We start from the raw sequence: 56612 nt of genomic DNA on the forward strand, positions 1-56612 counted from the left end.
CGCAGCGGGGCTTCCGCCGGCGGGCGGGTAGCCCGCCGGGCCGGGGTGGCCGGCGGGTGCGGAATGGCCGACCGCGGGCTCTCCGGCCCGCTTCGCCGTGGCCGGGCGGACGCGGAAGACGCCGGTCTCGAGACCTTCGCCCTCGACGAGCACGACCTCGAGGGGCCCGCCCGGCTGGTAGCCCTGCGAGTCGGCGTGCTCCTGCGCCGCGGCGACCAGGTCCTCGGAGAGGTCGTCCTCGTAGTCGCCGAGCCGTTCGTAGTCGGTCGCGCTCAGCTCGATCGTGTAGAGGTTGGGCACCATGGCCCGCCCGTGGCCGAGGATCGCGGCGCGGTCGTCCATCGCGCGACGGATCGCCGAGGCGATCTCGACGGGCTGGACCTCGGACTTGAAAGCCTTGGCGAAGGCACCGTGGACAGCCTTGGCGAGCCCATGCTCGACTCGGTTGATGATTCCCACGCGTGTCTCCTTCTGATCCTGAGGCGGATTCATCGTAACCGTCGAGCCCCGCGCGGACCCCATCCGACAGACCGCCTACCCCGTCCCAAGTGCGGCGACCCGCCGATCAGGGCTCTTGTCACGTGGGCGTCGTGTTTGCCCTGAGGCCGAAGCATGGGACCATCACCAAGGGTCCCGACGCGGGACCACGCACGTGGTTGGCCAGCAAGGAGTGCTCTATGAGCAATGACGACACCGACAACACCGAGGTCGCGGGCCTGCCGGGCTACCCCGCGAACACCTCGTTCCCCACCGGTTTCATCCTCCCCGTGCCCGCTGCGTCGGCTCCGGAACACCACTCCGAGCCCGCCGACCCCTGGTCCACGACGTGGGAGGACACCTCGTGGACCATCCCGGCCGTGCCGACCGCGTCCGCCAACGGCGCGCCCAACGGTTACCTCAACGGCCACTCCACGACCTCGTCCGACTACGGCTACGACTCGGCCTACGACTCCTCCTACGGCTCGGGCTACGCGACGGGTGACTATGGCACGGAGTCGAGCGCGAGCACCTACGGCTCCTTCGACAGCCCCTACGGCTCCTCCCCCAGCGACTCGGCAGCTGACACGACGGGCACCGCTGCCTCGGGTCTGAACGACTGGTCCGACTCCTACGACCATGCCGGCTCGGAGGCCACCCAGAGCTGGAGCTCGTGGGACTCTTTCGACTCGGGCACGGGCTCGAGCGAGGCGCACTGGTCCGACCTGCAGCACAACGCGGAGACGGAGGCCGCCTCTGCCGAGGAGTACTCCGGTTGGACCCCGGCGGGCTCGTCGACCTTCACATCCGACCACCTGGAGGCGCAGCGGTCGTATGCCGCTCGGCCGGCGGTCGACCCCGACGTGGCCGCGGCGGCGCTCGAGCTCGGCCGCGACCTCGAGTCGACCGACTACGACCTGCACGGCGATCGTGGCGGCGAGCGCCCGAGCGCCGACGACCTCATCACCGTCCGCTCCAAGGGCGAGCGGCAGAAGACGAAGGCGACCTCGGGGCTGCGCAAGGCGTTCGGCCTCGGTCCCGGTCCCAAGGAGCTGCTCGAGCGCGAGCGCATCGACCGCATCGCTCGGCCGCTCAACGGTCGCAAGACGATCATGGTCATCAACACCAAGGGCGGTGGCGGCAAGACGCTCGTCACCCTCATGCTCGCCTCGTACCTCGGGCGTTACCGCTCGGGCTCGGTCCTCGCCTGGGACAACAACGAGACCGAGGGCACTCTCGGCATGCGCGCCCCGTCGCAGCCGCACCACCGCACGGTCGTCGACCTGTTGGCTGCGCTGCCGCAGATCGCCGCCGACCCCAACGCGGGGTCGAGCGAGCTCGAGCACTGGGTGCGTGAGCAGCGCGCGCTCAGCTTCGACGTCCTCGCGTCGGCCGACGACGACGAGGCGATGCGCATCATCGGCGAGCAGGAGTTCGAGGCGCTGCACACGCAGCTCTCGCGCTTCTACCGGATGATCGTCATCGACACGGGCAACAACCGCCTGTCGCCCAACTGGCTTTCGGCGGCCAACAAGGCCGACATGCTCGTCTTCGCGACGTCGCTCAAGGACGACACGTCGGTCGTCGCGGCCAAGAACCTCGACGCGCTCGTCGCCATGGGCCGGGCCGACCTCGTGAGGAACGCCGTCTGCGTCATCTCGCACACGTCCGCCAAGGGCAACGACCTCGGGGCGGGCGTCCACACGCGCGAGCACTTCGAGCAGTGGGTGCGTGCCGTCGTCGACATCCCCTACGACCCGATGCTGGCGCCTGGCCTCCACCTCGACCCGCTCAAGATCGCCAAGCGCACGCACGACTCGTGCATGGAGATGGCCGCGGTCGTCGTCGACGGCCTCTGACCGACCTCTCCTCCTTCGCGTTCGATGTATCTGCGCGGCGGATAGCACGCGCTGATACATCGAACGGGAGTCAGGGGTTGGGCTCGGGGTTCTCGGCGTAGCGGCGGTAGGCGTCGGTGGCGGCCGCGAGGTAGCGCTGGATTGCTGCGCGCTCGGTCGGCGTGAAGTCGTCGGTGATCGCGTCGAGCATGTCGAGCAGCTCGCGCAGCTCACGGCGGACCTCCTCGTTGGCGGACTCGGTCGCGAGGAGACGGACGCGCCTGCGGTCGTTCGTGTCGCGCTCCCGGAGGAGGTGCCCTGCTGCCTCGAGCCGGTCGACCACATCGGTCATGGCTGCGGGCGTGATGCCGAGACGCGAACTGAGCTCGCGAGGCCCAAGGGGGTCAGCGGCATACGCGATGTGGCTCATGGCGGCGAGGTCGGTGGGGTTCATGGCCATCCGACGGGCGAGGGCCGCGGAGGCGTCGGTGCTTGCGCTGCCGAGCGCTCGCAGGGCGTGCGTCTCGGGCGCGTGAGCTGCACCGTGACCGGCGGGCGGCGCGCTGCTCGTGGCGTCCTGCTCCTGGTGGGCGCTGCGTGACGAACTTGCCATCCGAGCATTCTACTGCTGTCATATGTTTAGGTAGTCGAAATACTTCGGATGAGAGGTCATTCATGTCGGACAGCCCTGCTCCCGCCGCCGAGGCCGCGGACCGCCGCCGGTGGTGGGGTCTCGTGGCGATCAGCGTCGCGGTCGCCCTGATCATCGTCGACTCGACGATCGTCAACGTCGCGATCCCCTACGTCGTCGACGACCTCGGGCTGACGTCGTCGCAGGTCCAATGGGTCCAGGAGTCCTACACGCTCGTCTTCGCGGCGACCCTGCTCATCTGGGGGACCGTCGCCGACCGGATCGGGCGCCGGCGGATGCTCCTCATCGGCGTCGTGGTCTTCGTCCTGGCATCGGTCCTCGCAGCCCTCGCCGGGTCCGGGTCGGCGCTCATCGGGGCCCGCATCATCCAGGGCTTCGGCGGAGCGATGATCCTGCCGACCACCCTGTCGCTCATCAACGCGGGGTTCACCGGGCGTGACCGCGGCATCGCCTTCGCCGTGTGGGGCTCGACGATCGGTGGCATGGTCGCCGTGGGGCCGCTCCTCGGCGGGTGGCTGACGACGTCGTTCTCGTGGCGCTGGGCGTTCGGGATCAACCTGCCGCTCGGCCTGCTCATCGTCGCCGGCGTCCTGCTGTTCGTGCCCGAGTCGCGCTCGGATGCCCGGGGCCGGATCGACGTGGTCGGCGCGCTCCTCTCGGCGATCACCTTCGCGACGCTGGCCTTCGGCCTCATCGAGGGCCGCACCTACGGCTGGTGGACGGCTGCCGACGGCCTGAAGATCGGCGACTGGACCTGGCCGCTCGCGATCTCGCCGGTGCCACTGGCGTTCGCCGTCACCCTCGTCGCCGGGGCCACGTTCGTCTGGCGGACGCTCCGGCGCACCCGGGAGGGGAAGCCGACGCTCCTGCGCTTCGACCTCTTCTCGATCCCGTCGTTCCGCAACGGCAACATCGCGGCGATGATCGTCAGCCTCGGCGAGTTCGGCATCGTCCTGTCGCTGCCGCTGTGGCTCCAGAACGTCCTCGGCTACACCGCCTTCCAGACCGGCCTCGTCCTGCTCGCGCTCGCGATCGGGTCGTTCACCGCGAGCGGTCTCTCCGCCCCGCTCAGCTCGCGCCTGCAGCCCGCGGCGATCGTCCGGACCGGCCTCGTCGCGGAGATCGTCGGGATCGCCGGGCTCGGGCTCGTCATCGGCCCGTCCACGTCGTGGGTGGCGATCGTCCCCTGCCTCTTCGTCTACGGGTTCGGCGTCGGGCTCGCGACGGCGCAGCTGACCGGTGTCGTCCTCGTCGACGTGCCCGTGCAGCGGAGCGGCGAGGGCTCCGGCGTCCAGAGCACGTCCCGTCAGATCGGCTCGGCGCTCGGGATCGCGATCCTCGGGACCGTCCTGTTCACAACGGCCGGCGCCCGGCTCGACAGCGGACTGGCTGAGCAGGGGGTGCCCGCCGCCGCTCGGACGCAGGTCGTCAACGCCGTCGTCGAGAGCGCGGGTGGGGCGATCCCCGCACTGGCCAAGAACCCCCAGACCGCACCGATCGCCCCCATTGCCGAACAGGCGTTCTCGGATGCAACCCGGTGGGCAGCCTTCACGGCGGCCGGGTTCCTCGTCCTCGGGCTGCTCGCCACGCTGTCGCTCGGCAGCGGGGCCCGGCGGGTCGAGGAGGGCGAGGCCGGCGCCGTGGAGGCCGTCAACGCGCCCGGCGCACCCTCGGTTCCCTAGCCCCTCCGGGCACAGGCATCGGGCGTATGCCGCTGGGCTGCGACACATCGCCCGCCCGGTTTGGAGTTTCGCCGGGTCATGCACCACACTGTCTCCTTGTCACTGCGCGAGTGGCGGAACGGCAGACGCGCTGGCTTCAGGTGCCAGTGTCCGAAAGGGCGTGGGGGTTCAAATCCCCCCTCGCGCACGCGAATGAGGAAGGGCCCCGGTCGGGTGACCGGGGCCCTTCCTGCTGCTTGGGCCCTTCCTCGTTCGCGTATGGACAGGTGGATTTGGGAGGAGCCGGAGCGCAGCGGAGGCGACGGCGTCCCCCTCGCGCAAGCGATACGGCGACCTAGTCCGACGGGGCGTCTGCCGCGCGGCGGAGACCCTCTGACAAGCTGGCACGATGCGCCTAATCGCCGCCGGGGATGTCGGCCTCCTGGTGCGAGAGTGGGGTCGACCAACCCGAGTCGGCTGACTGGGCGCGCAGATTGGCAGACCTTGGCTCAGGGTGGCCGGCGCGACGGGCCCTCGCGGTGTTTCACGACTCGACGGACACCTGCTCCGGAACGGCTTGAAATGCACGTCGCCGCGGTGTCGGATCGAGGCGAGCACGTTCGTGGAGAAGGTGAGCGGCAGCGTCCCGGCTGCCCTGAGCAGAGGAGTCGACATGACGAACTACCTGATCGCCTTCAACGACGAGTGGGTGCCCGACCTCACGGAGGATGACACCCGCGACAGGGGCGCCGCGGCCAGGGCCGTCATCGCGGAGATGAGGGACGCCGGAGTCTTCATCTTCAGCGACGGCGCGCTCGACGCGTCGACGGTCGTCTGCAGCGTCGACCCGAGCAGCGGCTCGCCCGTCTTCACCGACGGGCCGTACGTCGAGACCAAGGAGCACCTCGGCGGCTTCGCGGTGATCAATGTGCCCGACGACGCCCAGGCGCGGTACTGGGCGGGTCGGATCGCGGTAGCGGTCGGTTGGCCGCAGGAGGTGCACCGGTTCCCGCACAGCGTGGGCCGGACGGCCGACACGGAGTCCGCGACTCGGACCTGACCGCGACGTCGCCCGGGCGGGTCCGGTTCGCGGCTAACGTGGTCTCGAGCCGTCGGTCCCCGGGGGAGGCCCGGCGTCGGATGAGGCTCGGAGGAGGACCGTGAACCCGCCCGCAACGCCCCCAGCGCCCGCGCCGGACCGGCGCTTCCCGCGGTCGGTCTACGGCGCAGGCCAGGACCCTGACGCGCGGTTCAGCATGGCCAACGAGCGGACGTTCCTCGCCTGGATCCGCACGTCGCTCGCGTTCGTCGCGGCCGGGATCGCCGTCGAGGCGTTGGCGGTCGTCCAGGCGCACTGGCTGCGGACGACCATCGCCGTGCTCCTCGTCCTCACGGGCATCGCCGCGGCCGCGCAGGCCTGGCTGGGCTGGACCCGGACCGAGCGCGCGCTGCGCCACCTCGCACCCCTGCCGTCCTCGGGACTCAAGCTCCCGATCGCCGTGCTGCTCGGTGTCGTCGCGCTCGCGGTCCTCGTCGGGCTCCTTGTCGCATGAGCACTCCCGCCGGTCCCGTCGACCCAGCCGCCCCCGCCGATCCCGGCCTGCCGGCGGAGCGCACCTCGCTCGCGTGGCGCCGCACGGCGATCTCCGTCGCGGTCGGCTCCCTCGTCGCCCTCAAGGTGCTGCCTCCCTCGCTGGGCGCCCTCGGCTACGCCCTTGCCGTGCTCGGCCTGCTCTGGTGCCTCGACCTCACCCTGACGGCCCGACGGAGGTACGACGAGGGCCGCCGCCACCTCCGTGGAGACGGCGTGCCGCCCCCCCACGCTCCGAGCATCGCGCGCACTGCGGTCATCGCCACGCTCGTGGGAGTGGCGGCCATCGCCTGCGTGATCGTCATGGCTGTGGCCCGATGAGCGACGGTTACCATTGCGTTAGTGGCGGTGCCCCATGGGGTATAGACACCCCGTGTGTGCGCAGCCGCCTCAGGGGTCACCGGATTCGCCACGCCGGGCCACGGCCCGTCCCAGATCTGGTTCGATACGACCGGTGACGAGAGCCAGACCGGAGTCAGCCTGACCCCGGACCGTCCTCCGAGAGGCAGCAGGGTGCACCGCAGATGAATCGCTTGCACGAGGGTTACACCCTCGGTGACCGCTACGTGCTCGACCGGCGCATCGCGTCGGGCGGCATGGCGGACGTGTGGTCGGGGATGGACGACGTCCTCAAGCGCGAGGTCGCCATCAAGGTCATGCGCCCGGACATCGGCCACGAGGAGCTCTTCGCCCTCCGCTTCCGCGACGAGGCGGTGCACGCCGCAGCCCTCATGCACGGCAACATCGCGACGATCTTCGACTACGGCGAGCACGAGGGGCTCGCGTTCCTCGTCATGGAGCTCGTCCCGGGCGAGCCACTCTCCTCGATCCTGCGCCAGCGCGCTCCCCTCTCGCACGCCGAGGTGCGTTCGATCCTCGGCCAGGCGGCCCTCGCCCTCGGGGTCGCCCACGAGGCCCGGGTCGTCCACCGCGACGTCAAGCCGGCGAACATCATGCTCCGCCCTGACGGGGTCGTGAAGCTCACCGACTTCGGGATCGCCCGCGCGCTCGACGCCGCCGGCCACACCCGCACGGGCGAGATGCTCGGGACCCCCAACTACATCAGCCCGGAGCAGGCCCTCGGCGAGCCGGCGACCGGCGCGAGCGACCTCTACGCCCTCGGGGTCGTCGGCCACGAGATGCTGACCGGCCGCAAGCCCTTCGACCGGGGCACGCCCATCGCGACCGCGCTCAGCCACGTCCGCGAGGAGCCGCCGCCGCTGCCCGACGACGTCCCGGAGGACCTCGCCCGCGTCGTCGAGGACTGCCTGGCCAAGGACCCCCTGAGCCGTCCGTCGAGCGCGGAGGCCATCGCCGTCCGGCTCGGCCTCGGCGACCAGGAGCTCATCTCCCACGCCCTCGGCCTGGCTCAGGCGATGACCGACCACGCCGACGGCATGGCCGAGCTCTCGGAGAGCTCGCCGACCCTCTTCATGCCCGCCGGCTCACCGGACTCCCCCGACCGCATCGCCTGAGCCGCCGTCCCGCCCGGCGCCCGCCCGGCGCCTTCGGCCGCCCGGCTCGGCGGCATACCCCTGCGGGCATAGAGTGGAGGGAGAGCCACCGAGGAGGCACGTCATGGGGTACGCACTGAGCAGGTTGATCGAACGGGACTTCGGCGAGGCGGTCGAGGCGACCCGGGTCGCCCTGGCGATGGAGGGTTTCGGCGTCCTCACCGAGATCGACATGAAGGCGACGCTCAAGGCGAAGATCGACGCCGAGATCGAGCCCCAGGTGATCCTCGGAGCGTGCCGGCCACCGCTCGCCTTCGCCGCGCTCCAGGCGGAGCCGTCGATCGGGCTGCTGCTCCCGTGCAACGTCGTCGTCCGGTCGCTCGGGCACGGACAGGTCCTCGTCGAGGCGATGGACCCCGAGGTCATGGTCGAGCTCACCGGAAACCCGGCGCTCGCCGAGGTCGCCTCGGAGGCGAGCCGGCGCCTGTCGGCCGCGCTCTCGAGCCTCACCTCAGCGGCCGACGGGGCCCGGGCGCCGTCCTGACCCCGGCCCCTTCGTGCGGCCGGTGCGGCAGGGGGCGGCCAGCCCTACGCTGGAGTGATGGCAACGCTGCCCCTCTTCCCTCTCGGCACGGTGCTCATGCCGGGCGCTCAGCTCCCGCTGCAGATCTTCGAGCCGCGCTACGTGAGGCTCCTGCGCGACCTGCTCGAGGCCCAGGACGAGCAGCTGCCGATCTTCGGCGTGGTCGCGATCCGTGAGGGTTTCGAGGTCGGCGACGCGGGCGTCCGGGCCCTCCATCCGGTGGGTTGCGCAGCCCTGCTGACGCAGGCCGCCGTTCTCGGAGGCCAGCGCTACCTCGTCATCTCCGAGGGCACGAGCCGGTTCACCCTCGACGGGATCGACGAGACGGCCGGCACCCCGTACGTCACCGCGCAGGTCACCTGGCTCGACGAGCCCGACGGCGACGGTAGCGTCGTGCCCGAGCTCGCCCGGCAGCTGCGGGTCGAGCTCACCGCCTACCGGGCGACGCTCGGCATGGAGCCCGTCGACCCGCCCGCCGGCGACCACGACCTGTCCTACTGGGTTCCTGAGGGCGTCGCCCTCGACCTCGCCGACCGGCAGTCGCTCCTCGCGAGCAGCGACACCGAGTCCCGGCTGCGGCTCGGGCTGCGCATCGTCCGCCGCGAACGGGCCCTGACCCAGTCGTTCGGTGCGGTGCCGCAGCGCCCCGAGCCCCCGCTCAGCCTCAACTGATGTCCGGCCGGTCGGAGGCGCCCGGAGCGCAACCCGGCCCAGCGGCATACCCGCCCCTCCCCGTCGCGTGAACGCGGCGTTCGTCCTCGAACTCAGCCCCAGAACACGGAGTTCGAGAACGAACGCAGCGTTCACGTCGCTGGCAGCGGGTGACGGGGGCCGGGTGCGGAGGTAGCGTCGGAGTCCTGCGCCCGCCCCGGCGCACGCGGTCCGCGAGGAGCCCTCATGGAGTTCACGCCGTCGGTCAACGACGAGTCACGCGTCGCCCGGGTGGACGGGCACGAGTCCGCCGCCCAGGTCATCCGGGACGACTTCGGCCTGACGGGGACGAAGGTCGTCTGCGGCGGCGGCGTGTGCGGTGCCTGCACGATCCTGCTCGACGGCGATCCCGTCGTCTCGTGCCTCACCCCGGCGACCCGCCTGCGCGACGCCACGGTCACGACGGTCGAGGGGATCGCCGACGGCGACGACCTCCACCCGGTCCAGCGGGCCTTCCTCGAGCACGACGGGCTCCAGTGCGGCTACTGCACGCCGGGGTTCGTCGTCGGCGCCGTCGCCTTCCACGACCGGTGGCGCGCCGAGCACGGGACGACCGAGCCCGACCGGCACACGATCGCCGACGCGCTCGCCGGTCACCTGTGCCGGTGCGGCTCCTACGAGGGCATCTTCCGTGCCGTCGCGGCCGCCTGCCGCGGCGAGCACGACGGCGGCGCAGGCACGGTCGCGCGCGTCGACGGGCCCGAGAAGGTCACCGGGTCGGCCGTCTACACGACCGACGTCACCCTTCCCGGCATGCTGTATGCCGTCATCCGCCGAGCCGACATCGCCGCCGCCCGCGTCGGCCCCCTGACGATCCCGCCGGGCACCCTCGCCGTCGACCTCCTGCCCCCGGACCGCCGGGTGCGGTGGGCCGGCCAGCCGGTCGCCGTCGCCGCCGCCGAGACGCTCGACGAGGCCCGCCGCGCGGCCGCCGCTCTCGGGGTCCCGTTCACCCCGCTCGCGTTCGTCACCGACCCCGAGATCGCGAGCCGCCCCGGCGCGCCCCTCGTCTACGAGACGAAGGACGAGCGCAAGCGGGCGCCCAACGGTTCCGAGGGGACGGTGTTCCCGGCGTCGTGGAAGGGCAACCGCCGCGGGCCGTCCCGCACCCCGTACCTCGGCAGCCTCGCCAAGAGCCGGGTCGCCAAGGCCCGCACGACCGGTCGACGCGGCCTCGTCGAGCTCGAGTTCCACACCGCGGCGCAGCTGCACACGAGCTTCGAGCCGCACGCGTGCGTCGCGGACTGGAGCGACCCCGACCGGCTGCGGGTGTGGATGAGCACCCAGGGCGTCGAGGCGATGCGTCTGGCCATCGCCGAGCGCTTCGACCTCGACCCGGCCAAGGTCGAGGTCGTCGCCGACTACGTCGGGGGCGGCTTCGGCTCCAAGCTGTCGCTGACGACGGAGACGGTCGCGGCCATCCGCCTGAGCCGCCTGAGCCGACGCCCGGTCAAGATCGCCCTCGACCGCCACGAGGAGCTCACTGCGACCGGCAACCGCCCCGGGGGCAGGTCGCGGGTCTCGCTCCTCGTCGACGAAAGGACCCACGGCATCGAGGCGCTACTCGTCGACACCGAGAGCCATGGGGGCGTCGCGATCGGCAGCACGGTCGGCGCCCTCTCGATGCTCGTCTACGAGCGGACCCCACGTCTCGCGCGCGATGTCGACGTCGTCACGAACGCCCCGCCCGGTGCACCCTTTCGCGGACCGGGCGGCCCGACCTACGCCTGGGCGCTCGAGCAGACGGTCGACGAGGTCGCGCACCGTTTCGGCCGCGACCCGATCGACCTGCGTGCCCAGTGGGACGGCAACGAGAAACGCCAGGCCCTCTACCGGTGGGCCCGGGCGCTGCCGACGTGGCGTGAGCGCCCGGCGACGGGCAGCCAGACCGGACGCTTCCGCCGCGGGGTCGGCGTCGCCGCGGCCAACTGGCTCTACTTCGTCGACGCCGACACCGAGGTCGTCGTCTCGGTGGAGGGCGGCAGGCTCGTCGTCACGTGCGCGAGCCAGGACATGGGGACCGGCAGCCGCACGGTCCTTGCCCGGGCGGTCGCCGGTGTCTTCGACGTCGAGCCGACCGACGTCGTCGTGCGCCTCGGGCGCAGCGACGCCTCCCTCGCCCACGGGCCGGCGTCGGGCGGCAGCCGGACGACCGTCTCGCTCTGGTCGACCGCCGTCGAGGCGGCCACTGCCGTGCGCGCCCAGGTCGGCGCCGGTGCGGTCACCTCGGCCCACGACGGCGTCTCCGCCACAGCCAGGCGCGGTGGCGACCGCGGTCTGCGCGCGGTGCCGTTCACCGTGGGAGGCATCCAGGTCGGCCGTGGGTTCTCCGCGGCCCTGCACGTGAGCGAGGTGGAGGTCGACACCCGCACCGGACGGACCCGTGTCCTTCGGGTCCACGGCGGCATCGCTGTCGGGCGGATCCACGCGCCGGCCCTGGCCCGGAGCCAGTGCGAGGGGTCGATCATCCAGGGTGTCGGCCTCGCGCTCCACGAGCAGCAGGTCCTCGACCCGCACAGCGGCCTCACCCTCACGGCCAACCTCGAGGACTACCGGATCCCGCAGCTCGGGGACACCCCCGAGATCGACATCCACTTCCACGAGGAGGGCTGGGACCGCGTGCCGGGCGGGGGCGTCGGTCTCGGCGAGGTGGCGACGATCAGTCCCGCCGCCTCCCTCGGCAATGCGATCTTCAACGCGACGGGCTGGCGGCCCACGACCCTTCCGGTCCGTCCCGACCGGCTCCTCGCCGGGCTCCGGGCGGACGCGGTTCGATGAGCGGCATCACCATCCTGGGAAGCGCCGACGAGCGCCCCGAGGGCATCGACGCCGCTGATGGCGTCGTCTACCGGGCCGGCGGCACCGACCTGCAGGAGCGGCTCCGGACCCGGGGCGAGACCCCACACATCCTCGACCTGACCGGCATACCGGGCTTCTCGGGGATCACCCGCGATGCCGGGTCGACCGTTATCGGGGCGGGGACGACGGTCGCGACGGTCGCCCGTGAGCTGGCCGACGACTACCCGGCGCTCGCCCTCACCGCCCGCGGCCTCGCGACGCCCCAGGTGCGTGCCACCGGGACCATCGGCGGCAACCTGCTCCAGCGGACCCGCTGCTGGTACTACCGCCACCCGCACACGTCGTGCTTCAAGAACGGTGGCGACTCGTGCCCCGCGCGCGACGGTCGCCATCTCTACGGCGTCGCGTTCGACACGGCGCCCTGCGTCCACCCGCACCCCTCGTCGCTCGCGATGGCCTTGCTCACGTACGACGCGCAGGTCACCGTGACCGGGCGCGACCCGCTCGGCGTCGCCGACCTGCTCGGCGACGGCTCCGACCCGACCCGTGACCACACCCTCGGCGAGGCCGAGGTCCTCACGAGTGTCGTCCTGCCCCCACCCGCCGCCGGGGAGCGCGCGGCCTACCTGCGGACGATCAGCCGCTTCGAGGCGGAATGGCCCCTCGTCGAGGCCGTATGCCGGGTGCTCCGTGACGAGTCCGGTGCTGTCACGTCGTGCGCCGTCGCGATCGGGGGCGTCGCCCCGACCCCCCTCCGGATGCCCGCCGCCGAGTCGGTCCTCGTCGGGACGCGGCTCGACGACGAGGCGATCGGGGCCGCGGCGCGGGCCTGCAGCGACGGCGCCAACCCGCTCCCCGAGACCGGGTACAAGGTCGAGCTCATCGAGGCGACCGTCCGCGACGTCCTCGAGCAGGTGCGCCAGGACGGGAGGCGCTGACCGCGGCCGACCTCCTGACCGCACCCAGCGGCATACGCCGGCACGCCGGGACGGGTCAGCGGCGGACGGCGAGGAGCTGGACCCCGACGACCCACGTCGCGAGCGCACACACGAGCGCGAAGGAGAGGTTCCAGACGAGCCGCGGGACGTGGGTCAGGGACGCGAGGACAGCGGGGTCGCTGCCGCCGGTGCGGTCGCGACGCACCGCGGCCAGGTGTCGCCAGGCGCCGACGACGAGGACGATGCCCACACCGATCAGGACGTGGAGCTGGACGACATCGTCGCGCCACCACCAGAGGGCCACCGAGCCGCCGAGGGCGACCGCCATGACGACGGCCGTCAGCGCCGATCGGACCCGGACGAGGGCGAAGAGCAGGATCGCGATGACGACCGTGATGACGGGCGCCGCCCACCCCCGGGCCGCGAGGAACACCATCGCGCCCCCCACGACGGCGGGTGCGGGATAGCCGGCCCACGTCGAGGCCACCCGGCCCGGGCCGGTCGGGCGCCCCCGCGTCACCGCCTGACCCGACATGTCGCCGCGCAGGACGAAGCCGGTGAACTTGCGGCCGACGAGCACCCCAACCACCGCGTGGCCGAGCTCGTGGACCAGGGTCACGGCGAGCCGCACGACCGCCCACACGGGCGGGAGCCACAGCGCGACGACCGCGATGAGGAGGACCCAGACGAGCAGGGGCGCGTTGACCGCCACCTCGCCGGTTGCGGGGATGACGCGCTCACGAATCTGCTGGTACCAGTCCACGGACAGCAGAACCTAGCCCACGACCTTGTGCGCGTGGGGCGCTGCGACCCCCTCACCGCCAGAGGCTCACCACCAGAGGCTCACCACCAGAGGCTGCCCGGGGCCCCCTTGAACGGGCCGACGACCCGGTCCGTGATCCACCCGCCGTAGAAGCCGCCCTCCTGCGGCCGCACGCGTTCGCCGTCGACGAAGCACGCGTCCATCGCACTCGGCATGACGGCGACGTGGTCGCGGAGCGGCTCGAAGCCGGCCACCGGCTCCGGGTAGTGCCACGCCGCGCGGGAGGCGCGCGTGCCGCCCGCGACGACGTCGAAGTAGGCGGCGCGACCCTTGAACTCGCAGACGGTGCTGCCGGGCACGGCGACGAGGACGCCCTCGACGAAGGCGTCGCGGGGCAGGTAGTACGTCGGGGGGTGGCTCGTCTCGAGGACCCGCAGCGCCTGGTCGGTTCGTGCGACGACCTGCCCGCCGAGGTGCACCTCGACGAGCTCGCTGCTCGGTTCGACCCGCGGCGGGCGGGGGTAGTCCCAGACGGACTCCTGCCCGGGGCCGGCAGGGTCCGGGGCAGGGTGGCGGGTCACGACGGGCGTCCGATGACGGCGATCAGCTCCATGTCCCCACGATGCCATCCGGCGGGCTCACGTGTCGGGGGCGTCGAACGCTCCCTCAGGCAGGCCTGCCGAGGCTGTCGGTGAGCCCGTCGACGAGGCGCTCGACGTCGTCGTGGTTCGTGTAGGCCGCGAGCCCGACCCGCACGCCTCCGGTGGACCCGAGCCCGAGGTGGTGGCTGCACTCCCACGCGTAGAAGTGCCCGGCCGGCGCGTTGACCCCGCGCTCGGCGAGCGCGCTGCGGATCGCCTGCGGGTCGTGCCCCTCGGCCGTGAGGAGCAGCGTCGGCGTCCGGCGCTTCGCGTTGCTGTATGCCGTGACGCCGGGCAGCGCTCGCAGGCGCGGTTCCAGCGTGGCGAGGAGGGCGTCCTCGTGCTCCTCGATCGCGGCGAAGGAGGCGACGAGGCGCTCCCGCCGCGTCGGGTCAACCGGCCGGACCGAAGCCCCGGGTGCGGCGTCCAGCGGCGGTTCGGCGCGTTCGTTCCGGCCGGTCGGCCCGGCCGGCTCGGTGATGGAGGCGAGGAAGTCGATGGCGGCCGTCGTCCCGGCAAGCAGCTCGTAGGGCAGGGTGCCTAGCTCGAAGCGCTCGGGGACGGCGTCGGACGACGGGACGAGCTTGTCGGGGCGGAGGGTCTCGAGCAGCTCGGGCCGGGCCGCGAGGACGCCGTGGTGCGGGCCGAGGAACTTGTAGGGCGAGCAGACCCAGAAGTCCGCCCCGCTCGCGGTGACGTCGGTCGCGACGTGCGCGGTCGCGTGGACTCCGTCGACCCAGAAGAGCGCCCCGGCCGCGTGGGCGATCTCGGCGATGGCGGGCAGGTCGGGCCGGGTCCCGATGAGGTTGGAGGCGGCGGTCACGGCGACGAGACGCGTCCGCGGGGTGACGAGCTCCGCGAACCGCGCCGGGTCGAGCTCGCCGGTCACCGGGTCGAACTCGGCCCAGCGGACCGTTGCACCCGAGCGCTGGGCGGCGATGACCCAGGGGCGGACGTTGGCGTCGTGGTCGAGCCGGGTCACGACAACCTCGTCGCCCGGGCCCCAGCCGGCGGAGAGCGTCCGGGCGAGGTGGAAGGTCAGCTCGGTGGCCGAGCGGCCGAAGACGACGCCGCCCGGGTCGACCGCGAGCAGGTCGCCGACGGCCGCCCGCGCCTCGAGCACGACGGCGTCGGCCCGGCGCTCGGCCGGCGTGCACGAGCCGCGGTTGGAGATCGCCGACGTCAGGGTGTCGGCGACGGCCCGCGCCACGACGTCGGGCGTCTGAGAGCCGCCGGGCCCGTCGAAATGGGCCGCACCCTCGCGCAGGGCCGGGAAGTGGGAGCGGATCGTCTCGACGTCGTAGGCCATGCCCCGATCCTCGCAGCCGAGTCGGCCGGCGGCAGCGCGGGTGCACCCCGATGCGGTATGCCGCTGGGCTGGCTCGAGCGGACCCGCGCGGTGGGCACGTGGCCGGCTGGACGGCATACCGGCGCGGGGGGTCCCGTCCGGCGCGGAACGGCGGTGTCCGCGGCACCCCTCGTGAACTGGGACAATGGGGCGCGTGAGTGTCCAGCCCATCCCTGCGCAGACCGATGTCCTCGTCGTCGGTGCCGGTCCGGCCGGGTCGGCGGCGGCCACCTGGGCCGCCCGACTCGGCCACGACGTCGTCCTCGCCGACTCGGCCGTCTTCCCCCGCGACAAGACGTGCGGCGACGGCCTGACCCCGCGCGCCGTCGCCGAGCTCGAGCGCCTCGGTCTCGCCGACTGGGTTCGGGCCCACGTCGTCAACCAGGGCCTGCGCGCCCACGGGTTCGGCCAGACGCTCGAGCTGCCGTGGCCGGGCGGCTCCCTGCCCGACCACGGCTCGGCCGTGCCGCGCACCGAGCTCGACGACCACATCCGGACCGGAGCGGTCAAGGCGGGCGCGATCGGCATCGACGGGGCTCGTGCCGTCGACGTCGTGTGGGACGGCGAGCGGGTCGCCGGGGTCGTCCTCGAGCGTGACGGCGAGCGGCACACGGTCCGCTGCCGCCACCTCGTCGTCGCCGACGGCGTCCGCTCGCAGCTCGGTCGCCTGCTCGGCCGCGAGTGGCACCGCGACACCGTCTACGGCGTGGCCGCCCGCTCCTACGTCGAGTCGGACCGCTCGACCGACCCGTGGATCAGCTCGCACCTCGAGCTGCGCGGGGTCGAGGGCGAGCTGCTCTCCGGCTACGGCTGGATCTTCCCGCTCGGCGGCGGTCAGGTGAACGTCGGCGTCGGCACGCTCGCGACGCTGAAGCGCCCGGCCAACGTCCAGCTCCGGCCGCTCATGCAGTTCTACGCGGACAGCCAGGCGGAGGAGTTCGGCCTGAGCGGGCCGCTCCAGCTGCCGACGTCCGCGATGCTCCCGATGGGAGGGGCGGTGACCGGCGTGGCCGGCCCCAACTGGGCGCTCATCGGCGACGCCGCCGGGTGCGTCAACCCGCTCAACGGCGAGGGCATCGACTACGGCCTCGAGACCGGGCGCCTCGTCGCCGAGACGATCCACGCGGGCGACCCGCTCGGCACGACGTGGCCGGCGGTCCTCACCGAGCACTACGGCGAGGCGTTCTCGATCGCGCGCCGCCTCGCGGGCCTCGTGACCGTGCCGCGCCTGCTGCCGACGCTCGGTCCGATCGGCATGCGGTCCACGTGGATGATGACGCTCGCGCTGCGCTGGATGGGCAACCTCGTCACCGAGGAGGACCGCGACGCCGCGGCCCGGGTCTGGCGCTGGGCGGGGCGGCAGTCGCTGCGGCTCGACGACCGCCCGCCGTTCAGCTGACCCCACGCAAGAGGTGACGCGCGCGAGGTGAGGCGCGCGAGGTGAGCCCCGGGGGACGCGGGGCCCCCAAGTGGAGCCCAAGTGCGGCTCAAGCGGTCGGTCCGACGCTGGTCGGGAACCAGCCCACCGACCACAAGGAACTCACCATGTCCCGCTTGCTCTTCCGGCTCGGCCACGGCGCCGCGGCCCACCCCTGGCGGACGATCTCCGCCTGGCTCGTCCTCGCCGCCGCAGTCCTCGGGCTCGCGGCCGCGTTCGGCGGCACTCCGCACGACGACTACGACGTGCCCGCCGCCCGGGCTCAGGTCGGCATCGAGCAGCTGCGCGACCACCAGCCCGGCGCCGGCGACGCGTCGGCCCGGGTCGTCGTCCACAACCGCTCGGGGGCCGCACCCGACGCGCTCCAGCTCCGCGGCCTCACGGCCCGCCTCGCTGCGATGGACCACGTCGTCACGGTGTCGCTTCCGGTCCCGTCGGCCGACGGCGACACGGCGCTCTACACGATCACCTACGACGTGCCCGTCACCGACGCCGACCTCATGGGCAACCTGACCCCGCTCGAGACGGCCGTCGCTCCGGCGCGAGCCGCCGGCCTGCAGGTCGAGCTCGGGGGCGAGGTCCCCGAGAGCGCCGCCGCGCCGATGGAGGGGCGCGGTGAGGCGATCGGGCTCGCCGCCGCCCTCGTCATCCTCGTCCTCGCGTTCGGCTCCGTCGTCGCGGCCGGCCTGCCGCTCCTCACCGCGATCGTCGGCCTCGCCGTCGGCAGCGGCGGCGTCACGCTCCTCGCGGCGACGATGGACGTGAGCACGGCTGCCCCGACCGTCGCGACGATGGTCGGGCTCGGCGTCGGCATCGACTACGCCCTCCTGCTCGCGAGCCGGCACATCGAGCACCTCCGCGCCGGGCACTCCGTCACCGACGCCGCCGGGCACGCCACGGCGACAGCGGGCCGCTCGGTCGTCTTCGCCGCCTCGACGGTCCTCGTCTCGCTCATGGGACTGCCGCTCGCCGGCCTGCCGGTGTACTCGTCCTTCGGCTTCGCGACGGCGATCGCGGTCCTCGCCGTCCTGGCCGCGTCCCTCACGCTCGTCCCGGCGCTCTGCCGGCTGGCCGGGCGGCGCATGCTCTCCCGCCGGGTCCGCCGTGGTCGGACGAGCGACCGGACCCCGCTCACCACCCGCTGGGCCTCGCGCGTCGGGCGTCGGCCGCTGCCCTGGGCCATCGGCGCCGCCGTCCTCATGCTCACGCTCGCCGTGCCGGCCCTCGACATGCGCACCTGGCCGCAGGACCCGAGCACCCAGTCGAGCTCGCTGACGACGAGGAGAGCGTTCGACCTCGTCTCGGCTGAGTACGGCCCCGGGGCGAACGGTCCCCTTCTCGTCGTCGCCGACCGCACGAAGGTCACCGACGCCGCCGTCGCCGCCGTCGCGGCCGACCTCGCGGCCCGGGCGGACATCGTCGCGGTGACGCCCGCCACGACCTCACATGACGGGGCGCTCGCCCTCCTGCAGGCCCAGCCCGCCTTCGCCGCGAGCGACGCCCGGACCGGCGCGCTCGTCGAGTCCGTGCGAGCCGGGCTCCCCTCCGGCGTCGAGCTGACCGGCGGGACCGCGGTGTTCGCCGACATCTCGGACCTGCTGGCCGGTCGGCTCTGGCTCGTCATCGCGTTCGTCGTCGCCGTCTCGGTCCTCCTCCTCGCGATGGTCTTCCGATCGGTCGTCATCCCCGTCAAGGCGGCGGTCATGAACCTGCTCAGCATCGCCGCTGCCTACGGCGTCATGACGGCCGTGTTCCAGTGGGGATGGGGCACCGGCCTGCTCGGTCTCGACCACGCGGTCCCGGTCTCGAGCTGGGTGCCGATCCTCATGTTCGCGATCCTCTTCGGCCTGTCGATGGACTACGAGGTCTTCCTCCTCTCGCGGATCCGCGAGGAGTGGCTCGCGACCGGTGACCCGCGGGCGAGCGTCGTCCATGGCCTCTCGTCTACCGGCCGGGTCATCTCCTCGGCGGCGGCGATCATGGTCGCGGTGTTCCTCGGCTTCGCCTCCGAGGTCGACGTCGTCGTCAAGATGCTCGGCGTCGGCATGGCAGTCGCGGTCTTCCTCGACGCGACCGTCGTGCGGATGGTCCTCGTCCCCGCGACGATGTCGCTCCTCGGTCGCCTCAACTGGTGGCTGCCCGCGTGGCTCGACCGTCTCCTGCCGACGATCGACACCGAAGGCCACGCGGTTGCCACCCCCCAGCCCGGGTATGCCGCTGGGCCGGCCTCCACCGCAGCACTCCCGAGCGGTCGGGCCGCCTCGGCCGCGCGTGCTGCCGGTCACCCGGTCGGCCGTCCCGCCCCTCACGCCGCCACGCTCGCGACGGCGGTGGCAGCGCACGGCAGCCCAGCGGCATACGGCGAGGGCGGTGGCGCGACCACGGGGTCCGACGAGCCCGCGCCCGTCGCGACGCGCTGAGGACAGAGCGATGAGCGCGACGACAGCGGCGTGGCCGGTGCAGGTCCGCCTGCCGGGCCAGGCGGCCACGCACCGAGGACCGGTCGACCTGACGATGATGTACGTCATGCACCACGCCTTCCGGCGTGACCTCGGGGCCTTCGCAGAGGCGGTCCGGGTGACACCTGCGGCCGACCGCGGCACGTGGCAGGCGCTCGCCCGCCGTTGGGAGCTCCTCGCCGAGGCCCTGCACCACCACCACGCGGGCGAGGACGCAGGCCTCTGGCCTGCGCTCCTCGCGCGGACCGACGACGCCGGCAGGCGGGTCCTCCGGGCGATGGAGGCCGAGCACGCCGAGGTCGACCCGGTCCTCGAGGCGTGCGACGCCGGGTTCCGGCGGCTGTCGGGGCACGCCGACGAGGACGCCCGTGCGGCCCTCGCCGTCCGCCTCTGCGCGGCTCGGGAGGGCCTCGGACGGCACCTCGCGCACGAGGAACGGGACGCGCTGGCGATCGTCCAACAGGTCCTGACGCACGAGGAGTGGGACGCGATCGAGGAGGAGCACTTCCGCGCCGGCCTGCGCCCCGCGCAGCTCCTCGCGCTCGTCCCGTGGTGCCTGCACGGGCTGCCGGGTCCGGTCGTGCGGGACCTGCTGGGCCGTGCGGGCCGGGCCCAGCGGCTCGTCTGGCTGGTCACCCGAGCGGGGTTCGCCCGGCGCGAGCGACGCGCCTTCCGCCACCTCGACCGGGACGGTCAGTAGCCGAACCGCTCCCGCTGGTCGCGCAGCCACTGCGCGGCCAGCGGGATCTGCCATGCGGCACAGAGCTCCTCGGCCCGGTCGGCGTGGCGCGTCGCAAGGGCCCTCTCGCCGACTGCTGCGGCCGCCATGGCGAGGAAGGCGTCGACCGGTCCCATCGCGTTGCCCGACCCGGCGCAGCACGAGTACCCCTCGAACGGGGCGAGCCGGGAGTAGGCGTCCGCGGCGAGGTCGCGGTCGCCGACGCCGAGCGCCGTCTCGGCGGCGAACCCCCAGTTGAGGAGCGAGTGCCAGTTGTCGGCCGTGAGGTCGATGCGGCCGAGGGCGTGGTGGCGCCGGGCTCCCTCGAGGTCGCCCATCCGGAGCCGCAGCGCGATGACCGCGGAGTCGATCGGCAGGAACGTCTCACCCTCGAGGGCGTCGCTGACGTGGGTCGCCTCCCCGAGCCGACCCTGCCAGAGCCGGACCGTCATGATCGCCCCGGCGACGGCCTCCTCGCCCTGCTTGAGCGTCATCAGCTCGTTGCTGCGAATGAGGCTCGCGAGACGCTCCTCGCACGCCTCGAAGTCACCCCGCATCGCGAGCCACGGCACCTCGAGCGTGTCGAGCACCATGACGCCGTAGGGAAGCCGGAGCCGCTCCGCGTGACGGCGTGCCTCGACGGCCCACTCCCACATCTCGTCGGTGAGCCCGAGCTCGCCCGCGACGACGGCGCGGAGTGTCGCGGACACGACGTAGGCACGCTCCCGGCCGAGGCGGCGGGCGAGCTCGACGGCCTCGCGGATGAGGTCGTGCCGGCGTGGGGCCGTCGACGCGGTCCAGAGGGCCGTGTAGGCGAGCTGGTAGGCGTCGAGGAGGAGGTCGTCGTCGCCGAGGCGGCGCGCCATGGCCAGCCCCTCGTCGACGAGGGCGACGCGCTCCTCGTGGGAGGACCGGTAGTAGACCTCGAGGGCAAGGCTGAGCATGACTCGGCACCGCGTGGGGCCGTCCGCCGGGGGCAGGCGGTCGAGGCATCGGCGCAGCGCTGCGACCACCGTCTCGCTGACCATCCCGTGCGGTCCCGACTGCCACAGCGCCCCGACCGCGGTCGCCGTGGCGGCCGTGGCGAGCAGCTCGACGTCGCCGAGCTGCTCGGCGACGTCGATCGCCTCGTCGACCACGGCGACGAGGCTCTCCCAGTCGCCCATCCAGCGGAGGTTCTCGGCGAGGCCCATGAGCACGTCGTAGCGGTCGCGGGCCGTCGAGCCGGGGTCGCTCGGCAGCGCCTCGAGCGCCGACCGGAGCAGCTCGGCGCCCTGCTCGTGGGCGTGGAGACGCCGGGTGAGGACGGTCGCCTCGACGGCCGAGCGCCAGGCGCGGGCGGCGTGCGACGGACCGGCGCTCAGCCAGTGATGCGCCACCTCGGTCTCGCGGCCGGGCTGGGCCTCGAGGGCCTCGGCCACGCGCGCGTGCCAGCGGGAGCGTCGCGAGGCCGGCAGTCCGGCATACGCGGTGTCGCGCACGAGGGCGTGGGCGAAGCGGAAACGGTCGCCCCCGTCGTCGCGGAGGAGGCCGGCGGCGAGGGCCGGGTCGAGCTCGTCGAGGACGTCCTCGTCGTCGTGTCCGAGCGTGGTGGCAAGCGTGTCGAGGTCGAACTCGCGCCCGATCACCGCGGCCGTGCGCAGGGAGGCGACCGTCGGCTCCGGCAGGCGCTGGAGCCGGCGCACGAGGACGTCGGCGACCGCCGACGGGGGCGTCGGCTCGTCGAGGAGCTTGCTGAGGTCGCCTCCGACCTTGGCGAGCCGGGCGTACTCGACGAGGAAGAACGGGTTGCCGTCGGTCCGGCCTCGGAGCGCGTCGGCCTCGGCGGGTGACGCCGCCGAGTGGGCGACGGCCTCGACGAGCTCGCCCACGGCGTCGGGCGGGAGCCCCTGGAGGTGGATGCGGGTCGCATGCCGACGGGCGAGGAACTCGACGACCTCGCCGAACGGTCCCTCGGGGGTCGGGTGGTCGCGCCACGTGCCGACGACGAGGAGCCGTCCGGTGTCGGCGAGCTCGGCGAGCAGGCGGAGCACACGCAGGCTCGCGACGTCGGCCCAGTGCAGGTCGTCGAGGACGATGACGAGGGTGCGGTCGTGGGCGGCGCGCAGGACGAGGTCGACGATCGCGTCCCACGTGCGGAAGGCGCCGCCGCCGTCGTCTCCCTCGATGATCGGGAGCGGCTCGTCGAGGCCGCGCAGCACGGACGCCCACGGCCAGAGCGGCGGCGCGCCGTCGTCCTGCGAGCAGCGACCGAGCAGGACGGTCGCGCCGCGGGCGCTCGCGACGGCGGCGAGCTCGGCGCTGAGCCGGCTCTTGCCGATGCCCGGCTCGCCGACGAGCGTCGCGAAGGACGGGACGCCGCTCTCGGCCCCGTCGAGGAGCGCGGTCAGCTCGGCGAGCTGCTCCTCGCGACCGACGAGCGGCCAGGGTTGCGGGGGAGTCGACGTATGCCGCTGGGCCGGCTCGGCGAGCCGGCCCGCCTCGCCCTCGGGCCGGGTCTCGGGCGCTGCACTGGGCGCCGGCGACGTGGTGGTCGGTCGCGAGCCGGTGCGAGCCGTCCTGATGGCTGCTCCGTCGGCTGTTCCGTTGGACGTCCCGTTCGTCGCGCCGGCGGTCGGCACAGCGGTCGGCTCGGTGGTCTTCTCGGCGGTCCTCTCAGTCGTCGTCTCGGTCGTCGTCTCGGTCGTCGTCTCGGTGGCGGCTGGGAGGGTGCTGGTCCGCGGGGGCTGCCAGGTGAGGCGGGGGTCCTGACGCAGGACGGCCGACTGGAGGTCGCGCAGCTCGGCGCTCGGCTCGAGGCCGAGCTCCTCGTCGAGGACGTCGCGGACCTGTCGGAGCGCGTCGAGGGCCTCGGCCTGGCGGCCCGCCCGGGTCAGGGCGAGGGCGCGCAGGCCCCACAGGCGCTCGCGGAGCGGGTGGGCCGTCGTCAGCGACTCGAGGTCGCCGGCCACGGTGGCGTGCTGGCCCAGCGCGAGCTGGGCGACGGCGCGGTCCTCGAGGGCGACGAGGCGCAGCTCCTCGAGACGAACCCGCTCCGCGAGCGCGCCGGGCGCGTCCTCGAGCTCGACGTAGGGCGTGCCGCGCCAGAGGCCGAGGGCGTCGTCGAGGTCGGAGACGACCTGCTGGAGCTCCTCGGCGCTGAGCTCGGGCGGGGCCGTGGGATCGCTGCTGCGTCCCAGGCGCCGGTGGGCCGAGCTCACGGTCCGGTCGAAGACCCGGGCGTCGAGCGCGTCGTCGGCGATCCGGAGCGCATAGCCGGGTGCGACGGTCACAAGGACCGTCGCGGGAGCCCGAGGGGGGCGGTTCGGCTCGAGCGCCTTGCGCAGCCCGGCGACATACGCCTGGAGTGTGCCGGCCACGCCGGGCGGAGGGTCCTGCGGCCACAGCGTGTCGATGATCGTGTCGACGGAGACGGGACGGCCCGTGCCGAGCGCGAGCACTGCGACGAGGGCACGCTGCTTGCGTGTCCCGAGGTCGACCGGAGCTCCTGCGAGCGACGCCTCGACCGAGCCGAGGACCTCCACCTTCACGGGACCGAGCATAGGGTCGAGCCCGTCGGTCGTGCGATCGTTTCTCACGGGGCCAGTGCCGCGGTTGATGGCCCGCGGCCACTGGCCAGTCCGGGCCGTCAGCGGTGCTGGGTCACGTTGATGACGGCGCCGTTCGGGTCCCGCAGGAAGAACCGGCGCAGCCCCCAGTCCTCGTCGGTCAAGGGGTAGACGATCTCCGCGCCGGCCGCGACGGCCCGGGCGTGGACCTCGTCCACGTCGTCGACCTCGATCGAGACATCGGGATGGAGGTGCGCCTTGACGTCCAGCTTCATGACACTGAGCTGCACCTCGCGCTGGTCGGTGCCGAAGAACAGGATCCAGTCGAGACCGCGCTGCTCCTCCAGCCCGATGACGTCGGTGTAGAACGCGCGGCTCGCATCGAAGTTGTCCGACTGCACGTTCGGCTTGATCCGCTTGACCGCCATGACACCCGACTCTAGGGAAGGCCTGGCCGCGCGTGGGCTGTGACGGCGGGAGGGCGGCATACCCGGGGAAGGCGCCCTCCCGCCGTCGGCTCACTCGGTGACGCGACCGTCCTCGAAGAGGCGCGGGACGCGGTGGTTGGCCAGGAAGCGGTCGTCCGGGTCGAACGCCGACCGGAGTCCCTTGAGCTGCGTCCAGGTCGGCTCGTCGTAGGCGCTCTTCGGCGACACGGCGTTCTCGGCGAAGTTGAGGTAGGCGCGGTCGGTGGCCCACGGCTCGAGAGCACCCATGAGCTGGGCCGCGTCGAGCTGGCCCTGCATCGCCATCTCCGGCGTCGCGGCGACGGCGACCCCGAACGTGAGGAAGGACGCGTCGAGCATGGACAGCGCCCCGCCGCCCTCGTGCGGGCGACCGAGCGCGCCGCCGAGCTGACGGATCTCGGCCGCGAGGAGCGACGACGTCGAACCCGGGCCGACCTCCTCGAGGAAGGCGTCGATCGCCGCGTCGGGCAGCTCGGTGAGCATGGAGGAGTCCGAGACGGCCGGCGTCGGGCCCTCCGGGTCCATGTGGAGGCGCACGAGCGAGCGGGCCGGCACGCGGCCGAAGGTGTCCAGCTCGGGCTCGAGGCCGCGGAGCAGGCCGAGGATCGACTCCGCCTCGGCGTCCGAGCCGAGGACCGCGCCGTCGATCACCGCGAGCGAGCGCCCCCGGAACGGCTCCGGGATGTCCGGCAGCGGCGGGAGGTTGAGCACGCGGAAGGAGGTCGACACGGAGTCGGGCGCGTCGGGGGCCCAGTCGGCCCAGCGGCGCAGCACCTTCTCCGCGTCGTCACGGTCCCAGACGAGCATGCCGGCGTAGGCCGTCTCGATCGGGTAGAGCCGGAACTCGAGCGCGGTGACGACACCGAAGTTGCCGCCCCCGCCGCGGAGGGCCCAGAAGAGCTCACGGTTCGTCGTGGCGTCGGCGCGCACGAGCTCGCCGTCGGCCGTGACGAGCTCGATCGCGGTCAGGCTGTTCGTGGCGAGGCCGAGCTTCCTTGCGTACCAGCCGATTCCACCGCCGAGGGAGTAGCCGGCGATGCCGACGTCGGGAGAGCTGCCGTGGAGTGCGGCGAGGCCGTGGTCGGCCGCGGGCTCGGTGGCGTCGAGCCAGAGTGCACCGCCCTCGACGCGGGCGATCCGCTTCACCGGGTCGATGGAGACGCCGCGCAGCGCGGAGGTGCGCAGGACGACGACCTCGTCGAGGCCCTGGGCGACGAGCGGGCCGGCGTTGTGGCCCGTGCTCTGCGGCGCGACCCGCAGACCGGCGGCGGCCGCCGCGCGGACGACGGACTGGACCTGCGCCACGGTCTTCGGAACGGCCACGGCGGCGGGCCGCTGGTCGACGGCGACGTTCCACGGCAGGCGGACCGCGTCGTAGCCCTCGTCGCCGGGCAGGTGGATCGCACCGTCGCAGAGCCCGGCGAGGCCGGCTGCCCGACGGGTGGTGGTGGTCAGTTCGATGGTCATGCTGGCTCCTTGCAGGTGGCGGACGCACGACGCATGGGTGGCGCTGCATCCTTCGTGGTGGGTCACGCGTCGCCTCGGGCGAGGTGGTCCGCGTGTGCTGCTGGGACCACGGTGCGTGGGGCCTCTTGGGCCCGGCTTGGGCCCTACTTGGGGCCCGCCGGGGGTACAGTGCGCCGACCCGCGCTGCAGATACATCGAGCCCCGTGCGAGTCTCACGCGGCTGCCGTCGTCCACGCCTGACGGCGCGTCGGGTGGGGCATGCTGAGGAGATGACCGACGCATCGACGACCCTCGCCCGTGACCTGCTGCGCGACGGCTTCGGCCGGATCCGGGAGGGGGTGCCGCTCGTCGTCGAGGGCCTGTCGGTCGAACAGCTGCTGTGGCGCCCCGACGCCGACGCGAACCACATCGCCTGGCTGCTCTGGCACCTCTCGCGGCAGCAGGACGAGCAGGTCGCCCACCTCGCCGGACGCCGGTCCGCCTACCTCGAGGACGGCTGGGCCGAGCGGTTCGACCTGCCGTATGCCGCGAGCGCCCACGGGTGGGGGCAGTCGTCGGCCGAGGTGGGCGCCTTCCGGATGGGCGACCCGGGACTGCTCGGCGGCTACCAGGGCGCCGTTCACGAACGGACCATCGCCTACGTCGACGCGACGGAAGCCGACGAGTGGGCCGGGGTCATCGACAAGCGGTGGGACCCGCCCGTGACGGTCGCGGTGCGGGTCGTCTCCGTGCTCGGCGACGCGATGAAGCACCTCGGCCAGGCGGAGTACGTCAAGGGCCTCGTCACCCGCCGCGCCTGAGGGGCGGAGAGCGTCGTGAGCACGTCACAGCCGGTCGCCGACCCGTGGTCGAGCCCGCTCCCCGCGTGGCTCAAGCGGGTGTATGCCGCACCCGGCGCGCTCTACGACCACGGCCTCGGCCGGCTCCTCGGCCACCGTTTCGTCCGGATCGGGCACATCGGACGCCGGACCGGTCTCCTGCACCACGCCGTCGTCGAGGTGACCCACTACGACCGGGTGACCGGTGAGGCGACCGTGATGGCGGGCTACGGTCCCCGGGCCGACTGGGTGCGCAACATCCGGGCTGCGGGAGGGGCGAGCCTCGACTTCGGCCACGGACCGCGCCCAGCGGCATACCGCGTGCTCGACGTCGACGAGGCGATCGAGGTGTTCCGCCACTACGAGCGACGCAACGTGCTGCTCCTGCCCGGGATCCGCGCGACGCTGTGGGTCCTGCTCGGGTGGCGCTACGACGGTTCGGAGCCGGCGCGCCGTCGCCTGGCGGAGCAGCTGCCGATGCTCGCCTTCCGGCCGGTGGGGTACGGGTCGCACCTTCCCGACAAACCGGGCCCGGCTCTCGGCGCGTGAGACAATGGTTCTGATGACCCAAGCCGCAACCGCCGTCGAGATCGCCCCCGCGCCCGCCCACCCCAAACGAGGCACGGGCGTCGCGCCGACCGTCGCGGTCGTGCTCGTCATGGCCGGGATCAACATCGCCAACCACGTCCTCAACTGGGGCTCGATGTGGCTCGGCCCGGTCGGAGCGGTCGTCCTCCTCGCCTTCGCGCGCTGGCACGGGCTGACCTGGCACCAGCTCGGTCTGGCCCGCCACACGCACGCCCGCGGCATCCGCTGGGGCCTCGGCGTGATCGGCATCGTTGCGCTCGTCTACCTCGCCGGCGTCCTGCTGCCCACGACGCGCACGGCGTTCCTCGACGCCCGCTACCACCTGCCTCCCGCCGGGGCCTTGCTCACGGCGTTCGTCATCATCCCGGTCGGCACGATACTGCTCGAGGAGGTGGCGTTCCGGTCGGTGCTCTGGGGCTTCCTGTCGCGGCACGCCCGGATGTGGCAGGTCGTCCTCGGCTCGTCGCTGCTCTTCGGTCTGTGGCACATCTTCCCGGCCATGGCGTCGGCCACCGGCAACGCTGCGCTGGGGTCGGCCGCCGCCGGGCTCGGCGCCTTCGCCAAGGTCGCCATCGTCGGGGGCACCGTCCTGTTCACGGCCCTCGGGGGCGTCGTCGCGGCCGAGCTGCGCCGCCGGAGCGGCAGCCTCTTCGCAAGCGTGGGGATGCACTGGGCGACCAACGCGCTCGGCGTCCTCTTCGGCGTCATCGCCTGGCGGCTCGCCGCCTGAGGGCCGTCTCGACCTGACGCGCGTATGCCGCCCGGTGGCCGTCAGCGCTGACGTGGCGGCGCCGTGCTGCCGCGCACGACGAGCTCGGTCGGCACGGTGGTCGAGGTCTGCGGCGGCGCCTCGCCGCGAAGCAGGTCGAGCAGCAGCCGGCCCGCGAGCACGCCCTGCTCGGCAGGTCGCTGCCGGACGGTCGTGAGGTCGCACAGGTCGGCGAGTGGATGGTCGTCGATGCCGACGACGGAGACGTCCGCGCCGGGCTGAAGCCCCGCTCGACGCAGTGTCCGCATGGCGCCGACGGCGACCTCGTCGGAGTGCGCGAAGACGGCCGTCGGCGGGTCCGGGTGGCCGAGGAGCCGACTCATCGACGCCGCTCCGTGCTCACCGCCCCAGGGCGCCGTGACGACGAGCGAGGGATCGACGGGGATGCCCGCGCGGTCGAGGGCCTCGTAGTAGGCGGGCGAACGCGTCGAGCTGAGGCGCGGCTGGTCGGGGTCGAGGGCCTCCAGCATGGCGATCCGGGTGTGGCCGAGGTGGAGCAGGTGGTCGACGGCCTGGCGGCTCGCGGTGTGGTCGTCGATGTGCACCGAGGGGTAGGCGGCGCTCTGTCCACCGGCGGCGACGATGTGGACCCCGAGCGTCTCGAGCCTCGTCCTCTCGTCGTCCTCCACCTGGAAGCCGACGACGACGACCGCGTCGACCTTGCGGCGGGCCGGCAGCCGCTCGAAGAAGTCGTGCCGGTCGCGCGCGTCGCCGACCTGGTAGAGCAGGACGTCGAGCTCGGCACCCCGGAGCACGGAGTCGAGTCCTTCGACGACCGAGCCGAAGAACCACCGGGACAGGTGGGGGACGACGAGCGCGACCCGTCCCGTGTTGCCCTTGGCCAGCCGGGAGGCCTCGGGAGAGACGACGTAGTGGTTCTCCTCGGCGACGCGGAGCACGCGGGCGCGCGTCGCGGGGGCGACGTTCTTGGCGTTGCTGAGCGCGCGTGACGCGGTGCCCACACCCACCCCCGCCATCCGGGCGATGTCGGTCAGGGTCACCTTCGCCGGTGTCGCGTCCTCCATGGGCCAAGGGTAGTCATTGGAAACGCTTTCACCAACTGAGAGCCGGCCATTTCCGGCATCTTTCGCGCGTTTTTGGGTTCGGTCTCGAATCTGGCGTGCACCCCTTGACAGCCACGGGTTGTCGCCGTCACCCTTCCAACTGGAAGCGTTTCCACGCTTTCCCCCTCCCGCCCCGGGAGGGGTGGTCGGCGACATGAGTGGCCGACTCCTTCAACGGTGCAGGAGCATCCAATGCAGTTCGCAGAATCCAGCTCTCGTCTGACCCGCCGGGCCGTCCTCGGAGCGATCGGTGCCCTGTCGGTGGCCGGCGCGGCGGCGTGCTCGGCCCCCGGCCCGGCAGCGTCGAGCGGCGGGGCCGCGGTGTCGACGCCGACCGCCGTCAGCACCTCGATCGGCACCAAGCCGGTCACCCTCAAGCTCTACGACGGCCAGGGCCTCAAGGCCGTCGACGACGCGCTCATCGCCGCGTTCACGAAGAAGTACCCGAACGTCACGGTCACTCCCACCTACGACCCCGACAACGTCACGACCCAGAACCAGCCCCGGCAGCTCGCCTCGGCGACGCCGCCCGACCTGATCCGCGTCATCTCGGTCACGGCAGGCACGAAGAACAACCTGCTGACCAACCTCGACGCCTACGCGACCGCCTACGGCTGGGACCAGCTCCCCGCCTCGCAGCTGGCGCAGTTCCGGGCCAAGTCCGGTGTGGCGGGCTCCGGGTCGCTCTTCGCCAAGGCCAGTGGCTTCACCATGACGGGGCTCTACTACAACAAGAAGCTCGCCCAGCAGGTTGGCATGACGGCGCCGCCCGCGTCGGTCACCGACCTCACGGCCCTCCTGTCCAAGGCCAAGGCGGCCGGCCTCACCGGGATGGTCGTGGCCAACAAGGAGGGCGGCGGCGTCTTCCCCTACCAGCTGCTGCTCAATACGTCGATGGGCCCCGAGAAGGTCTCCCAGTGGGTCTTCAACGCGCCGGGGGCGACGATCGCCACCGGCGAGTCCGTCGCGGCGGCGAAGCAGGTCGACGAGTGGAGCAAGGCCGGCTACTTCCCGCCCGCCGTCAACGCGCTCGACGCCACGGCAGCGGACGCGCTCTTCGCCAGCAAGAAGGGGCTGTTCTTCCCGTGGGGCAACTGGGATGCCGCAAACCTCGACAAGACGATGCCGGAGCAGGTCGGGTTCATCCCGATGCCGCCGATGACCGCCGGGGGCAAGGTGGCCGCGATGTCGGATGCCGCGACCGCGTTCGGCATCCCCTCGAAGTCCCCGAACAAGGACGCCGCGGCCGCGTTCCTCAACTTCCTCTCGAGTGACGAGGCGCGCCAGATCGCGGTCGACAACGGGTTCATGCCGAGCGGGCTCAGCACCCAGGCGGCACCGACGATCAAGGCCGGCTCCGTCCTCAACGACGTCACGAAGGCCTTCAGCACCGTCTCCGCCGACGCCGGACAGGTCCCCTTCGTGCAGAACGCCACCGCCGGCATCTCGAACCAGGCGTGGAACCCCGAGAGCCAGCTGCTCCTCGCCGGCAAGTCGACCCCCGAGCAGTTCGTCGCCAACGTGCAGGCCAAGTACGAAGACGAGCTGAAGCGATGAGCACCGTCGACGGGCTCACTGCGCCGGTCGACGTCGCCGACGAGGTTGCCTCCGCCTCCCGCCGCCGCCTCGTGCGGCGGCGGGCCGGGGGCGGCGCGACCCGCTCCGCCCTGGGTCGCAAGGCCCGCTGGGCCGGCTGGCTGTTCGCCCTCCCCGCGCTGGTCATGTATGCCGTGTTCGAGCTCTACCCGATCATCACGGCGGTGCAGTACAGCTTCTTCGACTGGGACGGCGTCAGCGTCGCGACCCCAGCGGGCCTGAAGAACTACACGCGGGTCTTCACGGAGCCCCAGCTGCTCGCCTCGATCATCCACTCGTTCATCCTCATCATCTTCTTCACCTTCCTTCCCGTGCTGCTGGCGCTCGTCGTCGCCTCGATCGTCCGCGAGATCAAAAGCAAGGCGCTGGGGGCAACCGCCCGCACGATGATGTTCCTGCCGCAGATCATCCCCGGCGCTGCCTCGGCCATCGCCTGGACGTGGATGTACTCCCCCAACGGCGCGGTCAACCAGATGCTCGGCGCCGTCGGCCTCGCCTCGCTCCAGCGCGCGTGGCTCGGCGACTTCACCTGGGCGCTGCCCGCGGTGGGCATCATCGGCACGTGGCTCGCCACCGGACTCTGCACGCTGCTGCTCATGGCCGGCATCGGGAAGATCGACACGAGCCTCTACGAGGCCGCCAGCCTGGACGGCGCCAACCGCATCCAGCAGTTCCGCGCCATCACCCTCCCCGGCCTGCGCCAGGAGATCGGCGTCTGCATCACCATCACGATCATCGCCGCGCTCGCCAGCTTCGACGTGGTCTTCATGTCCACCCAGGGCGGCCCCGGCTACTCGACCCAGGTGCCCGGCGTGCAGGTCTACCAGCTGGCCTTCACCGAGAACCGCATCGGCCAGTCGTCCGCCCTCGCCGTCGTGCTCAGCATCATCGTGCTCGCGGTCATCCTGCCCATCCAGCGCTTCTTCAGGGAGAAGTGATCCCCATGCTCAGAAGCCTCCGCGACACCGCCCCCAAGACCATCCTGCTCACGGCCGCGGCGCTCTTCTCGATCTTCCCGCTGCTCTCGATGTTCTCCGCGGCACTGCAACCGCAGGGCACGGCCCCGGCGGGCATCTCCTTCCCCACGGACCCGCAGTGGCACAACTTCGTCGACGCGTGGAACCTCGCCAACATCACCACGCTCGTGAAGTCGAGCTCGATCCTCGTCCTCGGCGTCGTCCCGATCGCCATGCTCATCTCGGCGATGGCCGCCTACGCCATCGCCCAGCTGCGCATCCCGTTCGGCAACGTGTTCTTCCTCCTGCTCCTGCTCGGGCTGACGCTCCCCTACGAGATCGTCGTCGTGCCGCTCTACTACCAGATGCAGTCGCTCGGCCTGCTCAACACCCAGCTCGGGCTGATCCTGCCGCTCATCGGCCTCAACATGCCCTTCGCGGTGTTCTGGATGCGCACCCACTTCCAGTCGGTGCCGCTCGAGATCTCCGAGTCCTCATGGGTCGACGGGGCGGGCCCGTGGAAGGCGTTCCGGCACATCCAGCTCCCGCTCGCGGTGCCGGCACTCGCCTCCCTCGGCGTGCTGATGTTCCTCAGCACGTGGAACCAGTTCCTGCTGGCGATCGTGCTCATCGACGACCCGAGCAAGCGGACGATGGCCGGCGCCCTCCAGGGCTTCATCGGTGCCCACTCCACCGATGTGGTGCTCCTCAACGCCGGCGCCCTCTTGATCATGGCCCCGACCATCCTCATCTTCCTGGTCTTCCAGAAGTACTTCATCCGGGCGATGCTCGCCGGCGCGGTCAAGGGCTGACCCGCGCCGCAGGCGCCTCGACCCCGTGGCTGCCGACCGGTCACCCCCCTCACCCGGTCGGCAGTCACGGCCATCGTCCACCGGCGCCGACCCCGGCGCCGGCCCCGGCCCCGGCCCCGGCCGCCCGCTCGCCCGCTCGCCCGCTCGCCCGAGACAGAGCGCCCGCCCCGCACGACAGCACCACACACCTGACTCCAAGGAGCGAACCCATGCCCAGCCACGGATCCGACCGCGCACCCGAGCCCGACTGGTGGCGTACCGCCGTGATCTACCAGATCTACCCGCGCAGCTTCGCCGATGCGAACGGTGACGGGATCGGCGACCTCCCGGGGATCCGGAGCCGGTTGGGCTACCTGTCGGACCTGGGCGTCGATGCGATCTGGCTGAGCCCCTTCTACCCCTCGCCCCTGGCGGACGGTGGGTACGACATCACCGACCACCGGGACGTCGACCCGCGCCTCGGCACGCTCGACGACTTCGACGGCCTTGTCGCCGATGCCCACGCACGCGGCATCCGGATCATCATCGATGTCGTTCCCAACCACACCTCGGACCAGCACGCGTGGTTCCTCGACGCCCTGCGCGCGGGTCCCGGGTCGGCCGAGCGCGACCGCTACATCTTCCGCGACGGCACGGGTGCTGACGGCAGCAGGCCTCCGTCCGACTGGCGCTCGCACTTCGGGGGCTCGGCGTGGGAGCGAACCGCCGACGGCCAGTGGTACTGCCACCTGTTCGCGCGGGAGCAGCCGGACCTCAACTGGGGAAACCAGCAGGTGCGCGACTACTTCCTCGGCACGCTCCGCTTCTGGGCCGACCGTGGCGTCGACGGGTTCCGCATCGACGTGGCCCACTCGCTCGCGAAGGACCTCTCCGAGCCGCTTCGGAGCCAGCCGAACCTCGACGGGATGCTCCCCCTCGACGGGTCCGACCCGCTCTACGACCGCGACGAGGTTCATGAGATCTACCGGTCGTGGCGCGCGCTCTTCGACGAGTACGACCCGCCCCGGATGGCCGTCGCCGAGACCTGGCACCCCGTCTCCAGCCGGACCTACCTCTATGCCCGCCCGGACGAGCTCGGGCAGGTCTTCGACTTCTCCCTGCTCAAGGCCGAGTGGCACCCCGACCAGTTCCGCGCCGTCATCACGCGGTCCATCGAGGAGCACGCCGGGGTGGGCGGCGCCCTCACCTGGGTGCTCTCGAGCCACGACGTGCCGCGGCACGCCACGCGATACGCGCTTCCGGTGGGCACGGACCTGGACGCGTGGCTGCGGAGCGACGGCACCTCCTTCGAGCTCGACGAGGCGACGGCGCATCGGCGGGCTCGAGCGGCGACCCTGATGATGCTGGCCCTGCCGGGCTCGGCCTACCTCTACCAGGGCGAGGAGCTCGGGCTTCTCGAGGTCGCCGACCTGCCGGAGGAGAGCCTGCAGGATCCGGTCTTCGAGCGGACCGGCCGACAGCTCAAGGGGCGCGACGGCTGCCGGGTGCCGCTTCCGTGGACGAGCGACGGCAGCTCCTTCGGCTTCGGCGAGGGGACGAGCTGGCTTCCGCAGCCCTCCTGGTTCTCGACGTATGCCGTGTCGGCGCAGTCCGGACGTCCGGACAGCTCGCTCGAGCTCTACCGTGCGGCCCTGGCGCTGCGTCGCACGCTCGCGACGGACGACGCGTTCGGCTGGGTCGACACACGCGATGCCCAGGTGCTGCACTTCGCCCGCACCGACGGCTGGCACTGCATCGTCAACTTCTCGGCACGCCCGGTCGTCCTCCCGGGTCGGCTCCTCCTGAGCAGCGATCCCGACGACCGTGCGCGGGCGACGCGCCACCTGCTCGCGCCCGAGTCCGCTGCGTGGTTCGTCCCGGCTCCGTAGCGTTCATCACCGGGTCAGGGAGGACGGACAGCGGGCCCACAGCATCGGTGACGATCGTCGATGGTGACCTCGAAGGAGCCATCCATGAACCAGCCCTCCCGCCCCGTTCCCCGTGCCCTTCACCGCGCCCGGCTGTGGACCGCCGGTCTGCTCACGGCCTCCACCCTCCTCGTCGGTGGCGTCGGGATCCATCTCGCGCAGGACCAGGCGCAGGCCGTCGCAGCCCGGTCGTCGACCTCCGCCGGCACCGCCGGGTCGAGCAACGCCAACGTGAGCTTGTCCAGCTCGTCCAGCTCGTCCGGCTCGTCCAGCTCCTCGGGTTCGCAGGGCTCGCAGGACTCCGGCAGCCAGTCGAGCGGCTTCGGTGCTGTCGCCCACCTCCTCGGCGGCACCGTTCAGCCGCAGTCGAACTCGGCGGCCTCGTGATGGCCACGCTCAGCCGGACGGGCGTCGTCGCGGGCGAGTTCGAGGCGATCGGCACGACGAACGTCGTGCTCTGCACACAGTCCGAGACTCTCGGGGAGGCGCTCGACACGGCCCGCTGGCACCTGCGCCTCGTCGACTCGGCCGTCTCGCGCTTCCGTCCGGACTCCGAGGTGTCCCTGCTCGCGGCCCGCGCTCAGCACGGGCCCGCGTCGGCTTTCGTCTCGCCGACCTTCGCGGACTACCTGGCGGCCGCGCTCGTCGCCGCCCGGCTGACCGGCGGTCTCGTCGACCCGACGGTCGGAGCGCCGCTCGCGGCCACGGGCTACGACGTCGACCTCGGCGCGGTCCGCGCCCGCGGCGTCTTCCGCCAGACCGCGGTCCGGCCCGTCCCCCGCTGGACCTCGGTCCATCTCGACCTCTCGGGGCGTCGCGTCTCGGTCGCTCCGCACACGCTGCTCGACCTCGGTGCCACGGCCAAGGCGCACGCCGCCGACACGATCGCTGCCAGGCTCGCGGACACGCTGCCCGGCGGCTTCCTCGTCAACCTCGGCGGCGACATCGCCGTCGCGGGAGACCTTCCGCCGCAGGGCTGGGCGATCGGGATCGAGGGGGCCGACGGGCGGAGCCGGCAGACGGTCCTCAGCACCGGGCAGGCCGTCGCCACGTCCTCGACGCGGGCCCGGGTCTGGCAGACCGAGGACGGCCCGCGCCACCACATCATCGACCCGCGGACCGGCCGTACCAGTCCGACGACGTGGGCGCAGGTCTCGTGCGCCGCGGCCTCCGCGCTCGAGGCCAACGCCGCGTCGACGGCGGCGATCGTCCTCGGACCGGACGCCCCCCGGTGGCTCGAGGAGAACGGCATCCCGGCCCGGCTCGAGGGCCTCGACGGTGCCGTCACCCTGACTCGGGGGTGGCCCGTCGCAGCGGCGGCCACGGATCCCGGATCGGGGGTGGCCCGGTGAACGAGCTGCTCTGGTATGTCTCCCGCGGAACGGGCGTCGTCAGCATGGCCCTCATGACGGTCGTCCTCGTCCTCGGCATGGTCACGTCAGGTCGGCGACGCCCGTACGGCGAGTCCGCGACCGTCGTCATGGCGCTGCACCGCTGGCTCTCCCTCGGGACGGTCGTCTTCCTCGCGGCCCACGTCGCGACGGCCGTGGCGGAGACGTACGTCTCGATCGACGCCATCTCGGCGATCGTGCCGTTCACGTCCGGCTACGAGACGGCCTGGGTCGGCCTCGGAACGATCGGTGTCGACATCCTCGTCGCCGTCATGGCCACCTCGCTGTTGCGTCACCGGCTCTCGGAGCGGGTGTGGAAGCGGGTGCACCTGCTCGCCTACGTGCTCTGGCCCACGGCCATCGTCCACGGCCTCATGCTCGGCACGGCGAACGAGCCGCTCCTGCGCGGCATCACCGTCCTCTGCGCTGCGGTCGGCCTCGGCGCGGTCGCCTGGCGCCTGACCTCCACACACGCCGACCGAGAGCGCCGGCTCGCCGTCGCAGCCCAGGAGTGGTCATGACGCTGGTCACCGATCTGCGGGACGCCGGCCTCGCCGGTCGCGGCGGCGCTGCCTTCAGCACCGCGACGAAGGTGGAGGCGGCCCACACCCACGACGCCGACCTGATCGTCAACGCGTGCGACGGCGAGCTCGGCGCGGCCAAGGACGGTTGGGTCGTCGAGCACCACCTCGACGCCGTCGCGCGGGCCGCCGCCCTCGTCGCCCCCGGGCGGCGACGCCGCATCCGGTATGCCGCTCACCGCGGTTCGGCGACCGCCCTCCGCCTCCGCTCCGCCGGGCTCGACCTGCTCGAGGTCCCGGGTCGCTATGTCTCCTCCGAGGAGACCTCGCTCATCTCGCTCGCCCAAGGTGGGCTCGCCCGGCCGATGACGAAGCGCCAGCCCTTCGTCCGGGGCGGCACGGACTCCACCGGGCGCCGGATCCGGCCCACCGTCGTGCTCAATTCGGAGACGATGTGGCGCATCGGCCAGGTCGTCGACTACGGACCCGAGTGGTTCCGCTCGTTCGGGACTGCGGTCGAGCCCGGCCCGCGGCTCGTCACGATCAGTGCACCCGGCATACGGGGGCGTGTCGTCCAGACCGAGGCAGGGACGCCCGTGGCCGACCTGCTCCACCACGCGGGCGGCCCCTTCCCCGAGACGTCGCCGGTCCTCGTCGGTGGTCTCGGGGGCGCCTTCCTCACGATCGCCGAGGCGCGCGGTTTGAGGTGGGAGAGCCAGGACCTCGCACGGTTCGGTGCCACGGTCGGCCCCGGCGTCATCGAGGTGTTCGACGACCGGCAGTGCCCGGTCGTGATTGTCGACCGGATCCTCGCCTGGGCTGCCGGCGAGTCGGCGGGACAGTGCGGGCCGTGCATGTTCGGGCTGCCCGCGGTCGCCGGGGACTGGCACGCGCTGGCCGTCGGAGCGGATCCTCGGGCCTGGGCCAGGCTCCAGGAGCGGGTCGGCCTCCTGCCCGGTCGCGGGGCCTGCCGCTTCCCCGATGGCGTGGCCGGGTTCGTCCGTTCTGCGCTGCGGGTCTTCGGCCCGCATCTCGCCGTTCATGCAGCCGCAGGCAGCTCCCCGAGCGGCTGCCCCGACCTCGACAGGAGAGCCGACCATGTCCGCACCGCTTGACCCCCGCGCAACCCGTGTCGGCGGGGCGACGCGCATCGCCTCGGACCCCCGCCGGCCCGTGGGCCTGAGCAGCCGCCTCGGCGTCGACCGGGTCGCCTGCACCGGGCACGGGGTCTGCGCCCAGCTGCTCGCGCAGGTCCGCCTCGACGAGTTCGGTTACCCGATCGTCGAAGGGGCGGCCGTCGATCCCGACGAGGCGGCTCCGGCGATCGCGCTGTGCCCGGCGCGGGCCCTCTTCCTCATGCCCCCGCGCTGAGCCGCGGCGACGGTGGGACATCCCTTCCTCGTCGCGGCACGCTGCGGCACCTCAGAGCTTGCTGCGTCGCCGAGATGGCGGTCAGCGTGGCCGTCGTCCTTCGCGAAGACGATCGCGAGGGCGGACCCGGCCCTGTCGGCCATGAGTCCTAGGGTGCGGGCCGTGCGTGAGTTCGTCGTGACCGAGGGTCGGCGGTTGTCCTTTCTCGACTTCGGCGGGGAGGGGTCACCGCTGCTGGCACTGCACGGGCACTACAACGAGTCGTCCGTGTTCGCGCCGCTGGCCGAGGCCCTGCGGCCTCGCTGGCGGGTCATCGCCCTCGACCAACGCGGGCACGGCCGGTCCGACCGGGCACCGACCTACGAGCGCGACGACTACATCGCCGACCTCGCCGCGTTCCACCGTCACCTGAGGGTGGGCCCGGCCGCGGTGCTCGGCCACTCGCTCGGCGGGGTCAACGCCTACCAGTACGCGGCACGGCACCCCGGGCTGGTCACGGCCCTGGTCGTGGAGGACATCGGCGCGGTGCTGGACGTCGACAGCGCCTTCACGACGCGGCTACCACGCGCCGCCTCCTCACGCGAGGCGCTGGCGTCGGCACTCGGTCCGATCGCGCCGTACCTGGAAGGCTCCTTCCACCGCTCGTCCGACGGCTGGGGGTTCTCCTTCGACATCGGCGACACCGTGCGGTCCCAGAAGGCGCTCAGCGGCGACCACTGGGCCGACTGGACTGCCGTCGCCTGCCCGACCCTGCTCGTTCGCGGGACCAGGAGCGACGAACTGTCTTCCGAGCACGCCCGCGCCATGATCGCCGCTCGGGCCGGCTCGGCCCGCCTGGTCGAGCTGCCCGCCGGCCACGTCGTCCATCACGACGCGCCAGACCAGTTCGCGGCCGTTGTCCGGAGTTTCCTCGCGGCGGCCGGCCGGCCGTCAGACGATGCGAGCCTCAGCGGGTGAGGCGCCTGATGTACACCGCACGATCGAAGTCGTCATCCCCACGCAGGATCGGGCGCGCCTCGAGCAGGGTGGCCCGGCAGTCCGCGGCCCGGACACTCTCACGCCCGGCGCGACCCTCGACCCCGGGCCGCGCAGGGCGCCCTGTCCCACGCCCGAGGACTCCGCGCGGGCTGCGTGACCCGGCCCAGCGGCATACAGACAGAGCACTCGAGTGTGCCCGGGGCGTGGGAGCGATTCCGGGATGCGGGCCCCGGTGCGGTTTGATAAGCGAATGGACCTGATCAAGACCTTCACGCCTGAGCAGTTCGAGCAGGGCCTCGAGTCCTGGGCGTGGATCGGCCTCGAGGGCAAGACGCCGCTCTTCGCCTCGCCCTTCGGCGACATCTTCCTGCGCGGCGAAGACGGCTTCTGGTGGCTCGACACCATCGAGGGCGCGCTGCTCAAGCCCTGGGAGACGGCCGAGGAGATGCAGGCCGAGCTGCGCAGCCCGGGCGGGCAGGACCGCTACCTGCTCGGTGGGCTGGCATGGGCAGCCGAGGAGGAGGGCGTCGTCCCGACCGGGGACCAGGTCTACGCGTTCACGGTGCCGCCGATCCTCGGCGGCGACATGGGGCTCGAGAACGTCCAGGTCGTCGACTTCGTCGTCGCGGCGAACGTCGCCGGGCAGCTGCACGAACAGGTCCGCGACCTCCCCGAGGGGACCGCGGTCTCCGAGGTCACGATCGCCTGACCGGCCCGCGCTCGCCCTCGCGGATCAGCGGCGAGCGACCACCTTGTAGACCTCGAACCACAGGACGCCGGCACACCCGGCGAGGACGGCGACGACCCAGTCGGTGATCGACATCGGGCCGAGCCCGAAGGCGTGCCGCAGCGCGGGGACGCTCAGCAGGATGACGAGGAGCGCCGCGGCCGCGCCGAGGATCCACCCGATCATCGGGTTGCGGCGCTCACGGAACGTCCGCCACACCGGCAGCCGCCACGACCGGTTGACGAGGATGAGCGCGAGGTTGCCGACGACGAGCGTCGCGAACGTGACCGAGCGCGTCACGTCGTCGGGCCGCCGGCCGAGCACGCACCAGAGGTAGACCCCGAGGACCGCGGCGAGGGCCGTGAGCCCCTGCAGCGCCGCGATCGTGAGCACGCGTCGTCCGAACATCGGCTCCCCGACCCGGCGAGGCGGCTGGCCCATCACCTGCGGGTCGATCTCCTCCGCCTCGAAGACCACCGAGCACGCCGGGTCGATGATGAGCTCGAGGAACGCAATCTGCACAGGCAGGAGCACGAGCGGCCAGTCGGCGACGAAGACCGGCACGAGCGACATCCCGACGATGGGCACGTGGACGGCGATGATGTAGGCCATCGCCTTGCGGAGGTTGTCGAAGATGCCGCGGCCCTGCCGGATCCCCCCGGCGATGGACGCGAAGTCGTCGTCGGTGATGACGAGGGCCGCCGACTCGCGGGCGACGTCGGTGCCCCGCCGGCCCATGGCGATGCCGATGTCGGCCGCGCGGAGGGCGGGCGCGTCGTTGACCCCGTCGCCGGTCATGCCCACGACCTCGCCCGCAGCCTGCAGGGCCCGGATCAGCCGGAGCTTCTGCTCAGGCACCATCCGGGCGAAGATGCAGACGGTGCGAACCCGCCGGGCGAGCTCGTCGTCCGGCATCGCCGCGAGCTCCGGGCCGGTGATGACGCCCCCCTCGTGGTCGAGGCCGATCTCGCGGGCGATGGCGAGCGCCGTCCCGGGGTAGTCGCCGGTGATCATCACGGTCCGCACCCCGGCACGCGTACAGCCGGCCACGGCGTCGGCCACCCCGGGCCGGACCGGGTCCTGCAGGGCCGCGAGCCCGAGGTAGTGGAAGTCGAAGTCGTGCTGGCTCGTCGGCAGCGGGTCGGAGCGGTCGAAAGCGGCGCGGGCGACACCGAGCACGCGGCGACCTCTCCCGGTGGCCGCCTCGACCTGGGCCATGAGCGCCCTCCGGTCGTCCGGCTCGAGGTGGCAGAGGTCGGCGATGGCCTCGGGGGCGCCTTTCGCCGCGACGACGTAGTGGTCGCCGTCGGGCGAGCGCCAGACGTGCGAGAGGGCCAGGAGGTCCTCGGACAGGGGGTACTCCCGGACCAGCTCCCAGCCCGGGTGCTGGTGCTCCGTGCCGGCGAGGTAGCGCTTCCCCACGGCGGTGAACGCCTTGTCCATCGGGTCGAAGGGGTCGACCGGGGACGCGAGCACCGCGATCTCCGCGATCTCGTGGAACTCCTCCGGCAGCGGGTCGTCCGTCAGCGGGCAGGTCCGGGCCCCGGCGACGAGCTCGCGCACCGTCATGCTGTTCAGCGTCAGCGTGCCGGTCTTGTCGACGCAGAGGACCGTCGCCGAGCCGAGCGTCTCGATGACGGGCGGACGTCGGGTCAGGACGTGGCGCTGCGACATCCGCCACGCGCCGAGGGCCAGGAAGACCGTGAGGACGACGGGGAACTCCTCGGGCAGCATCGCCATGGCCGTGGCGATGCCCGCGAGGACGCCCTCGAGCCAGTGGCCCCGGGTCAGTCCGTAGACGACCACGACGGCTGCGGCGGCGCCGATGCCGAGGACGGCGATGACCCGCACGAGACGGTCGACCTCCCGCTGGAGGGCGGTCCGCTCGGGCTCGATCTCGCGCAGGGCGGTGCCGATCCGGCCGAGCTCGGTGCCGGCGCCGGTCTCCTTGACGAGCGCGAGGCCGTGCCCCTTGACGACGAGGGTCCCGGAGAAGACCCACGGGGTCGCGTCGCCCCCTGGACGCCCCATGGGCCCCGAGACGTCCGCGTCGGGTCCCGGCTCGACCGCGGCCTTGCGCACCGGCACGGACTCGCCGGTCAGCGCGGACTCGTCGACGGAGAAGTTCACGGCGTCGAGCAGGACGGCGTCGGCGGGCACCCGGTCGCCCTCGGCGAGCAGCGCGTGGTCGCCGCGGACGACGTCGCGGCCCGCGATCCGCACCTGGGTCCCGTCCCGGATCACGAGCGCACGCGGGGAGGTGAGGTCGCGCAGTGCGGCGAGGGCGTTCTCGGTCTTGCGCTCCTGGTAGATCGAGATGGCGATCACCACGACGACGAACGACATGAGCAGTGCGCCGTCGAGCGGCTCCGCCAGCGCGAAGTTGACCGTCCCCGCGACGAGGAGCAGCAGGAGCATCGGCTGCCGGACGACCTCCCACGCCTGCTGCAGGAGGTTGCGGCGCTTGGTCGTGGGGAGCTCGTTGGGGCCGTCCTCGCGGAGGCGACGTGAGGCCTCCTCGGCGGTGAGCCCGACCAGGGCGGACTCCTGGATGGTCGACACACGCACCCCCTCCCGGCCCTTCGAACCTAGCGCGCGAGGCTCGGGGGCCGCGCCGGTTCGCCCCGACTGAGACATATGCCGCTGGGCTCGGAGCCGCTGGATGTCCGGTTCGCCCTATCCTCGGGCGGATGCGACTGCTGCGACGGACCATGTCCGGGGACGACTTCTGGACCCTCATCGACTCCATGGAGGGGCAGGCCGACGACGACGCGGTCGAGCGTCTCGTCGACGCGCTCGCCGCGGCAGGGCGGGCCCGCGCCCTCGCCTTCCAGGAGCGCCTCGCCCGCGTGCTCCACGAGCTCGACCGGGAGATGCTCGCCGCCCAGCCCGTCCGCTTCGAGGACGAGGACGAGGACGAGGACGACGAGCCCATCCCGCTCTCCGACGACTCCTTCCTCTACCTCCGCGCCGGCATCGTCGCGCTCGGGCGCGAGACGTATGCCGCCGTGCTCGCCGATCCCGCGGCGCTCGCCTCGCGAGTCTGGCCCGAGTGCGAGGGGCTGCTCTATGCCGCCGAGGAGGCGGCGGGCGTCGAGTACATCGAGACCAAGGTGTCCTTCGAGACCGGCACGAACGTCGAGCACTGGTCCCAGCCCGAGGTCGTCCCGGATGACGGCGTCCCTGCACCCCGCCGGGTGGTGTGGGTCGACGGGGAGGACCTCGACGACCCGCTCGGCGGGTTCCGGATGGCGGAGGACGGCGGCGAGGAGGAGCTCGTCGCCCACATCCCCCCGCGCTATCTCAACCACGGCGCGTTCTTCGCCGCGTCGGACCTGGTCAACCAGGCCGTCGAGGCCTCCGGGGGCCTCCCTGACGCCTTCGGCGGCCGCAGCCTCGCCTGCGTGGTCCAGTTCGGCGAGCAGGTCGTCGTGCCTGAGGTCCGCGTGGCTCGCGACGACTTCGACGGGAAGGAGGTCATGCGGTCGAGTGTCTGGGTGTCGCACGACGAGGCCCGCGCCTGGCCCAAGCCGGAGCGCACCGCCCGGGTCACGGCGCTCGCGGCCCGCGCCGCGCTCGCAGCACTGCCCCCGGACCACGGCGCCCGGCCGGAGCTCGAGGCCCTCGCGAGCGTCGCGCTGGGCCTCGAGCCCACGCACGCGGCTGACGGGACATAGCCCCCAGCCGCGCAGGCGGCGTCGAGGCTGTGCGTCAGGGCTGTGCGTCACCCGCGGTCTGGCGCACTGCCCGACCGGATAGGTTGCGCCCATGTCGAGCGAAGCGCAGTGGACCGTCCGTGGTGTCGAACCGGCTGACGAGGCCGCATGGCGCGAGCTCTACCGGGGATACCGCAGCTTCTACGAGCGGCCCGAGGACGAGGATGCCGTCGACCGCGTGTGGGGCTGGCTCACCGACGCAGACCACGAGTGCGTCGGCTACGTGGTGGTCGACGGCACCGGCCGGGTGGGCGCGCTCGCGAACGTGCGCCGGTTCGCGCGCCCCTCGACGGCGACGACCGGGCTCTTCCTCGACGACCTGTTCACCGACCCTGACCTGCGCGGCCGCGGTCTCGGACGAACGATGCTGAGGTTCCTGCGCAACCATGCCGCCGAGCACGGTCTGAGCGTCGTGCGGTGGACCACGGCCGAGGGCAACGCAACCGCTCGCGCCCTCTACGACTCCGAGGCGACGGCCACGGCGTGGGTCACCTACGACATGACCCCGCAGCTCGGCGCCTGACCGCGCCCACCGGCATACGACGTCAGCCGTTCGCCGGCTTGCCGTCGCGGACGAGGCGAACCCGCGCCCCCAGCTCGCGCCCGAGCGAGGTGTAGGCCGTGAACTGGCCCTCGGTGAACCACTGGTCCGCCGTCGAGTCGTGGGGGAACTCGGGGTGCTGCGCGGCATAGGAGAGCAGCGTGTAGTCGGCGTCGGGCCAGAGCAGCGCCCGCGCGACGTAGAGGTGACCGGTGCGAGCGCCCTCGGGCAGGCCGCTCGCGGCCGGGTAGTGGATCGTCCCGGCGATGACGGGCTCCCGGCTCAGGCTGGCGTTGAGCACGGCGAGCGGGCCCTGCGGCTCGATCGGCGTGCCGATGCCCGGCTCGGTGTCGAACGGCCGGTGCAGCTCGATCCGGACGCCGAGCTCGGACTGGGCCAGGGTGATCGCCTCGGCGAGCCCGGGCGCGGTCGGTGGGCTGTCGCCGCCGCCGTCGATGCAGTAGATCGTCGTGCAGCGTCGGCGGAGCAGCTCGACGATGCCGAGGTTTTCGTAGTGCCCACCGTCGGTGACCTGCAGGAGGCGTTCCTCGATCGGGTGGATGTTGAGGATCTCGCGGAGCAGGTACGTGACGCGGCGGATCGCCGGCAGGCCGGGTAGCGTCCAGTCGACGCCGGAGGGGCGTCCGGCGTCGTGGGCGGCGCGCATCGCGGCGACGAACCCAGGGTTGGGCAGCCACGCGCCGAGGCGGGCCCCCGACACGGCGAGGACGATCTGGTACCACCGCGACATGCGGCCCATCGACGACGCGATGGCCGCCCCGCTGATCGCGACCGCGGCCTGGACGGTGACGTCGCGGCGGAGGCGTGACGGGACGAGCTTCTCGAGGGTTGCCGTGTCGACCCAGCCGACGTCGGGGCCGCCGACCCAGTCGGCCGTCATCGTGAACGACACGGCGGTCAGCCCGGGCGCGGTCAGCTGCTGGCCGGTGAGGTTCGCCGCGCAGGAGAAGACGAACTCGGGGAAGGGCTCCGCCGATGCCGCGGCCCGGGCGTACGCCGAGAGCGGGGTGCGCTCGCGGGAGTGGAGGGCCACGGCGACCGGGGCCGAGGCGGGGTTCGCCGCGTCGCGGACGACGCGGGTCGCGAACGCCGTCGCGAGCCGGCGTCGGTAGAACGGGTGCAGGCTGAGGGAGGCCTCGTCGAAGAACCCGCCGAGGACGACGACGACCACGAGCAGGACGGCGGCGAGCGCCCACGGCAGCCCCCGCCCCTCGTGGAGGTCGGTCGCCGTCGAGATGGTCGTGACGCCGAAGAGGACGAGCCAGCTCGCGACGAGGACCGTCACCGACGCGATGACGAGCAGCTGCTGGAGCAGGCCGTTGGGCAGGGCGACCTTCGTGCCGCCCGCCTTGCGTCCCGCACCGGGCGTCCGGACCGTCTTGACCCGACGCCAGAGCAGGGTCGCGAGGCTCGTCAGGTACGTCAGCAGCACGGCGCCGACCGATCCGCTGATCCCGACCGAGACGCTGCCGTCGACGAGCGAGATCGTCCGGCCGGCGAGCCACACGATGGTCGGGACGACGACGGCGACGACGGCGACGACGACCGCGATCCGGGTCATGAAGACCGACGCGTCGGCGGCCCATCCGTAGATCCGCTGCCACGTGTCGCTGAGGTTGCTGTAGGCGAGGAGCTGGAGGAGCCAGAGCAGCAGCGCGGCGCCTCCGACGACCGCGACCGCGAGGAGCGCGTGCTGCGGGATCGTGAGCCCGGTGTCGGGGGGCGCCGACGTGGTGACGCCGGCGGAGTTCGGCTTCGGCGCGTAGCCCGGCAGGAGCGGCAGGACGGCCACGGGGATCGCCCGGTAGAACACCGCAGCGACGAACCCCATGAGGACCGCCGGCACGAAGAGCAGGAGCACCGACGCGAGGAGCCCGCGCGCGAGGACCCCGAGCGCGACGAGCATCCGTGGCGCGGTGTCGGCGAGGTAGGAGCTGTGCCGCCGGATGTGGTCGAACTCGACGCTGCCCGGCGCGTAGGCGTGCTCGGCGTCGTGGACGGCGACCTTCCCCTTGGCCACCTGGTCCTCGTCGCCCGCCGCCGTGAGCAGCTGCGCGAACGCTCCGGACGTGTAGCCGCCGCCGGAGATCGACACGAGGTAGCGGGCCGCGCGCAGCTCCGTGCGGAGCACCTGCAGCGCGCCCAGCGCCACGCTCGCCGAGCGGACTCCCCCGCCCGACAGGCAGACTCCCGAGACGTCCGACGCAGCCGTGCGCCGGGCGAGCGCCTCGGGCGTGACGCCGGGGACGGCATACGCGCGACGCCAGCGTGCCTCCGCGACGACGTCCACCGACTCCGTATGCCGCTCACCCGGCTCGCCGTCAGCGCCGAGCTCCCGGGTCGCGACGTCCTCGAGCGAGCGGTCCTCGCTGGAGGTCGTCGTCCTGCCCGGGGTGTCGGGGTGGACGACGGGCGGTGGTGGGGACACCTCGATCGGGGCCGGCACGATGACCTTGTCGGCGGGCCAGGTGAAGGCGATGCCCTTGTTGGTCCGCATCCGGATGAGGGTCATGACGACGCCCATGATCGCGACGACGACGGCGACCGTGAGGACCGAGAACTTGACCGTGGCCGCGACCGCTGCGGCGTCGAGCAGTGCCGATGGACGACCGTCGGACGCGAGCGCCCTTGAGAGCAGGACGTTCTCGGTGAGGTCTGCGGTGACGCCGACGATGGTGGCGCCTTGGCCGAGGAGGGCGACTCGTCGGGCGCGGGGGCTCCAGAACACCCAGCGTGCCGTCGTCGTGCCGAGCCAGAGCGCGATGGCGTACCCGGCGATGAAGACGTAGTCCCACGTGATCGCGCTCGCGGTGCCGTCCGCCGGCGGCCACGTCTGCTCGCCGCCGCCGAGCTCGACGGCGAGGATGTCGATGGCGGGCGCCTGCCGGCCGTAGAGCCAGGCGCCGATGGCGACTGCGGCGAGGGCTGCGACGACGGTGGCGACGGCCTTGCCCCGTGACGGGACGCTCCGGGCTGCCGTACTGCTCGCCGCGCCTTCGGCCGCCTGTGTCTCCGTGGCCATCTGCACTCCTTCGTGGGGGCCTGGGGTCGACCCGGTCACCGTCTCAGAGATCGTCGTGCTGGTCCTGTCGAGATCGTCCCGGATTCACAGCCTCCGTGTCCGCGAATTGATACGCGTGTTCCGGATGACGACCACGAAACCAGCGGCGCTGCCGGCTGCAGCGCGGGACCGCAGGCCCGGGGCCGTTCGTGGTCGTCATCCGGAACGGTCCGCGGCGGTCGGTCAGGTGCCGGCCCGGGCTGCCAGGGCGCGGATCTCGCGCGCCAGCCGCGGCTCGACCGTGACGTGCCGCTCGAGGACCTCGAGCAGGGCCAGTGCCGCCCGGGCGTTGCCGTCGTACCCGACGACGATGTCGGCGAGGGGCAGCACGTCCGGCGGGAACCGCCGCTCGACCCCGCGGTCGATGACGAAGAGGTCCTGCTGACCGCCCTCGCCGAGCCCGAGGAGGCCGAGGATCGTGATGAGGCGGTCGACGGCATACCCCTGGATGAAGCGCGTCGCCGTGAGGCGCTCGCCGCGCAGGTCCCGGTGGAGCCCGACGTAGAGGTTGGTCACCGCCTCGCCGACCTGCTCCTCGAGCAGCGGCGTGCCGGGCAGCGGGACGGACGGCTCGTCGAGCCCGTCCGGCGCGTCGGCCCGCTGCCAGATGATCCGCGCCGGCGGGTAGCCCGCGCTGCCCAGCTGGGTCAGGCTGAGGACGGCGTACTCCGCGAAGAGCCCGTCCTCGAAGAGGACCTTGCGTCCGTGCGGGCTGTTGTCGAACGACCAGGCCACGGGTGCGGTCGCCTCGAGCCAGTCGATGTCACGCACGTATGCCGTCTCCGCGCCGTCGTCGACGACGACGAAGAAGTCTGCGTCCGAGTGCTCGTCGAGCCGGTGGAGGTCGCGGCCGACCGAGCCGAGGCCGAGCAGGGCGATCGCGTCGCCGCGCTCGGCGAGGACGGCGCCGAGGCGGTCGAGGAGGGCGAGCAGCCGCTCGGGGACACTGCCGGGGACACTGCCGGGGACACTGCCGGAGACACTGCCCGGAACGCTGCCGGGGTCGGGGCTGGTCGCGGGAACGCTGGAGGTGGGGTCGCTGGACATGCGTCGCTCCTTCGATGAGGTCGACGTTTCAGCCCGCCCGGCCCGGTGCCGTCGAGGTCGCGACGGAGGCAGGGTACGCCCGTCGGCGGCCGCCGCCAAGGGGGTCGGCGGAACAGGTTGGGGCCGGCGGAACGGGTTGGGCCCACGCCCGCGGGTGGACGAGTGCGGCGGGCGATGTCGGGGGCGCGTGGCACGCTGAGAGGGTGCCGGTGACGATCGAGGACGTCCGTCGGGTGGCAGCGCCGCTGCCGCGCAGCTACGAGGTGCTCGTCCACGATCGCGTGAAGTTCCGCGTCGGCTCGATCGTCTGGCTCGCCTTCTCCCGCGACGAGAAGGACATGGGCTTCGCGTTCCCGAAGGAAGAGCGGCTCGCCCTCGTCGAGAGCGAGCCCGACGTGTTCTTCCTGCCGCGCCCGTCCGACCTGCGCTTCAACTGGGTCGAGGCGTGGCTCGACGCCCTCGACGAGGAGCGGATGCGCGAGCTCGTCCTCGACGCCTGGCGGATGGTCGTCCCGAAGTTCGTCGCCGCGTCGGTGCTCCGCGACCCCTGACGCCGTCGTGGGCGGTCTCGGGCCGGCCCTCAGCTGCCGATGCGGAAGGCGCGAGGCGCGCGCGGGCCGCTCTCGGCCTCGCCGCGCTCGATGCAGAACTCGTTGCCCTCCGGGTCGGCCAGGGTCACCCAGCCGGACCCGTCCTCGTGGCGGTGGTCGCCGATGACGGTGGCTCCCGAGGCGACGGCCCGCTCGACGGCCTCGTCGCGGGTCATGTCGTCGGGCTGGAGGTCGAGGTGCAGGCGGTTCTTGGCGGACTTGCCCTCGGGGACGGGGATGAAGAGCATCCCCGTCACGGACGGCGGGAACGACGGTGCGACGACGACCTCCGGGTCGTCGTCGTAGTAGACGTTCCAGCCGAGCAGGCCCGCCCAGAAGGTGGCGAGGCCGCGCGCGTCCGCGCAGTCGACGGTGATGTTGTGGACGTGAAGGCTCATGCCGAGACCTTCGTCCCCGTCGGCGTTGCAGCACAACCCGTTTCCCGTATGCCGCTGAGCCGGGCATGTGGCCGGCGCCGCCTTCGTCACCTCCCGGCCTCGGCGGCGGAGCGGGCGAGGGCGTCGAGCGCGACGGCACTTTGCGTGCGTGACGCAGCCCACCGGCATACGCGCTCGCGCCGGCGGTTCGGTGTGCCACGATGGCCGAGGAGGAGGTGTCCGCCCATGGAACTGGACGCCCTGCTGTCGGAAGCCCAGGACGCGGTGCTCGACGAGGCGTATACCGCCGTGCAGCGTTCGCACGTCGCCCACTACGAGCTGGCCGGAGAGGCCCTGACCCGGCAACGACTCGCCGAGCTCTTCACGCTCGTCGTCGACGCGATCCGCACCCGCCACCTGGCCGCGCTCAGCGCCCACGTCGAGGCCGTCGCGGAGGATCGCTTCGAGCACGGGTTCGACGTCTCGGAGGTCCAGGTCGCCTTCAACTCCCTCGAGGAGGCCATGTGGCGACGCGTGGTCTCCGAGGTCCCGGCCGACGAGCTCGCCGAGGCGATCGGGCTGCTGAGTACGGTGCTGGGCTTCGGTAAGGACACCCTCGCCCGCGCCTACGTCTCGCTCGCCTCGCGACGGCACGTGCCCACGCTCGACCTCTCGGAGCTCTTCGGCGGCACGAGCTCCTGAGCCCCGAGGCATGTGCGGCTCGGCGAGCCCGGTCGCCTGACGACATCCGTCCGGAAAACCCGCCCGGGCGGGGTGGCCGAGGCGGGATCATGAGGGGGTGCCGAACCAGACCTTCGACCCGCTTGCGGCCCGGCGCACCGAGCCCGGGCCGGAGGTCGACCTGTTCGTGTGGGGGACCGTCTTCCTCGACATGATCTTCGCCGGCCTGCCCGTCGCGCCCTCCCCGGGCACCGAGGTGTGGGCCGAGGGTCTCGCGTCGTGCCCCGGAGGGATCGCCAACCTCGCGGTCGCCGCCCGGCGGCTCGGCCTGCGGACGTCGCTCGCGGCGGCCTTCAGCGACGACGACTACGGCGACTTCTGCTGGCGCACCCTCGAGGAGCAGGAGGGCATCGACCTCAGCCGGAGCCGTCGCTTCCCCGAGTGGCACAGCCCGGTGACCGTGTCGATGTCGGTCGAGCACGACCGGAGCATGGTCTCCCACGGCCACCCGCCGCCGCTCGGCGCCGAGGCCATCATCGGCACGCCGCCGTCGAGCCGGGCGGTCCACGCCGACCTGTCCGACGACGAGGCGTTCGGCACGGCGACGCCGACGTGGGTCGACCGGGCGCGCTCCGCCGGCGCCCTCGTCTTCGCCGACGTCGGCTGGGACCCCGCCCAGACCTGGTCGTCGACCGTCATCGACCGGCTCGAACGCTGCGACGTCTTCATGCCCAACGCCGTCGAGGCGATGGCCTACACGTCGACCTCGACGCCCCTCGAGGCCCTCTACCTGCTCGCCGACCGTGTCCCGGTCACGATCGTCACCGATGGGGCCAACGGCGCCCTCGGGATCGACGCACGCACCGGTGAGGAGGCCCGCGTGCCGTCGCTGCGCGTCCACGAGGTCGACCCGACGGGGGCCGGGGACGTGTTCGGGGCGGCGGTGATCGTGGGCACCCTCGCCGAGTGGCCGCTCGACCAGCGGTTGGCGTTCGCGAGCCTGTGCGCGGGGCTCACCCTCCAGCAGTACGGCGGGTCGCTCGCCGCTCCGGGCTGGGGTGACATCGCCGACTGGTGGACCGGGTTGACGCGCGACGTCAGCACCGACGCCTACCACCGCTCGCTGCGGCGGCGGTTCGCCTTCCTCGACGAGATCGTGCCGCGGGTCCCGGTGCTCGCCTGCCGCCGCGCGACCGCGACGATCGCCCGCCGCGCCGACGTCCACGACCTCGCATGAGGCTGGCCATCCTCGGCGGGGGCGGGTTCCGCGTCCCGCTCGTCCACGGGGCCCTGCTCACCGACGCCTCGGAGCGACGCGTCGACGAGGTCGTGCTCTACGACACCGACCAGGGCCGGCTCGCCGCGATCGCCCGCGTCGTCGCGCAGCAGGCCGAGCGCGCCGAGCAGACCGGCACGGGGCGAGCGCGTGGGCTCCCCGCGCCGAGGGTCACGACGACGACCGACCTCGACGTGGCGGTCGAGGGTGCCGACTTCGTCTTCTCGGCGGTCCGCGTGGGCGGGCTCGAGGGGCGCACCGCCGACGAGCGGGTCGCGCTCGACCTCGGCCTCCTCGGCCAGGAGACGACCGGTCCGGGCGGCCTCGCCTACGGGCTGCGCACCGTGCCGGTCGCCGTCGCGGTCGCGGAGCGGGTCCGTGCACTCGCTCCGGATGCCTGGGTCATCAACTTCACGAACCCGGCCGGGATGGTCACCCAGGCCATGCAGTCGGTGCTCGGGGAGCGCGTCGTCGGCATCTGCGACTCGCCGCTCGGCCTCGCCAAGCGGGCCGCCTCGGCCCTCGGGCACTCGCTCGACGAGGTCGAGATCGACTACGCCGGGCTCAACCACCTCGGCTGGCTCCAGGGCCTGCGCGCCGACGGACGCGACCTGCTGCCGGAGCTGCTCGCCGACCCCGTGCGGCTGGGAGCGATCGAGGAGGGCCACCTGTTCGGCGTCGAGTGGCTCCAGACCCTCGGCGCGCTGCCCAACGAGTACCTCTACTACTTCTACTTCACCCGGGACGCGATCGCCTCGATCACGGACTCGCGACAGACGCGCGGCGAGTTCCTCCTCGGGCAGCAGACGGATTTCTATGCCGCAGTGCGCGATTCGCCCGATCGCGCCTTCGACGAGTGGGACCGGGTGCGGCGCGAGCGCAACGCGACCTACATGCAGGAGACCCGAGAGCAGGAGGGGCAGGAGCGCGACGAGGCCGACGTCGAGGGCGGTGGCTACGAGGGCGTGGCGCTCGCGCTCATGGCCGCGATCGCCCGCGACGAGCCGGCCCGGCTCATCCTCAACGTCCGCAACGGCGACACGGTCCCGGGCCTGCCCGACGACGCCGTCGTCGAGGTCCCCTGCACCGTCACGGCTGCGGGTCCGAGGCCGAGTGCCGTGACCCGCCTGCCCGGGCACGCCCTCGGTCTCGCACAGCAGGTCAAGGCCGTCGACGAGCTCGTCATCACCGCAGCTGCCGAGCGCTCCGTGCAGCGTGCGGTCGAGGCCTTCGCCCTGCACCCCCTCGTCGACTCCGTGACGGTCGCGCGTCAGCTCGTCGCCGGCTACCGGGCCGCGATCCCCGCGCTCGACGCCGTCTTCGCGCGGGGCTGAGCCCAGCGGCATACGGCCGCCGTATGCCGTTTGGTCGGCCCAGCCGGGTGGGCCGGTGTCACACTGGGCGCGTGACCCGGGCCGACCGGCTGAGCGCCCTCGACGCGATCTTCCTGCCGATGGAGACCGACACCCAGTCGCTGCACGTCGGGTCGGTGCTCGTCCTCGAAGGTCCCGCGCCCGACCCGGAGGTCTTCCGGGCGCTCGTCGCGGCACGGGTCGCGGGCGTGCCGTTCCTGCGCCGGCGGGTGCTACGGATGCCGCTCGACCTCGGCCGCCCGATCTGGGTCGACACCGCGGACTTCGACCCCGCCGACCAGCTGCGACACGCGGCGCTCGACGCCCCCGGCGACGAGCCGCAGCTGCGGACTCTGGTGGCGCGGATCATGGCGCCGCGGCTGCCCGCCGACCGGCCGCTCTGGGAGCTCTGGCAGGTCGACGGCCTCGAGGGCGGACGCTGGGCGGTCGTCGCCAAGGCCCACCACACGATGGTCGACGGCCGCTCGGGGGCCGACCTCGTCCAGTCCCTCCTGACCCGTGTGCCGGACGGCCCGCCCCCGACGGCCACCACCGGCGCCGTGCGGCGGGCTCCCTCGCTCGGCGCCCTCGCGCGCGACCTCCTGACCTGGGTCGCGCTCCTGCCCGTGCGCGCGGTCCGGCTCGTCGCTCGGTCGCTCCGCCACCCCCGCGAGGCGCGACGGCGCGTCGAGCAGGTCCGCTTCGGGCTGTCCCAGGTGCTCCGGCCGGACCTGCCACCCTCGGTCCTCGTCGGCCCGCTCGGCGCCGAGAGGATCTGGGGCTGGGCCGCAGCCGACCTCGCCGAGGTGGCCGCGCTGGCCCGGTCTGCGCACTGCACCCTCAACGACGTCTTCCTTGCTGCGCTCGCGGGTGGCTACCGTCGCTACCTCATGGACCGCGGGGAGGCCCTCGATGCCCTGACCCTCCGCGCGATCGTGCCGGTGTCGCGCAGGTCGCCCGGACGTCCCGCGCGGCCGGGGAACCTCGCGTCGGCGATGTTCGTGGAGCTGCCCGTCGGCCTCGCAGACCCGGAGGACCGGCTCGCCGCGGTCGCAGCGCGGACCTCCGAGCAGAAGTCGCGGGCCGTGGCCGACGCGACGGCGGCCGTCGTGCGCCTGGCGGACCACATCCCGGCGCCCTTGTTGGCGTGGGGAGCCCGCGCCTACGGCCGATCTGGACAGGGCCGGGTCAACGTCGTCGCCTCGAACGTCGCGGGCCCGTCACAGGCCCAGTACCTGGCGGGCAGGCGGGTCCTGGCGATGCTGCCCTACGTGCCCGTCGCCGAGGAGGTCCGGGCGAGCACGGCGATGCTCACGTATGCCGGCCGGCTCACGATCGGGGTCACCGGGGACGCTGCGGCCCTGCCCGACGTCGACCGACTCGTCGAGGCCATCGGACGGGAGCTGCGCGACCTCGTGGCCCGCGGCCGGGCGCACGGCGCGCCGTGACCGCCGACGGCGCGCCACGGCATACGACGGGGTGGGACGGGTGGCCGCGCCGCCCCTCGCCCGGCGGTTCCGGCCTCAGGTCGGAGTCACGTCGTCGGTCACGTGCAGGTGGGCGCGCTCGCCGTCCTGGTCGAAGATCGTCAGGATCTCGACGGGGCTGTCGTGCGCTCCGATGGCGTGCGGCACCATCGTCGAGAACTCCGCGGCGTCGCCCGCTTGGACGAGGATGGTCCGCTCGCCGAGCCGGAGCCGGGCGGTCCCGGACAGCACCGTGAACCACTCGCGTCCGGGGTGGACGCCCAGCTGGTCCGTCGCCGCCTCCCGCTGGGGCTCGATCCGCATCTTCGCCACGGTCACCCCGTGGAGGGCGCGGTCGCGGGAGAGCAGCCACGTCGTGCGACCCGGCGCGTGGGCGGGCAGCGGCCGGATCACGACGTCCTCGTCGTCGCCGGCGTCGACGAGCTGGTCGAGCGTCGTTCCGAGCGCGCGCGCGATGGGGACGAGCTGGTCGAGGGCGATCCGCCGGTGCCCCGTCTCGATGCGGCTCAGCGTCGACGGACTCAGGTAGCAGCGAGCCGCCAACGCGTCGAGCGACCACCCGCGCGCGAGCCGCAGTCCGCGGATGCGCTGGCGGATCACCGCGTCGAGATCGACTTCTTGCGTCATGCGCAAGAGTGTATGTCTTGGGCGCATGGCCGATCTACCGTGGACCCATGGCCCACGACCATCCTCAGCACAGCGACGCGCGCGACCACGCTCACGACCACGCTCATGACGGCACTCACCCAGACCATGACGCCGGGCTGGCGGACCTGCTCGACCTCGATGCCGAGGTGCTCGGCGCGTACCTCGACGAGGTGACGGCCTGGGCCGCGCAGCACGCCCCGGACGACCCCCGCAGGGTCGTCGACCTGGGCGCCGGCACCGGGACCGGCACCAGGGCGCTCGGGCGGCGCTTCGCCGCAGCCCGGCTCGTGGCGGTGGACCGCTCCGAGGCGATGGCCCAGCGCCTCCGCATCGCGGCGGACGAGCCCGGGCTGGCGGGCCGCGTCGAGGTCGTCCTGGCGGACCTCGACGGCGTGTGGCCGAAGGTCGGTGCGGTCGACGTGGCGTGGGCGGCGTCATCCCTCCACGAGCTCGCCGACCCGGACCGCGTGCTCCGAGACGTCCACGCCGCGCTCCGCCCCGGGGGCCTGCTCGTGGTCGTCGAGATGGACACGCTCCCCCGCTTCCTGCCAGACGACCTCGGGACCGGCAGGCCGGGGCTCGAGACGCGGCTGCACGACGCCCTGGCGAGGGCCGGCTGGAACGCCCATCCCGACTGGCAGCCCGCGCTCGAGCAGGCCGGGTTCGAGGTCGCCGCGCGGCGCACCTTCACGCTCGACGCGAGTCCGGCCCCTGCGAGGGCCGGTCGCTACGCGCGCGCCTACCTGAGCCGCGTGCGGGGCGCGCTCGACGGGCAGCTGGCGGCCGATGACCGCGACACCCTCGATCGCCTCCTCGCGCACGACGGTCCCGACTCGCTCCTGCGTCGACGCGACCTCGTCGTCAGCGGGACGCGGACCGCGTGGGCGGCCCGACGCCCGCTGCCCGTCTCAGCCGCGCCCGTCTCAGCCGCGCCCGTCTCACCCGAGTCGACCTCGGCCCCGGACGACCCCTTCTCCGCGGCGATGGAGGCGTTCGTGACGATGCGCGTGCTCGGCGACTCGAGGCACGGTCTCGACTCGCTGCTCGACGCGCCTGGGGAGCCCGCAGCCGGGCCGTGACGTCACGGGCGGTCTCCTCATCGGCGGCCGGCTGGGGGAGGATCGGGGTATGCGGATCGACCTCAACGCCGACCTCGGCGAGTCGTACGGCGCCTGGGTGCTCGGTGACGACGAGGCGATGCTCGACGTCGTCACGAGCGCCAACGTCGCGTGCGGCTTCCACGCGGGCGACCCGCTGACCCTCCGCACGACCTGCCGGTATGCCGCCGAGCGCGGTGTCGTCGTCGGCGCGCAGATCTCCTACCGCGATGTCGCGGGGTTCGGCCGGCGGTTCATCGACATGGAGCCGGAGGAGCTCGCCGCCGAGGTCGTCTACCAGCTCGGCGCGCTGGACGCGATCGCCCGGGTCGAGGGCACCCGCGTCTCCTACGTCAAGCCGCACGGCGCGCTCTACAACGCCGTCGTGCACCACGAGGCCCAGGCGGAGGCCGTCGTCCGCGCGGTGCACGCCCACGACCCGAGCCTGCCCATCCTCGGGCTGCCCGGCGGCGTGCTGCTCGACCTCGCTCTCGAGGCAGGCATCCGGACGGTGAGCGAGGCGTTTGCCGACCGGGGCTACACGAGCGAGGGCCGGCTCGTCCCGAGGACCCAGCCCGGCGCCGTCATCCACGACCCCGACGTCGTCGCGCACCGGGTGCTGCGGCTCGTCACCGAGGGCGTCGTCGAGTCGGTCGACGGCGTCGACGTCGAGGTCCGCGCCGACTCGGTGTGCGTCCACGGCGACACCCCGGGCGCGGTCACGATGGCGCGGGCGACGCGGACCCTCCTCGTCGAGGCCGGGGTCGAGATCGCCCCCTTCGTGTGAGGCCCGATGGCCAGTCGACCTGACGAGCCGGTCCGGGTCCTCCCGGCCGGCGACCGTGCCCTCGTCGTCGAGGTGCGTGGCATCCGTGAGTCGCTCGCCCTTCATGCACGCCTGCGGCCGCTCGTCGACGCGCGCGACGGCGTGGGCGCGTCGGTCGAGCACCTCGTCGTGGCCGCGCGCACGCTTCTCGTCGTCACCCGCGCCGAGGCCGACCTCGGTCGCGTCGCCGACGGAGTCAACCGACTGGCTGACGACCTCGACGCCGAGGTGCGCGAGCTGCCGGTGGGCGAGGTCGTCGAGATCCCCGTGCACTACGACGGGCCGGACCTCGACGAGGTCGCCGCCCACACCGGGCTCACGACGCGCGAGGTCGTCGAGGCGCACACGGGATCGACGTGGCGGGTCGGCTTCGGCGGGTTCGCGCCGGGCTTCGCCTACCTGTTCGGCGGGCACCCGGCGCTCCACGTCCCCCGCCGCACGGATCCCCGGACGCGAGTTCCCGCCGGATCGGTCGCTCTCGCAGGGGAGTTCAGCGGCGTCTACCCGCATCCGTCCCCGGGCGGATGGCAGCTCATCGGGACGACCGACCTCGCCGTGTGGGACGTCCGCCGCGACCCGCCCGCACTCCTCGTCCCGGGGGCGGTCGTCCGGTTCGTCGAGCGGGCACGCCCACGTGACACCGCCCACCTCTCCACCGAGCCGCCCCGCCCTCGTCCGGAGCCCGCGCCTCGCCGCGCGCTCGAGGTCCTCGCGACCGGTCCCCTGACGCTCATCGAGGACCTCGGCCGTCCCGGGCTCGGCGACGTGGGAGTGGGCCGGTCGGGGGTCGCCGACCGAGCGGCATACGCGCTCGGCGCCCGTCTCGTCGGGCAGGACGCCG

Annotated in this window: 51 protein-coding genes and 1 tRNA gene (1 of these 52 running past the window's edge); 38 read left to right on the forward strand and 14 right to left on the reverse strand. The window is 73.0% G+C overall.

What is annotated here, in order from left to right; all coding sequences use genetic code 11:
* Positions 1–459 (reverse strand): DUF3662 domain-containing protein (locus N865_RS12115; RefSeq protein WP_245603742.1); only part of this gene is annotated, 459 nt, incomplete at its 3' end.
* Positions 460–677: 218 nt separating this feature from the next.
* Between N865_RS12115 and N865_RS21795 the strand changes: the two genes are divergently transcribed.
* A complete protein-coding gene (locus N865_RS21795) occupies positions 678–2336 on the forward strand; it encodes a MinD/ParA family ATP-binding protein (protein ID WP_051510508.1) in 1659 nt (552 codons plus the stop codon).
* A gap of 70 nt (positions 2337–2406) precedes the next feature.
* On the opposite strand, the gene N865_RS12125 is transcribed toward N865_RS21795, so the two are convergent.
* The gene (locus N865_RS12125; RefSeq protein ID WP_051510509.1) at positions 2407–2928 is read right to left on the reverse strand and encodes a MarR family winged helix-turn-helix transcriptional regulator; all 522 of its coding nucleotides are present in this window, start codon (positions 2926–2928) and stop codon (positions 2407–2409) included.
* Between the two features lie 62 nt (positions 2929–2990).
* On the opposite strand from N865_RS12125, the gene N865_RS12130 reads away from it, so the two are divergent.
* From N865_RS12130 to N865_RS12175, 10 genes are all read left to right on the forward strand, one after another.
* A complete protein-coding gene (locus N865_RS12130) occupies positions 2991–4649 on the forward strand; it encodes a DHA2 family efflux MFS transporter permease subunit (protein WP_034806143.1) in 1659 nt (552 codons plus the stop codon).
* Positions 4650–4753: 104 nt separating this feature from the next.
* Positions 4754–4836: transfer RNA gene (locus N865_RS12135), tRNA-Leu, on the forward strand.
* A gap of 465 nt (positions 4837–5301) precedes the next feature.
* Positions 5302–5688 (forward strand): YciI family protein, encoded by a 387-nt coding sequence (locus N865_RS12140; RefSeq protein WP_034806146.1) that lies wholly within the window; start codon positions 5302–5304, stop codon positions 5686–5688.
* A 100-nt stretch (positions 5689–5788) separates the two neighbouring features.
* Positions 5789–6181: a YidH family protein gene (locus N865_RS12145; protein ID WP_034806148.1), complete on the forward strand. Its 393-nt coding sequence runs from the start codon at positions 5789–5791 to the stop codon at positions 6179–6181.
* Positions 6178–6540 carry a DUF202 domain-containing protein gene (locus N865_RS12150; protein WP_034806151.1) on the forward strand — a complete coding sequence of 121 codons (363 nt, stop codon included), beginning with the start codon at positions 6178–6180 and terminating at the stop codon, positions 6538–6540. Before N865_RS12145 ends, N865_RS12150 begins: the two co-directional genes overlap by 4 nt.
* Positions 6541–6743: 203 nt before the next feature.
* Positions 6744–7694, forward strand: a complete 951-nt coding sequence (locus N865_RS12155; RefSeq protein ID WP_084328179.1) for a serine/threonine-protein kinase — start codon at positions 6744–6746, stop codon at positions 7692–7694.
* 103 nt (positions 7695–7797) lie between these two features.
* Complete coding sequence (locus tag N865_RS12160; protein WP_034806154.1) at positions 7798–8217, forward strand: DUF302 domain-containing protein; 420 nt, start codon at positions 7798–7800, stop codon at positions 8215–8217.
* Between the two features lie 57 nt (positions 8218–8274).
* Positions 8275–8928, forward strand: a complete 654-nt coding sequence (locus tag N865_RS12165) for an LON peptidase substrate-binding domain-containing protein (protein WP_051510510.1) — start codon at positions 8275–8277, stop codon at positions 8926–8928.
* Positions 8929–9153: 225 nt separating this feature from the next.
* Positions 9154–11745 (forward strand): molybdopterin-dependent oxidoreductase, encoded by a 2592-nt coding sequence (locus tag N865_RS12170; RefSeq protein ID WP_051510511.1) that lies wholly within the window; start codon positions 9154–9156, stop codon positions 11743–11745.
* Entirely contained in the window at positions 11742–12704 is a 963-nt protein-coding gene (locus N865_RS12175; RefSeq protein WP_084328180.1) for an FAD binding domain-containing protein, read from the forward strand. Before N865_RS12170 ends, N865_RS12175 begins: the two co-directional genes overlap by 4 nt.
* Before the next feature lie 55 nt (positions 12705–12759).
* On the opposite strand, the gene N865_RS12180 is transcribed toward N865_RS12175, so the two are convergent.
* From N865_RS12180 to N865_RS12190, 3 genes are all read right to left on the reverse strand, one after another.
* Positions 12760–13467, reverse strand: a complete 708-nt coding sequence (locus N865_RS12180; protein ID WP_034806159.1) for a M50 family metallopeptidase — start codon at positions 13465–13467, stop codon at positions 12760–12762.
* Between the two features lie 80 nt (positions 13468–13547).
* Positions 13548–14048 carry a DUF427 domain-containing protein gene (locus N865_RS12185; protein WP_034806161.1) on the reverse strand — a complete coding sequence of 167 codons (501 nt, stop codon included), beginning with the start codon at positions 14046–14048 and terminating at the stop codon, positions 13548–13550.
* An 85-nt stretch (positions 14049–14133) separates the two neighbouring features.
* Positions 14134–15417: a cysteine desulfurase-like protein gene (locus N865_RS12190; protein ID WP_034806163.1), complete on the reverse strand. Its 1284-nt coding sequence runs from the start codon at positions 15415–15417 to the stop codon at positions 14134–14136.
* A 193-nt stretch (positions 15418–15610) separates the two neighbouring features.
* Here N865_RS12190 and N865_RS12195 point away from each other — a divergent pair, with 193 nt between their 5' ends.
* The 3 genes from N865_RS12195 (at position 15611) to N865_RS12205 (ending at position 20053) form a co-directional block, all read left to right on the forward strand.
* Positions 15611–16855, forward strand: coding sequence for a geranylgeranyl reductase family protein (locus N865_RS12195; protein ID WP_245603743.1), 1245 nt, complete (start codon positions 15611–15613; stop codon positions 16853–16855).
* 146 nt (positions 16856–17001) lie between these two features.
* Complete coding sequence (locus N865_RS12200; protein ID WP_084328181.1) at positions 17002–19314, forward strand: MMPL family transporter; 2313 nt, start codon at positions 17002–17004, stop codon at positions 19312–19314.
* Positions 19315–19324: 10 nt separating this feature from the next.
* Complete coding sequence (locus N865_RS12205; protein ID WP_034806167.1) at positions 19325–20053, forward strand: hemerythrin domain-containing protein; 729 nt, start codon at positions 19325–19327, stop codon at positions 20051–20053.
* Here N865_RS12205 and N865_RS12210 read toward each other — a convergent pair.
* From N865_RS12210 to N865_RS12220, 3 genes are all read right to left on the reverse strand, one after another.
* Positions 20047–23601, reverse strand: a complete 3555-nt coding sequence (locus N865_RS12210; RefSeq protein ID WP_169735739.1) for an AfsR/SARP family transcriptional regulator — start codon at positions 23599–23601, stop codon at positions 20047–20049. The genes N865_RS12205 and N865_RS12210 overlap by 7 nt on opposite strands.
* A gap of 98 nt (positions 23602–23699) precedes the next feature.
* Positions 23700–24047, reverse strand: a complete 348-nt coding sequence (locus tag N865_RS12215) for a VOC family protein (protein ID WP_034806172.1) — start codon at positions 24045–24047, stop codon at positions 23700–23702.
* A 90-nt stretch (positions 24048–24137) separates the two neighbouring features.
* On the reverse strand, positions 24138–25553 hold the full coding sequence (locus N865_RS12220) for an FAD-binding oxidoreductase (protein ID WP_034806173.1): 1416 nt from the start codon (positions 25551–25553) through the stop codon (positions 24138–24140).
* 269 nt (positions 25554–25822) lie between these two features.
* On the opposite strand from N865_RS12220, the gene N865_RS12225 reads away from it, so the two are divergent.
* The 3 genes from N865_RS12225 to N865_RS12240 are packed head-to-tail and all read left to right on the forward strand — an operon-like array spanning position 25823 to position 27689.
* On the forward strand, positions 25823–26353 hold the full coding sequence (locus N865_RS12225) for a mycothiol transferase (RefSeq protein WP_034806174.1): 531 nt from the start codon (positions 25823–25825) through the stop codon (positions 26351–26353).
* A gap of 15 nt (positions 26354–26368) precedes the next feature.
* On the forward strand, positions 26369–26920 hold the full coding sequence (locus tag N865_RS21800; protein WP_051510513.1) for a nitroreductase family deazaflavin-dependent oxidoreductase: 552 nt from the start codon (positions 26369–26371) through the stop codon (positions 26918–26920).
* Positions 26921–26933: 13 nt separating this feature from the next.
* Entirely contained in the window at positions 26934–27689 is a 756-nt protein-coding gene (locus tag N865_RS12240; protein WP_157557676.1) for a CPBP family intramembrane glutamic endopeptidase, read from the forward strand.
* A gap of 41 nt (positions 27690–27730) precedes the next feature.
* On the opposite strand, the gene N865_RS12245 is transcribed toward N865_RS12240, so the two are convergent.
* Positions 27731–28753: a LacI family DNA-binding transcriptional regulator gene (locus N865_RS12245; protein ID WP_034806177.1), complete on the reverse strand. Its 1023-nt coding sequence runs from the start codon at positions 28751–28753 to the stop codon at positions 27731–27733.
* Positions 28754–28984: 231 nt separating this feature from the next.
* On the opposite strand from N865_RS12245, the gene N865_RS12250 reads away from it, so the two are divergent.
* From N865_RS12250 to N865_RS12300, 11 genes are all read left to right on the forward strand, one after another.
* On the forward strand, positions 28985–30349 hold the full coding sequence (locus tag N865_RS12250) for an ABC transporter substrate-binding protein (RefSeq protein ID WP_034806180.1): 1365 nt from the start codon (positions 28985–28987) through the stop codon (positions 30347–30349).
* A complete protein-coding gene (locus N865_RS12255; RefSeq protein WP_084328182.1) occupies positions 30346–31326 on the forward strand; it encodes a carbohydrate ABC transporter permease in 981 nt (326 codons plus the stop codon). The genes N865_RS12250 and N865_RS12255 overlap by 4 nt, the downstream gene beginning before the upstream one ends.
* A 5-nt stretch (positions 31327–31331) precedes the next feature.
* Positions 31332–32156 carry a carbohydrate ABC transporter permease gene (locus N865_RS12260; protein WP_034806291.1) on the forward strand — a complete coding sequence of 275 codons (825 nt, stop codon included), beginning with the start codon at positions 31332–31334 and terminating at the stop codon, positions 32154–32156.
* 209 nt (positions 32157–32365) lie between these two features.
* Positions 32366–34024, forward strand: a complete 1659-nt coding sequence (locus N865_RS12265; protein ID WP_034806183.1) for a glycoside hydrolase family 13 protein — start codon at positions 32366–32368, stop codon at positions 34022–34024.
* Between the two features lie 84 nt (positions 34025–34108).
* The gene (locus N865_RS12270; protein WP_034806186.1) at positions 34109–34450 is read left to right on the forward strand and encodes a hypothetical protein; all 342 of its coding nucleotides are present in this window, start codon (positions 34109–34111) and stop codon (positions 34448–34450) included.
* Positions 34450–35415, forward strand: a complete 966-nt coding sequence (locus N865_RS12275; RefSeq protein ID WP_034806189.1) for an FAD:protein FMN transferase — start codon at positions 34450–34452, stop codon at positions 35413–35415. The genes N865_RS12270 and N865_RS12275 overlap by 1 nt, the downstream gene beginning before the upstream one ends.
* Positions 35412–35975: a ferric reductase-like transmembrane domain-containing protein gene (locus N865_RS12280; protein WP_034806294.1), complete on the forward strand. Its 564-nt coding sequence runs from the start codon at positions 35412–35414 to the stop codon at positions 35973–35975. The genes N865_RS12275 and N865_RS12280 overlap by 4 nt, the downstream gene beginning before the upstream one ends.
* Positions 35972–37090, forward strand: a complete 1119-nt coding sequence (locus N865_RS12285; protein WP_034806192.1) for an NADH-ubiquinone oxidoreductase-F iron-sulfur binding region domain-containing protein — start codon at positions 35972–35974, stop codon at positions 37088–37090. Before N865_RS12280 ends, N865_RS12285 begins: the two co-directional genes overlap by 4 nt.
* Complete coding sequence (locus tag N865_RS12290) at positions 37074–37346, forward strand: ferredoxin (RefSeq protein WP_245603744.1); 273 nt, start codon at positions 37074–37076, stop codon at positions 37344–37346. The genes N865_RS12285 and N865_RS12290 overlap by 17 nt, the downstream gene beginning before the upstream one ends.
* Positions 37347–37508: 162 nt before the next feature.
* On the forward strand, positions 37509–38303 hold the full coding sequence (locus N865_RS12295) for an alpha/beta fold hydrolase (RefSeq protein WP_211244897.1): 795 nt from the start codon (positions 37509–37511) through the stop codon (positions 38301–38303).
* A gap of 271 nt (positions 38304–38574) precedes the next feature.
* Positions 38575–39033, forward strand: coding sequence for a T6SS immunity protein Tdi1 domain-containing protein (locus N865_RS12300; protein ID WP_051510514.1), 459 nt, complete (start codon positions 38575–38577; stop codon positions 39031–39033).
* 24 nt (positions 39034–39057) lie between these two features.
* On the opposite strand, the gene N865_RS12305 is transcribed toward N865_RS12300, so the two are convergent.
* A complete protein-coding gene (locus tag N865_RS12305) occupies positions 39058–41613 on the reverse strand; it encodes a cation-translocating P-type ATPase (RefSeq protein WP_034806212.1) in 2556 nt (851 codons plus the stop codon).
* 128 nt (positions 41614–41741) lie between these two features.
* Here N865_RS12305 and N865_RS23305 point away from each other — a divergent pair, with 128 nt between their 5' ends.
* A complete protein-coding gene (locus tag N865_RS23305; RefSeq protein ID WP_034806216.1) occupies positions 41742–42728 on the forward strand; it encodes a DUF4240 domain-containing protein in 987 nt (328 codons plus the stop codon).
* Between the two features lie 91 nt (positions 42729–42819).
* Positions 42820–43290 (forward strand): GNAT family N-acetyltransferase, encoded by a 471-nt coding sequence (locus N865_RS12315; protein WP_034806220.1) that lies wholly within the window; start codon positions 42820–42822, stop codon positions 43288–43290.
* 22 nt (positions 43291–43312) lie between these two features.
* Here the strand turns inward: N865_RS12315 and N865_RS12320 are convergent, their stop codons facing one another.
* Positions 43313–46351, reverse strand: a complete 3039-nt coding sequence (locus tag N865_RS12320) for a hypothetical protein (protein WP_051510515.1) — start codon at positions 46349–46351, stop codon at positions 43313–43315.
* Positions 46352–46573: 222 nt separating this feature from the next.
* The gene (locus N865_RS12325; protein ID WP_211244898.1) at positions 46574–47437 is read right to left on the reverse strand and encodes a hypothetical protein; all 864 of its coding nucleotides are present in this window, start codon (positions 47435–47437) and stop codon (positions 46574–46576) included.
* A gap of 203 nt (positions 47438–47640) precedes the next feature.
* On the opposite strand from N865_RS12325, the gene N865_RS12330 reads away from it, so the two are divergent.
* A complete protein-coding gene (locus N865_RS12330) occupies positions 47641–47988 on the forward strand; it encodes an MmcQ/YjbR family DNA-binding protein (RefSeq protein ID WP_034806223.1) in 348 nt (115 codons plus the stop codon).
* A gap of 29 nt (positions 47989–48017) precedes the next feature.
* On the opposite strand, the gene N865_RS12335 is transcribed toward N865_RS12330, so the two are convergent.
* Positions 48018–48425, reverse strand: a complete 408-nt coding sequence (locus N865_RS12335; protein ID WP_034806226.1) for a VOC family protein — start codon at positions 48423–48425, stop codon at positions 48018–48020.
* A gap of 225 nt (positions 48426–48650) precedes the next feature.
* On the opposite strand from N865_RS12335, the gene N865_RS12340 reads away from it, so the two are divergent.
* From N865_RS12340 to N865_RS12355, 4 genes are all read left to right on the forward strand, one after another.
* Complete coding sequence (locus tag N865_RS12340; protein WP_034806228.1) at positions 48651–49106, forward strand: RsbRD N-terminal domain-containing protein; 456 nt, start codon at positions 48651–48653, stop codon at positions 49104–49106.
* 97 nt (positions 49107–49203) lie between these two features.
* On the forward strand, positions 49204–50322 hold the full coding sequence (locus N865_RS12345) for a carbohydrate kinase family protein (RefSeq protein ID WP_034806230.1): 1119 nt from the start codon (positions 49204–49206) through the stop codon (positions 50320–50322).
* Positions 50319–51695 (forward strand): 6-phospho-beta-glucosidase, encoded by a 1377-nt coding sequence (locus N865_RS12350; protein ID WP_034806233.1) that lies wholly within the window; start codon positions 50319–50321, stop codon positions 51693–51695. The genes N865_RS12345 and N865_RS12350 overlap by 4 nt, the downstream gene beginning before the upstream one ends.
* 71 nt (positions 51696–51766) lie before the next feature.
* A complete protein-coding gene (locus N865_RS12355; RefSeq protein WP_034806236.1) occupies positions 51767–53161 on the forward strand; it encodes a wax ester/triacylglycerol synthase family O-acyltransferase in 1395 nt (464 codons plus the stop codon).
* Between the two features lie 75 nt (positions 53162–53236).
* On the opposite strand, the gene N865_RS12360 is transcribed toward N865_RS12355, so the two are convergent.
* Positions 53237–53827 (reverse strand): helix-turn-helix domain-containing protein, encoded by a 591-nt coding sequence (locus tag N865_RS12360; RefSeq protein WP_034806239.1) that lies wholly within the window; start codon positions 53825–53827, stop codon positions 53237–53239.
* Between the two features lie 47 nt (positions 53828–53874).
* Between N865_RS12360 and N865_RS12365 the strand changes: the two genes are divergently transcribed.
* The 3 genes in view from N865_RS12365 to N865_RS12375 are tightly spaced (at most 49 nt apart) and all read left to right on the forward strand, a layout consistent with a single transcriptional unit that may run on beyond the window.
* Entirely contained in the window at positions 53875–54927 is a 1053-nt protein-coding gene (locus N865_RS12365) for a class I SAM-dependent methyltransferase (protein ID WP_157557677.1), read from the forward strand.
* Between the two features lie 49 nt (positions 54928–54976).
* On the forward strand, positions 54977–55732 hold the full coding sequence (locus tag N865_RS12370) for a LamB/YcsF family protein (protein WP_034806242.1): 756 nt from the start codon (positions 54977–54979) through the stop codon (positions 55730–55732).
* 6 nt (positions 55733–55738) lie between these two features.
* Positions 55739–56612 carry the 5' portion of a 5-oxoprolinase subunit B/C family protein gene (locus N865_RS12375; protein ID WP_034806245.1) on the forward strand. Its footprint extends 710 nt past the window's final position, so only the first 874 of its 1584 coding nucleotides appear in the window; it begins with the start codon at positions 55739–55741; its stop codon lies off the right edge, out of view.

It is taken from the genome of Intrasporangium oryzae NRRL B-24470, assembly GCF_000576595.1.
Classification (GTDB): domain Bacteria; phylum Actinomycetota; class Actinomycetes; order Actinomycetales; family Dermatophilaceae; genus Intrasporangium_C; species Intrasporangium_C oryzae.

Bases quoted from the DNA above. Each gene is read 5' to 3' on its own strand.
- N865_RS21795 (WP_051510508.1), top strand. From the start codon at position 678: ATGAGCAATGACGACACCGACAACACCGAGGTCGCGGGCCTGCCGGGC.
- N865_RS12125 (WP_051510509.1), bottom strand. From the start codon at position 2,928: ATGGCAAGTTCGTCACGCAGCGCCCACCAGGAGCAGGACGCCACGAGC.
- N865_RS12130 (WP_034806143.1), top strand. From the start codon at position 2,991: ATGTCGGACAGCCCTGCTCCCGCCGCCGAGGCCGCGGACCGCCGCCGG.
- N865_RS12140 (WP_034806146.1), top strand. From the start codon at position 5,302: ATGACGAACTACCTGATCGCCTTCAACGACGAGTGGGTGCCCGACCTC.
- N865_RS12150 (WP_034806151.1), top strand. From the start codon at position 6,178: ATGAGCACTCCCGCCGGTCCCGTCGACCCAGCCGCCCCCGCCGATCCC.
- N865_RS12155 (WP_084328179.1), top strand. From the start codon at position 6,744: ATGAATCGCTTGCACGAGGGTTACACCCTCGGTGACCGCTACGTGCTC.
- N865_RS12160 (WP_034806154.1), top strand. From the start codon at position 7,798: ATGGGGTACGCACTGAGCAGGTTGATCGAACGGGACTTCGGCGAGGCG.
- N865_RS12165 (WP_051510510.1), top strand. From the start codon at position 8,275: ATGGCAACGCTGCCCCTCTTCCCTCTCGGCACGGTGCTCATGCCGGGC.
- N865_RS12170 (WP_051510511.1), top strand. From the start codon at position 9,154: ATGGAGTTCACGCCGTCGGTCAACGACGAGTCACGCGTCGCCCGGGTG.
- N865_RS12175 (WP_084328180.1), top strand. From the start codon at position 11,742: ATGAGCGGCATCACCATCCTGGGAAGCGCCGACGAGCGCCCCGAGGGC.
- N865_RS12190 (WP_034806163.1), bottom strand. From the start codon at position 15,417: ATGGCCTACGACGTCGAGACGATCCGCTCCCACTTCCCGGCCCTGCGC.
- N865_RS12200 (WP_084328181.1), top strand. From the start codon at position 17,002: ATGTCCCGCTTGCTCTTCCGGCTCGGCCACGGCGCCGCGGCCCACCCC.
- N865_RS12205 (WP_034806167.1), top strand. From the start codon at position 19,325: ATGAGCGCGACGACAGCGGCGTGGCCGGTGCAGGTCCGCCTGCCGGGC.
- N865_RS12215 (WP_034806172.1), bottom strand. From the start codon at position 24,047: ATGGCGGTCAAGCGGATCAAGCCGAACGTGCAGTCGGACAACTTCGAT.
- N865_RS12220 (WP_034806173.1), bottom strand. From the start codon at position 25,553: ATGACCATCGAACTGACCACCACCACCCGTCGGGCAGCCGGCCTCGCC.
- N865_RS12225 (WP_034806174.1), top strand. From the start codon at position 25,823: ATGACCGACGCATCGACGACCCTCGCCCGTGACCTGCTGCGCGACGGC.
- N865_RS12240 (WP_157557676.1), top strand. From the start codon at position 26,934: ATGACCCAAGCCGCAACCGCCGTCGAGATCGCCCCCGCGCCCGCCCAC.
- N865_RS12245 (WP_034806177.1), bottom strand. From the start codon at position 28,753: ATGGAGGACGCGACACCGGCGAAGGTGACCCTGACCGACATCGCCCGG.
- N865_RS12250 (WP_034806180.1), top strand. From the start codon at position 28,985: ATGCAGTTCGCAGAATCCAGCTCTCGTCTGACCCGCCGGGCCGTCCTC.
- N865_RS12255 (WP_084328182.1), top strand. From the start codon at position 30,346: ATGAGCACCGTCGACGGGCTCACTGCGCCGGTCGACGTCGCCGACGAG.
- N865_RS12260 (WP_034806291.1), top strand. From the start codon at position 31,332: ATGCTCAGAAGCCTCCGCGACACCGCCCCCAAGACCATCCTGCTCACG.
- N865_RS12265 (WP_034806183.1), top strand. From the start codon at position 32,366: ATGCCCAGCCACGGATCCGACCGCGCACCCGAGCCCGACTGGTGGCGT.
- N865_RS12270 (WP_034806186.1), top strand. From the start codon at position 34,109: ATGAACCAGCCCTCCCGCCCCGTTCCCCGTGCCCTTCACCGCGCCCGG.
- N865_RS12275 (WP_034806189.1), top strand. From the start codon at position 34,450: ATGGCCACGCTCAGCCGGACGGGCGTCGTCGCGGGCGAGTTCGAGGCG.
- N865_RS12285 (WP_034806192.1), top strand. From the start codon at position 35,972: ATGACGCTGGTCACCGATCTGCGGGACGCCGGCCTCGCCGGTCGCGGC.
- N865_RS12290 (WP_245603744.1), top strand. From the start codon at position 37,074: ATGTCCGCACCGCTTGACCCCCGCGCAACCCGTGTCGGCGGGGCGACG.
- N865_RS12300 (WP_051510514.1), top strand. From the start codon at position 38,575: ATGGACCTGATCAAGACCTTCACGCCTGAGCAGTTCGAGCAGGGCCTC.
- N865_RS23305 (WP_034806216.1), top strand. From the start codon at position 41,742: ATGCGACTGCTGCGACGGACCATGTCCGGGGACGACTTCTGGACCCTC.
- N865_RS12315 (WP_034806220.1), top strand. From the start codon at position 42,820: ATGTCGAGCGAAGCGCAGTGGACCGTCCGTGGTGTCGAACCGGCTGAC.
- N865_RS12320 (WP_051510515.1), bottom strand. From the start codon at position 46,351: ATGGCCACGGAGACACAGGCGGCCGAAGGCGCGGCGAGCAGTACGGCA.
- N865_RS12325 (WP_211244898.1), bottom strand. From the start codon at position 47,437: ATGTCCAGCGACCCCACCTCCAGCGTTCCCGCGACCAGCCCCGACCCC.
- N865_RS12335 (WP_034806226.1), bottom strand. From the start codon at position 48,425: ATGAGCCTTCACGTCCACAACATCACCGTCGACTGCGCGGACGCGCGC.
- N865_RS12340 (WP_034806228.1), top strand. From the start codon at position 48,651: ATGGAACTGGACGCCCTGCTGTCGGAAGCCCAGGACGCGGTGCTCGAC.
- N865_RS12350 (WP_034806233.1), top strand. From the start codon at position 50,319: ATGAGGCTGGCCATCCTCGGCGGGGGCGGGTTCCGCGTCCCGCTCGTC.
- N865_RS12360 (WP_034806239.1), bottom strand. From the start codon at position 53,827: ATGACGCAAGAAGTCGATCTCGACGCGGTGATCCGCCAGCGCATCCGC.
- N865_RS12365 (WP_157557677.1), top strand. From the start codon at position 53,875: ATGGCCCACGACCATCCTCAGCACAGCGACGCGCGCGACCACGCTCAC.
- N865_RS12370 (WP_034806242.1), top strand. From the start codon at position 54,977: ATGCGGATCGACCTCAACGCCGACCTCGGCGAGTCGTACGGCGCCTGG.